Below are 57,671 nucleotides of genomic sequence, written 5' to 3'. Positions count from 1 at the left end.
AAGGCATTCCTCACGCGCATAACTGGGCGATTGACCCATTTAGCGGGAGATTGCGCCGGGGACCGGGTGTACCGTTAACCATTCTTCCGTAACCTTGAACCGGGATTTCATTTCATTCATGGGAAACGTGACTTACCAAAGCGTGATCGGGCTCGACGACATGCCGACCTTTCACGATGCCGAACTCGTCACCATTGACCATCGTCCAACTGATCAGGAATTGCGGCTTCGGTTTCGTCGAATCGACGGAAGAGTCGGCGCGTTTCGCTTCACCGGCGTCATCTCCCAACGCGTAATCGATTTTGCGGAACAGAACGTCGTGTCACGCCTTCTGATATCCCCCGCATACGCGTTTTCGGCGGCCGACGTATGCGAGTGGCTGAAGTGGATGCACAGCCGGGAAGATTTCGAAGCAGCAAGCGTCGACGAGGCGCTGCTCGATCGATATCTGGCCGATCTCGACGCGAATCGCAAGGCGTTGTTCGTGCTCGAGCCTTCATGCGGCGCGGAAGTCGCCGTGCTGTGCGAGGCGATCGGGTTGAGCCTGGCCCCGGGCGTTTGAACTTGCGGCGGCATGAAGTGGCAAGCGAACTACTTGGGCGATCACGCAAGGGCACGTGTTCAGCAAACAATCCTTCGGGTCATGACCACACATCCGCTATTCAACCTGCTCGACCGCCTCGATACCGCGAAGATCCATTACACGTTGAGCCGCAACCGACCGGACAGCGTGCTGGTCTCGATGACGATAGTCGCAATGCGCGTCGAAGTAGACGTATTTCGTGACGGGCACATCGAAGTGTGTACGTTCACGGGTTCAGAGGCACCTTCCGACATCCCCGATCTGCTCGACCGGATCATCCGCGAGCACACGGACTGATCCGCGAGACGGGTTACGTCAACCGACAAACCCGCCACCACGCCACGCCGTCGATCACGCCACCCGGAACGCCCCCACCGCGCGCCGCAACCCGTCCGCCTGTTCCTCCAGCGAAGCCGCCGCAGCCGCAGCCTGCTCGACGAGCGCCGCGTTCTGCTGCGAGACCTGGTCCATCTGCGACACCGCGCGGTTCACCTGCTCGATCCCGTCGCGCTGCTCGTTCGACGCGGCCGCGATCTCCGTCATGATGCCCGTCACGCGGCCGATCGCCTGCTGGATGTCCTGCATCGTCGTACCGGCCACGCCGACGAGCCGCGAGCCGTTCGCGACGCGCTCGACCGATTCGCCGATCAGCGTGCGGATTTCCTTCGCCGCCGACGCCGAGCGTTGCGCAAGCGTGCGCACCTCGCCCGCGACCACCGCGAAGCCGCGGCCCTGCTCGCCGGCACGCGCGGCTTCGACCGCCGCATTCAGCGCGAGGATGTTGGTCTGGAACGCGATCCCCTCGATCGTGCCGATGATGTCGGCAACCTTCTGCGAGCTCTGGTCGATCTCGTTCATCGTGCCGATCACCTCGCCGACCACGGTCGCGCCGCGCGTGGCGATCTCGCTCGCGGTGTCCGCGCAGGCCTGCGCCTCCACCGCGTTGTCCGCGTTCTGCTTCACGGTCGCGGTGAGCTGCTCCATGCTCGCGGCCGTCTCCTGCAATGCGGACGCCTGTTCCTCGGTACGCTGCGACAGGTCGGTGTTGCCGGCCGCGATCTGGTGCGTCGCCGTCGAAATCGCCTCGGAACCCTGGCTGACCTGGCGCACGGTGTCCGCGAGGCTGCGCTGCATGCCGGTCACGCCGTTGACCAGTTCGGCCATCTCGTCGCGCGACGACCAGCGCACTTCCGACGTCAGGTCGCCTTCCGACAGGCGGCGGAAATGCGACAGCAGGCGGTTCACCGGCTGCGTGATCGCGTAATGCAGGCCGATCGCGCAGCCGAGGCACGCGGCCAGGCCGAACGCGATACCCGCGATCGCGCCCGCACGCATCCAGCCGTAGTAGGTCTGCGCGGTGTCGTACACCTCCTTGCCGCGTGCGCCCTGGTACGCATCGAGCGCATCGGTCGCCTGCGTGAGCGCAACCGACAGCGGCGGCGCGACCGACATCAGCAGCCGGTCGGCCTCGTCGCCGCGGCCGTCGCGGACCGCGTCGATCATCGGCCTCAGCGCCTGCCCGATCAGCGCCTGGCGCGCGGCATCGAGGCGGCTCGCGAGCGGGCCTTCGTCGCCGTCGTGCGGCATCGACGCGTAGGCGCGCCACGCGGTGTCGGCCTTCGCGAGATAACTCTCGGCCTTCTTGACGAGATCGGGCACGTCCGGCGCTTCCGGGTGCAGCAGCGCGCGGTCGAGCGTCGTGCGCACGATCGTCAGGTTGAGACTGGCCGTCGACAGCGCGGTCTTCGCCGCCAGCTGCTGCGTATAGGCCTCGTCGAGCGCGCGGTTCGAGCTCTGCATGCCGGCGAGGCCGATCAGCCCCGACACGACGAGCAGCACGGCGACAAGGCCGAGCGTGGAGAAGATCCGCGTGCGGATCGAGAAACGGGAAAACAGGGCGTTCAGGTTCATGACGGGACGTGAGCGGTGAAAAGTGCCACGGAAATCGGTCCGCAGCACGCTGTATTACGGTTTGCCTGCAAAAAACTTGAGTCCAGCCCCGCTTTCCGGCTGATCCCGGTCAATTTTTCGCGTCGGCAATCGTCGGCAATCTACTGTTACCGTTGCAACAAATCGAGCCCGGTCAGAAATTGACTGGTCAACTATCCATCGCTATAGTTCGAGCCAATTCCCTGCCATGGCAGATATATCGATGACTACCGACACCCTCCTCACTCCGCCGGCCGCCGAAACGGCCCGCCGCGACGCGCCGGCCGGGCTGATCGTCGCCGCGCTGCTGCTCGTCATGCTGCTGTCCGCGCTCGACCAGACGATCGTGTCGACCGCGCTGCCGACGATCGTCGGCGAGCTCGGCGGGCTCGACCAGTTGTCGTGGGTCGTTACCGCGTACCTGCTGTCGTCCACCGTCGTGCTGCCGTTGTACGGCAAGCTCGGCGACCTGTACGGCCGCAAGATCGTGCTGCAGGCCGCGATCGTGCTGTTCCTCGCCGGCTCCGCGCTGTGCGGCGTCGCGCAGGACATGACGCAGCTGATCGTGCTGCGTGCGCTGCAGGGGCTCGGCGGCGGCGGCCTGATGGTCGTGACGATGGCCGCGATCGGCGATCTGGTGCCGCCCGATCGCCGCGCGCGCTATCAGGGGATGTTCGGCGGCGTGTACGGCCTCGCGACGATCGTCGGCCCGCTGCTCGGCGGCTTCCTGGTCGAGCACCTGTCGTGGCGCTGGATCTTCACGATCAACCTGCCGCTCGGCTTTCTCGCGCTCGCGGTGATCGGCGTCGCGTTCCGGCCGCACACCGCGCACGTGAAGCACCGGATCGACTACATGGGCGCCGCGTTCCTCGCCACCGCCCTCACCTGCGTGATCCTGTTCACGAGCGAAGGCGGCTCGCTGCTGCCGTGGACGTCGCCGCAGCTGTGGATGACGCTCGTGCTCGGCGTCGTCGCGATCGGCGGCTTCATTTACGAAGAACGGCTCGCGGCCGAGCCGATCATGCCGCTCGAACTGTTCCGCCATCGCACCTTCGTGCTGGTCAGCCTGATCGGCTTCGTCGTCGGCATCGCGCTGTTCGGCTCGGTCACGTTCATTCCGCTTTACCTGCAGGTCGTGAAGGGTTCGACACCGTCGCAGGCCGGGATGCAGCTGTTGCCGATGATGGGCGGGATGCTCGTGACGTCGGTCGTCAGCGGCCGGTTGATCTCGCGGCTCGGCTCGTACCGGATGTTTCCGATCCTGGGCACGCTGACCGGCGGCATCGCGATGGCGCTGCTGTCCACACTGACGCTCGATACGCCGCTGCACACGATGTATGCGTACATGGCGCTGCTCGGGATCGGGCTCGGCATGGTGATGCCCGTGCTCACGCTCGCCGTGCAGAACACGGTCGAATTCCGGCACATGGGCGTCGCGACGTCGGGGGCGACGCTGTTCCGCTCGATCGGCGGCTCGCTCGGCGTCGCGGCGTTCGGCGCGCTGTTCTCGCACGGGCTGCAGTCGCGGGTGATGGCCGCGCTGCCGGCCGGCACGGAGCTGCCGCCTGCGCTCGGCCCGGCCGCCGTGCAGCAGTTGCCGGATGCCGTGCGCGACGCGTACCTGCATGCGTTCGCCGGTTCGCTGCACGTCGTCTATCTCGCGGCGGCGACGGTCATCGCGATCGCGTTCGTGCTCGCGTGGTTCGTCGAGGATGCGCCGTTGCGCAAGCACAACTGACTTGCCGGTGAACCGCGATGCGGCCGCCGGGCCGCCTCGCGATTCGCCGCCACCCGCCGTTACGGCACCAGCACGACCCCGCCCGTCGTCGCGCGCGACTCCAGCAGCCGGTGCGCATCGGCCGCCTGTTCGAGCGGCAGCCGCGCGCCGATCTCCACGTGCATCCCGCTCGCCAGCCGTTCGAGTGTCGCGCGCGCAGCCTCCCGGTAACCGTCGACGTCGCGCGCGATGAAGCCGAGCACGCTCGGCCGCGCCAGCGCGATCGAGCGCGCCGGCCCCAGTTCGTCGAGATCGAACGTGTGCCGTGCGCCGATCGCGGCCACCTGCCCGATGCTCGCGACCATCCCGAACGGACGGACTGCACCGAGCGTGCGCGTCAGCACGTCGCCGCCGATCCCGTCGATCGCGTAATCGACCCCGGTGCCGCCGCCGAACGCGCGCGCCGCCGCGACGAAATCCTCCTCGCGATAATCGACGACCGCCTCGGCGCCATGCGTGCGCACGAGCGCGGCTTTCGCGGCCGACCCGACCGTGCCGATCACCCGCGCGCCGAGCGCACGCGCCCATTGCGTCGCCAGCAGTCCTACACCGCCGGCGGCAGCGTGCACGAGCACCGTGTCGCCCGCGTCGACCTGCCGGACGCGATGCATCAGCATGTAAACGGTGATCCCTTTCAGCAGCCCGGCGGCCGCTGCGTCATCGCTCAAGCCGTCGGGGATCGGCACCACGCGCTCGGCCGGCATCGTGCGCAGGCTCGCATAGCTGCCGGTCGGCATGCCCGCATACGCGACGCGCTGGCCGGGGACGAGATCCGTCACGCCCGGCCCGACCGCATCGATCACACCCGCCGCCTCGACGCCGAGCGCGTCCGGCAGCGCGGGCAACGCATGCGCGCCCGTCCTGAAATAGATGTCGACGAAATTCACGCCGATCGCGGTCTGGCGAATCCGTACCTCGCCGGCATCGGGCGGCGCGACGGGTGCATCGACGCGGCGCAGCACGCCGGCGTCGCCGTAGCGGTCGATCCCGATCCGGATGGCGGTCGTGGTTTGGGTCATGACGTTCCTCGCAATCGAATGAAGTGACACGATCATCCCATCGGGCATAATCGATCGAAATTCCCGTTGATCGCCCATCTACTGTGCAAAATTCGACCGATCAAGCATCCACACCCGCGGCCGCGCCGCCGATGAGCTGGGACGACATCCGCTACTTCCTCGCGGTGATGCGCGGCGGCAGCCTGTCGGCGGCCGCGCGGACGCTGCAGGTTCAGCATTCGACGGTCGCGCGCCGCATCGACGCGCTGGAATCCGCGCTCGGCATCCGGCTGTTCGACCGGCTGCCGCGCGGCTGGCCGCCCACCGACGAAGGGCTGCACCTTGCCGAGCACGCCGCACGCCTCGAAGCGGACGCGCATGCGTTCGCGCGCGCCGCCCAGGGTGCGGCTGCACTCGACGGCGTGGTACGCGTATCGGCGTCGCCGGTGTTCGCCAGCCATTTCCTCGCGCCGCGCCTGGCCCGCGCGCAGCACGCATGGCCGGCGCTGCGGATCGACCTGATGGGCGAGATGCACGCGGCGAACCTGTACGCGCGCGAAGCCGATCTCGCGGTGCGGCTGTCGCGGCCGACCGAGCCGGGGCTCGCGGCGCGGCGGCTCGGCACGATGCGCTTCGCGCTGTGCGCGTCGCCGGAATGGGCGAGCGCGCCGCCCGACACCTGGCCGTTCGTCGGCTACGACGATGCGCTCGCGCAAACGCCGCAGCAGCAGTGGCTCGAGCGTTTCGCGGCCGGGCGCCGTTTCGCGTTCATCGCGAACGACCTCGCCGCGCAGCATCGCGCGTGCGCGGCGGGCGCCGGCGTCGCGCTGCTGCCGCGCTTTCTCGTCGACGATCCGGCCGCGCAAGCCGGTGCGCCGCTCGTCGAACTGACCGCCGCGCCGCGTTGCGATATCGAGCGCGAAATCTGGCTCGTCGTCCACCCGGACGTGCGCCGCTCGCCGCGCGTACAGCGTGTCGCGGATGCGATCGCCGAGGCGGTTCGCACGGCGGATGGGCGGCTCTGACGCCCCGGCCTCGTCAGAACCGCTGCTGTAGCCCGGCCATGATCCCCAGTTGGCTCTGCCCCGTTTCGACCGTGCCACCGGCGGCGACCGCCTTGCCTGCGCTCGCGCTGTTCAGCATGTAGCCGACCGACGTATAGACGCGCGTCCGCTTGGACAGCTGATGGTTGGCGCGCCCGGCCAGCAACGTCGCGTTCGCATTGCTCGCGGGCCCGCGTTGCAGATAACGCGTGCCTTGCGCATCGAACGTGACCGCAGGCGTCAGCGCATAGGCAACGCCCGCGAAGACAATATCGGTCTGCAAATGGCCGGCCGCCGCGACGTTGTTCCTGATCCATCCCGCACCGAGCTTCGCGCGCCCCATCACCGCGTAGCCGCCGACGACGCCGTGCGTGCTCGTATGGGCGCTGCTGTCGAGCGGCGCCGATGCGCCCGCCCCGCCGTGCTTCACGTCGTAGGACACCGCGACGCCAAAGCGCGCCACGTCGTAAGCGACCAGCGCCGTATATTGCCGGCACGCGAGCGGATTGCCCGGCACCTGCCCCGCGCAGCCGGTCGCGGAAGGCCCGGCCGGCCCGGCGGCATCGCGGCCGAAGCTGTAGGTGCCGCCGATCGTGAGCCCGCGGAACTTGCCCAGGTAACCGATCGCGTTGTCGCTGCGCGCATTCGGCAGATAGGCGTCGAAGTTGCTCGGCGAATGAATGGACGGCCCGATCACGTCGGCGTTGGCCAGCGCATGGGCCGTCATGTTCATTTGCCTGCCGAGCGTGAGCGTTCCGTATGCGCTGCTCAGTCCCGCGTTCGCCTGCCGGCCGAACAGTCGCCCGCCGTAGTTGAGCCGACCGGTGCCGGGCTGAAAGCCGTTCTCCAGCACGAAAAACGCGCGGTTGCCGCCCCCCAGGTCTTCGATACCCTTCACGCCCCACCGCGACGGCAATTCGCCGGTCAGATGCGGCATGCCTACCGCCGATCCGCCCTGCGCCGCATGGTTGTAGTACGAAATGCCGGTGTCGACGATGCCGTACAGCGTCACACTGCCCTGCGCCTGTACGGTGCCCGTCGTCGCGGTCAGCGACGACGCGAACACACTCCATCTCAGCATCGCCTTCGACGCTCTTGAATCGAGATGCATGACTGACTTTCCCCTTCACAGGATGCGGGCCGCGGCGTCGCCGTGCGCGATCGGCAGGCGGCCGCGCGCCGGCGCCGCGGATAAACCGTTCAGGACTGCCCGGCGGACGACACGTGCCGTTCGGCGGCCGAAACCGCCGGGCCGTGGCGCGACGCCGAGCGACGCTGATCGATCAAGCCGACCGCGACGGCCGCCACCAGCGCGGGCAGCCCGATCGCCATGAAGTTCTGTGCCAACGGCAAATCGATGCCGACCAGCACGCCGATGACGATCGGCGCCAGGATCGCGCCGCTGCGGCCCACACCCAACGTCCAGCCGATGCCGGTCGAACGGATCGCCATCGGGTAGAACTGCCCCGCGTACGCGCAGTTGACGATCTGCGTGCCGATCGTCGACGCACCCGCGAGGCCGACCAGCACGAACAGCAGCGCGGTCGGCATCGGGTAGCCGAGCAGCGTGATCGACACGGCGGCAAGGAGGTACATCGACACGAGCACCGTCTTGATCGGCAGGCGGTCGGCCAGCCAGCCTCCGCCGATCGCGCCGGCCATCGCGCCGGCGTTCAGCACCAGCACGAACGTCAACGCCGAGCCGAGGCTGTAGCCGGCGCCCGCCATCAGCCGCGTCAACCACGAACTGAGCGCGTACACCATGAACAGGCACATGAAGCACGCGATCCAGAACATGACCGTGCTGAACCCGCGGCCGTCGTCGAACAGCTGCCGGACCGGCGCGTTGCCCGTGTGGTCGGCGCGCGGAACGACATAGCAGTCGCCCGGTTGGTGCCGATAGGCGGGATCGAGCCGCTGCGCGATGCGCGCGAGTTCGTCCGTCCTGCCGTGCCGGATCAGGAACGGCAGCGATTCCGGCATCCATTTCATGAGCAGCGGAACGAGCAGCACCGGCGCGCCCGCGGCGACGAACACCGATTGCCATCCATGGGCGTCGATCATCCCCTTGCCCATGACCGCCGCCAGCATGCCGCCGACGGAATAGCCGCTGAACATCAGCGTCACCAGCGTATTGCGCACGCGGCGCGGCGCGTATTCGGTCATGTGGGCGATCACGTTCGGCATGACGCCGCCGATGCCGATGCCGGCGAGGAAACGCGCGACACCGAACAGCACGGGCGTCGGCGCCAGCCCGGCCGCCGCGGTGAAGACGCTGAACAACGTCAGGCAGGCCGCGATGGCCCGGCGGCGCCCGATCCGCTCGGCGACGGTCCCGAACACGATGTTGCCGACCATCATGCCGAACAGCGCCGAGCTGACCATGAAGCCGGCCTGCGCGGGGTTGACGCCCATCTCGTTCATGATCGCCGGCAGCGCGATGCCGGCCACTGCCAGGTCGTAACCGTCGAACACGATGATCAGCGCGCACCAGAACAGCACGACGCCGTGCAGCTTGCCCAGCCGCGCATCGTCCGAGAGCGCCTGCAGGTTGATTTGACGCATGGAGCTTCCTTCCTTTTCCAGAGGGGACCCGGGCCCGGCGGTAGCCGTCGCATTACGCGAATTCGACCTAGTACGATCGATCGGCCCATCAACTTAGTAGTTGTACGAATCATTGACATGAAATGCGCCGCTGTTCGTCCGGCTGCCGGCGCAGTGTAGGAAGCCACAATGATTTCGACTATCCGGAATTTGCAGGCCGCTCGCGAATCCGGTTCGTTTTTCTCGTGCCGCACGCCGTGCGCTATCCGGATTTCTCCCCGGCGGGGACGGGACTATCCGATTCTTGCGAAACTTTCGACAAGCCTGACAAAGATCAATATCATCGTTTCAGGATATCTCGCTCACAAGAGAAACCGATGTGGCACGACGCACATCCGCGGCCAGCCGATGTGCTGCACGAAAAACGCCACGCAGGAGACGCCCCATGCCCCTCACCCCGAATGCGGACGCATTGTCCGCGCTGTATCGGAATTGCGTGTTCCGATCCGGCCTGCGCACGGATGCGCACGAGCAGGTCTCGCTGGAACTGGCCGAGCATGCGCTGCGCTGGAAGCAGGGCGTACCCGACGCAGCGCTGTTCAAGGGGCAACTGAATCACCTGAGCGTCTACGCGCTGCAGTACGGCGCCGAAGTCGAAGTCGCCCCGCGCCCGTTCGACGGCTTTTCGCTCGTCCACACGTCCCTCGCGGGCGGCGCCGAAATCGAGTGCGACGGGCACGTGATGGGCGTGTCCGAAGGGCGTACCGCCGTGCTGGCACCGACGTCGCGCGTGCGCCTGCGCTGGCGAACCGGCACCCGGCAGCTGATCGTCAAGGTGCCCGATTCGCTGATGCGCGCAGTCTGCGGCCGCCGGCCCGACGACGCGGCGCCCGGCCTCGCGCCGGGCTTCCTGTTGCCGACGGCGCTTGCGTCGCAGTGGGATCTGATCGCGCAGTCGCTGCTCAACGTGCTCGCCGTTGCCGACGACGGCGGCATACGGGCCGAATGGCGCGACCACTTCGAACAAAGCCTCGCGCTGTTCCTGCTCGTGCATTGCCCGCCGTCGCCCGCCGCCGTGCAAGCCGGCCCGGCGCTGCAAGCGCGCGGCGCACCCGCGCAAGCCGGATCGCGCGGCGACATCCGGCAGATGGATGCGCTGCACGAATTCATCCACGCGCGGCTCTGCGCGCCGATCTCGCTCGAGGATCTCGCCCGCGCGGCCGGTGTCAGCCTGCGGACGCTGAACGTGCTGTGTCGCCGCTATCACGGCGCGACCCCGATGGAGCTGCTGCGCAACATCCGGCTGGACGCCGCGCGCGTGCAGTTGCTGACCGACCCGGCTGCCAGCATCACCGATACGGCGCTGACGTTCGGCTTCGGGCACCTCGGCCGCTTTTCCGCCTACTACTTCGCCCGCTTCGACGAGTTGCCGCGCGACACGCAGAAGAAGCGGGCGCCGAACTGAACCCGCGGCGCCGGACGCGCGGCTACCGCCGTAGTCGCCGCCGCTCGCCATCGCCGCAGCCACCGCTTTACGCGCCGGGCATTCGCCCGCATAGTAGTGGTTTTCCCGTACCCCACCCTGTCGCTCCGTCGCCATGTCCATCTCGCCAGCCGCCTGCGTCGTCCGCGACGCGACCGAAGCCGATCTCGACGCGATCCACGCGATCTATGCGCACCACGTGCACCACAGCGTCGCCTCCTTCGAGGAAACGCCGCCCGACGTCGCCGAACTGCGCGCGCGCCGCGACGCGGTACTGGGCCACGGGCTGCCGTACCTCGTCGCCGAATGCAACGGCCGCGTGGCCGGCTACGCGTACGCTACGCCGTACCGCACACGCAGCGCGTACCGCTTCACGATCGAGGATTCGATCTACATCGACGATGCGCAGCGCGGGCGCGGGATCGGCCGCGCGCTGCTCGCGGCGCTGATCGAACGCTGCGAGGCCGGCCCGTGGCGGCAGATGATCGCGGTGATCGCCGATGGCGGCACCGGCGGCTCGACGTCGCTGCATCGCGCGTTCGGCTTCGAGCCGGCCGGCATGCTGAAGGCGGCCGGTTTCAAGCACGGCCGCTGGATCGATACGGCGCTGCTGCAGCGCCCGCTCGGCGACGGCGCGAACACGCTCCCCGTCTCGCCATAGGTCCGGTCATGCGAATGACCGGCTCGCGCCGGCCCTTCATGCGCGCGAACGGACCCTGGCGCGCCACGTCGCGCTAGAATGGCCGCATGTCAAAACAGACTCATTCCACACCCGACGAGGCCGCGCCGGACGCCCGCAACGAGTACACGGTCGACGAGCTTGCGCGCGTGTCCGACACGACCGTGCGCAATGTCCGCGCGTACCAGGATCGCGGCTTGCTCGCGCCGCCGGAAAAGCGCGGCCGCGTCGGCATTTACGACGACACGCACGTCGCGCGCCTGAAGCTGATCAACCACCTGCTCGCGCGCGGCTACACGCTGTCGAACATCCAGGACCTGATCAAGGCGATCGACGAAGGCCACGACCTGCGCTCGATCCTCGGCCTCGAAAACGCGATCGGCGGCCGCTGGTCGCACGAACTGCCGAAAACCTATTCGCTCGCCGCGCTCGCGCAGATGTTCGGCCCGCAGGCGACCACGCAGCTGTCACGCGTCACCGAACTCGGCCTGCTCGAACGGCGCGGCCTGTCGTTCGTCGCGAAGAGCCCCGCGCTGCTCGAAGCGGCGGCCGCGATGACGAAGGAGGGCATCCCGCCGCGCGAGTTGCTCGACGTGATCAGCCTCGCGCGACCGCATTTCGACGCGATCGCTCGGCTGCTCGTCGATCTCGTCGTGAAGCGGCTCGACCGCTACGACGCCGGCACGCTGCCGCCCGCCACCGACGTGCCCGAGCTGGTCGACGCGATCTGGCGCCTGCGCCCGCTCGCGGCCGTGTTCGTCGAAGGCGAGACGAACCGCGCGCTGGAAACCGCCGCGAGCGCCTATCTCGGCGGCCGCGTCGCGACGATCCTCGACAAAAAGCTCAGCGACGAGGCCGCACGGCAGTCCGGCACGCCGGCATCGGAACACGACGACGAAGCATAGGCGCGCCGCCGTCATATTCATATCGGCAATGCTTCGTTTGCAGGCGCGATCGCCCATGCGACGATTCTTCCAACTGAGCGGCACCGCCGCTCGCCCGAAGACGTTTTGCATGGAGTCCGTTCGATGATTCGTTTCACCCGCTGGATCGCCCGCACCGCCGCCGTCACGCTCGTCACGCTGTCCGCGGCATCGGCCTTCGCGCAAGGTAGCGCCGACAAGGTCGTGCGCATCGGCTACCAGAAGGCCGGCCTGCTGTCGGTCGTCAAGGCCCAAGGTTCGCTCGAAGCGCGGCTCAAGCCGCTCGGTTATGGCGTCCAGTGGTTCGAATTCCCGGCCGGGCCGCAACTGCTCGAAGCACTGAACGCGAACAGCATCGACTTCGGCTATACGGGCGCGCCGCCGCCCGTGTTCGCGCAGGCGGCCGGCGTGCACTTCGTCTACGTCGGCGCGGAACCGCCGGCGCCGCACAACGAAGCCGTGCTCGTGAAGGCCGATTCGCCGATCCGTACGGTTACGGGCCTGCGCGGCAAGAAAATCGCGCTGCAGAAGGGCTCGAGCGCGAACTACCTGCTGCTCGAGGCCTTGCAGAAGGCCGGCGTGCGCTACGACGAAATCCACCCCGTGTACCTTGCGCCGGCCGACGCGCGCGCCGCGTTCGAAAGCGGCAACGTCGATGCGTGGGTCGTCTGGGATCCGTACTACGCGGCCGCGCAAAACACGCTGAAGGTACGCACGCTGTCCGACTACACGGGCCTCGCGGCGACCAACAACTTCTACGAAGCGACGCGGGACTTCGCGCAGCAGCATCCCGACGTGGTCGGCGCGATCCTGAAGCAGGCGCGCGAGACGGGCCTGTGGGTCAACGCGCATCCGGCCGACACCGCCGCGCTGATCGCGCCGAAGGTCGGCCTGCCGCAACCGCTCGTCGAGACGTGGATCAAGCGTGTCCCGTTTGGCGCGGTGCCGATCGACGACCGGATCGTCGCGGCCCAGCAAGGAGTCGCCGATGCGTTCTACGCGGCGAAGCTGATTCCGCAGAAGCTGAGCGTGGCCGACAACGCGTGGAGCGACAAGAGCATCGCATCCGCGCTCGCCGCGAAGTAGCGCGAACCCACGCTCGCACACGTCCATGCGAAAAAAGGCCGACGGGCATGCTGCCCGCCGGCCTTTTTGCACTACCCGACGTTGCGGAATCCGGGCGGCGAGCACTGCCCGCTTCGCCAACGTCCCCGCTCGGCGCCTCCATTGACCCGGTTGCTCTACGCGATCACGTGCCGGCCGATGGTGTCGGCAACCGTCCGGCCGTTCATCGCCTCCGCCTTCTTCGCGTCACGTTGACCTTCCGGGCATGCGGCACCGAAGACCGGGAAACACGCTTCCTCAAAGATCGTCGTTCGAAGACAACCACCCGGGTTCATATGCACCCAGTGCACGTGCCGGATAAAACCATCGCAGCGGCGCATCGTCGATCTGCAATGGCGGGCGAAGCCGCGATGCCGGCCCCCACGATGTGAGCTCGACGTGGTCCGCCCGATCCCGCTGATCGTCGGCGACCAGTTCGACCACCTCGCTCATCGGCTCCGGGCGCAACGGCAAGACCGCTGCCGTGCGCGCCAGCGAGGCGCGGACCTCGGTACCGACACCCTGCGTCATTCGCGTGGTCAGCCCGCGGATGGCGGCCGTCGCCATCAGGTAGCCCGTCGCATGGTCGATCGCCTGGACCGGCAGGTTCACCGGTTCATCGCTGCCCGTCACGCGCATGCCCGCCTCGGCGATTCCCGTGCTCATCTGAACGAGGCTGTCGAAGCCGCGCCGGCAACGCCACGCGCCGGTCCAGCCATAGGCGTCGAGCGACACGTCGATGAGCGCGGGATTCAGTTCGCGCCGTTGCGCGGCATCGAGCCCGAGGCGCGCCAGCGCATCCGACCGGTAACCGTGCACGACGATATCCGCGCGGCGCAGCAACTGCCTGAGCGTATCGAGATCCGCGGCATCCTTCAGGTTCAGCCGCGCACAGCGCTTGCCGAGGACGACTTCGGGCACCGTACCCGGTTCTTCCCAGCCGTACGGATCGATGCGCAGCACCTCGGCACCCAGGCCCGCGAGAAATCGTGTCGCCACGGGGCCGGCGAGAATGCGCGTCAGGTCGAGCACGCGAATGCCGCGCAACGGCCGGTCGCTCGAAGGCCGCCAGGCATGCGCGACAGCATCCGTCGCGGAATGAACGTGCAGCAACGGTTCGGCTGCGACCGCCTGCCCCTGCGGATGCCCGGCCCACTCCTGCGCCGAGTACATCGCCGCGGCACACCCGCCACGCTCGACGATCGCCGCCTCGAGCGCGCCGGCATCCCAGCGATTCACCGCCTGCGCGACCGATTCCGCATCGGCGGCACAGCCGAGTACCGACAACGCGGCCAGTCGATGATGCGGCGCGTTGGTGTGCAACCTGATCCAGCGATCGCGCGCCCGATAGTTGCCGGCCACCGGATCCCATTGAGGCGGCATCGTCCAGCCCTGCGGACGCAGCGACGTGCCGAACCACAGCGACGCCATGCGCCGGTCGACCTGTACCGCCGGCAACGTTCCCGCCGACGCATGCAGCAATTCGGCGACGGACGTCCCCGCCGCCCCGATTGCCGCCGCGGCCATGTCGGTTACGCGAAACGCGGAGACCAGTTCTCCCGCGCCGCTGAAGCTGCACGATTCGAGGAAAGCCGGAGAGCCGCCGGCCGCCAGCCAGAACGTCCGCAGATGGTGCGACACCCGATCCTCGTCGGCCGCGGCCCGTTCCCGCGATATTTGATCGACACGCATGTTCGTCTCGCATGAATTAGGTGACGCAAAGATCGTCTCGCTCGCATTTGCTGTCAACGTTGATTATCCTGATCAACCTGTCGAACGATTCACTCTGCGCACGATGTCGAACTACCTGAATTCGACCGACGCCGCGGCAAGGCTCGGCGTCTCGCGGCAAACGCTCTATGCGTACGTCAGCCGCGGCCTGCTTCGCGCGGAACCCGGCGGCAGCCACCGTGAAAGCCGCTACCTCGCGGCCGACGTCGACCGGCTCGCGGATCAACGCGCACGAGGCCGCAAGCCGAAGGAAGTGGCAAAGGCCGCGCTGAACTGGGGCGCCCCGGTGCTCGAATCGAGCATCACGTTGATCGACGGCGGCCGGCTCTTCTATCGCGGTACGGATGCGCTCGATCTCGCGAGCCGTGCGAGCCTCGAGGAAGTCGCGGCGCTGCTATGGCGATGCGACGAGCAGACCGCTTTCGGCCGCCAGGCCCCCGCTACGCCCGCGGTGCTGCGAACGCTCTTCAGGCACTACGGCGACCAACGTGCCGAGCAGGCACTGTTGCCGCTCTTCACCGTCGCGAGCGAGGACGCGCCGACGGCGATCTGGCAGCAATCGTCCGATCGTCACGCACAGGGCTGCGGCGATCTCGTGCGGATTCTGGCGGCATGCCTGCTGCGCACCCGGATCGATACGGCCCCCGTCCACGTGCAATGCGCGCGGGCGTGGGGCGTCGGGCCCGCGGGCGCCGAGCTGATCAGGGCGGCGCTCGTGCTGTGCGCGGATCACGAACTGAACGCGTCGAGCTTCACGGGCCGGTGCATTGCGTCGACGAACGCGAGCCTGCGGGCCGTCGTGGTCGGCGGCCTGGCCGGCCTGTCGGGCGAACGCCACGGCGCCACCACGGCGCGCGGCGAAGCACTGTGGGACGAAATCGGCAATAAGGATGTCGAACGGAAAATGAGCGAGCGTCTCGCCCGGGGTGACGGCTTGCCGGGCTTCGGACATTCGCTCTACCCCGACGGCGACGTGCGCGCGACGTATCTGTTGTCGCGGATCCTGCCGCGCCACCCTCAGTGGAACAGGATGCTCGATGCTGGGAGCGCGCTCACCGGCCAGAAGCCCTCCGTGGATCTCGCGCTGGTGGCACTGCGCAGACATTTGCGGCTTCCCGTCGGTGCCGCATTCGGCCTGTTCGCACTGGGCCGCTCGATCGGCTGGATCGCGCACGGGCTCGAGCAGCGCGCGCAATCCGATCTCATCCGGCCGCGTGCGGTTTATACAGGGACATGGCCGGTTGGCACCGGTGTCGAGCCAGATCGCGCACGATCCCGCGGACGATCGGGAAAGCAGCGAGCGACGCCGCACCGTGCTGCTCCGGCAGACGACATGCTTTCCGCTTTCTTCAGGAGTCGATAGCTTTTCGCTCGATGACGCCGGCACGCAGCATCGGTGACACGCGAATGCCTCGCCGGCGTACGAAAGCAGCCGCTCGCTGACGTTTCGCGGATGTCGCCGACGGGGCGGCAAGGACCTTCCACGGAAATCCCCGATGGCCGGTCGCCGAATCCACCGGATGCAGACGGCAATCGGCACACCGCGCATCGAGCCGACAACGTGCGCGCGCCGTCGGCACGCGCATACCCGGCATGCCTGCTTACTTCAGCGCCCCCGCCACCTTCTTCTGCCGCCACAGACACAGCAAGTCACACGCAACATGCGCGGCCGCGATCGCCGTGATGTCCGCGTGGTCGTACGCAGGTGCTACTTCGACCACATCCGCACCGACCAGGTTGATCGCGCCGAGCGCGCGCACGATCGCGAGGGCCTGTGCCGACGACAGCCCGCCCGCGACCGGCGTGCCGGTGCCGGGCGCGAACGCCGGATCGAGGCAATCGATGTCGAACGTCAGGTACGCGGGCCGCGCGCCGACGATGTCGACGATCCGCTCGACCGCCGCGCGCGCACCGTGGTCGTGCACCCACGCGGCATCGAGCCGCTCGATCCCGAGGAAATCGTCGTTCCAGGTGCGGATGCCGACCTGCACCGACGTCGCGGGATCGATCAGCCCTTCCTTCACGGCCTTGTAGAACATCGTCCCGTGATTGAGGCTGTCCGGATCGTCGTCGGCCCACGTATCGCAGTGCGCGTCGAAATGGATCAGCGACAGCGGCTTGCCGTAGCGCTCCGCGTACGCGACCAGCAGCGGATACGTGATGTAGTGGTCGCCGCCGAGCGTCAGCATCTTCGCGCCCGAGCGCAGGATCGTGCGCGCATGCTCGACGATCGCGGGCTTGATCGACAGCGGGTTGTGCGCGTCGAACCAGCAATCGCCGTAGTCGACGGCCGCGAGATCGTCGAACGGGTTGAAACCCCACGGATACGGGTGAAGCTCCGCGAGCTGCACGCTCGCCGCGCGAATCGCGGCCGGGCCGAGCCGCGCGCCGGAGCGATAGGTCGTCGCGAGGTCGAGCGGCACGCCGGAGATCGCGACGTCGACCCCGTCGAGCGTGCGCGAATAGTTGCGGCGCATGAACGACAGCACGCCCGCATAGGTGTTTTCGATCGACGAGCCGTACGGCGTCGTGCGACGGATCGCGCCGTCGCCATGGAGAAGTTCGGTCATGGTCGGACCATTTTTCGTGGGGGCCGGCCCGCGCCGCGTTGCATCGGCGCGCGCAGCGGGCACGGCATGGATTCATCGGCCACGCACCGGCTTGCGCATCCTGTCACGCGGCCGGGCGGAACAACGACAACGTCAATACCGCGGCGATCATAACAAGCCGAATTGATGTCGTTGCCCCGGCTCGACCGGGGCAACACGTCGAAGAAACCGGGTGAAGGCGTTCGCCCGTCGTGCACACGGCAACGCCCGATCGCCACGGTTGCGACCAGGCGCCTTTGCGTCCCCTGCCTGCCGCGTCCTAGAAGGATTCGCCGGTTTTCCCGCGCCCGTTCTTCCGGATAATGGCCGGCAGCCGCGCCCTCGACCGTGCGCCGTCCACCGCAGACAACAACAAACCGGAGACACCCGCCTTGATCGCCACGCTTCCCGCCACCTACCGCCGGCTCTGGCCGCTCGCCGTCGTCGCCGCGCTGCTGTACGGGCTGTCGCTCGCTGCCGCCCCCTATCCCGGCCAGGCCGCCGCGAAAGCCGCGATGGGCATCCTGCTGCTCGCGGCGGGCAGCACCTGCGGCTCGGCGCGCGAACGCGCGTGGCTGTGTGCGGCGCTCGTGACCGCCGTGCTCGGCGACGTGCTGCTCGCGCTGCCCGACTGGCCGCTGTCGTTCGTCCTCGGCCTCGGCGCGTTCCTGCTCACGCACCTGTGCTATTGCGCGATCTTCATGCGCTGGCGCGCACGGCCGCACGGCTGGCGCGTCGTCGCGCTCGTCGGGCTGTGGATCGCCGCCCCGGCGCTCTACGTGGCGTTCTTCCCGCACCTCGGCGAGCTGCTCGCACCCGTCGCCGTCTACATGCTCGTGCTCTGCGTGATGGCGAGCTTCGCGCTCGCGGCGCGCACGCACAGCCCGCTGGTGGCCGTCGGCAGCCTGATCTTCGTCGGCTCCGATACGCTGATCGGCGTCGGCCGTTTCCTCGGCGGCTTTCCGGGCATCGAGTACCTGATCTGGGGCCTCTACGCGCTCGCGCAGGTCACGATCGTGGCCGGGGTTTTCCATGAGACGGCCGCCCGAACGATCCGTCCCTGATACCGTTTCAAACAGACCGCCGCACGCTGGCGGTCTCGTGCGCTCCCTCTCTCGCCCCGCCGACGGCCCTTTCCGCGCATCCCGCGATGCGGGAACCGGCCCGTTCCAAACCCCGCTCAGCCTTTTCCAGCCTGGCTTCCGGCCCTTAGAGCGCCGCTTCTAGCCTCTTGCGGTTTCCGGGTTCACCCACTATCGTTACATCAAACAATGTAACATTCGAAAATGAGCCAAATCGGAGACACCCGGATGAATGCTCGTACGTTGCCTTTCGGTCCGCCCGGCCACGACGGCCTGGACGAAACCATCGACATCGCCATCATCGGCACCGGCTTCGCCGGCCTCGGGATGGCGATCCGCCTGCGGCAAACAGGCGTGACCGACTTCGTCGTCCTCGAGAAGGCCGCGTCGGTCGGCGGCACGTGGCGCGACAATCATTACCCCGGGTGTGCATGCGACGTGCAATCGCACGTCTATTCGTTCTCGTTCGCGCCGAACCCGCGCTGGACGCGCATGTTCGCGCCGCAACCGGAGATCCGCGCATATCTGGAAGACTGCGTGCAGCGCTTCGGGATCGGCGCGCACCTGCGCCTGAACCACGAACTGCAGCGCGCCGAATACGACGACGCCGCGCAACGCTGGCGCCTCACGTTCGCGAACGGCAAGCGGCTGTCGGCACGCGTGCTGGTGTCCGGGATGGGCGGCCTGTCGCGCGCCGCGCTGCCGTCGATTCCCGGCGTCGAGAACTTCAAGGGCCGCGCGTTCCACTCGCAGCACTGGGATCACGACTATGCGCTCGAAGGCAAGCGCGTCGCGGTGATCGGCACCGGCGCGAGCGCCATCCAGTTCGTGCCGCAGATCGCGCCGCGCGTGAAAACACTCGCGCTGTTCCAGCGCACGCCGCCGTGGATCATGCCGAAGCCCGACCGCAACCTGACCGGGTTCGAGAAGTGGCTGTTCCGTACGCTGCCGTTCACGCAGAAGGCCGTGCGCAGCGGCATCTACTGGATGCTCGAATCGCGCGTGCTCGGCTTCGCGATCCATCCCTCGCTGATGAAGAACGTGCAGAAGCTCGCGCTGCGCCACATCCGCAAGCAGATTCCCGATCCGGAGCTGCGCAAGACCGTCACGCCGAACTACACGCTCGGCTGCAAGCGCGTGCTGATCTCGAACGACTACTACCCGGCGCTGTCGCGCAAGAACGTCGACGTGATCACGACCGGCATCGACCACATCGAAGCCGACGCGGTCGTGACGACCGACGGCCGCCGCCATGAAGTCGACTGCCTGATCTACGGCACCGGCTTCCAGGTGGCCGATCCGTTTCCGCGCGGCGCGATCATCGGCCGCGGCGGGCTCGACATCGTCGACGCATGGCGCGACGGCGCGCACGCGTATCTCGGCTCGACGCTGCCCGGCTACCCGAACTTCTTCATGATCGTCGGCCCGAACACGGGCCTCGGCCACAACTCGATGGTGTTCATGATCGAGTCGCAGATCGAGTACATCCTCGGCGCATTGCAGGCGATGCGTCGCGAACGCGCGGATGCGATCGAGGTGCGTCCGCTCGTCGAGGCGCAATTCAACAGCGACCTGCAGGGCAAGCTGAAAAAGGCGATCTGGTCGACGGGCGGCTGCAAGAGCTGGTACCTCGATCCGCGCACCGGCAAAAACACCACGCTGTGGCCGGGCTTCACGTGGCGCTTCCGCCAGGCGACCGCGCACTTCTCGATCGCCGATTACCACGCGTATCGCGCGCCGCAACTCGACACCACGGCGCAGCCCGCCGCCGCGCCGGCCGCTGCCGCTTCGACTTCGACTTCCGCCGAAGCGGCCTGAGCCAGACAAGGAGCAACCGACATGAGAGATTTCGCCAACAAGGTCGCCGCGATCACCGGTGCCGGCTCGGGCATGGGCCGCTCGCTCGCGATCCAGCTCGCACAGGCAGGCTGCCACGTGTCGCTCGCCGACAAGAACGGCGTGGGCCTTGCCGAAACCGAACGGATCGTCCGTACGATCGCGCCGAACGTGCGTGTCTCGACGCGCGTGCTCGACGTCGGCGAGCGCGATGCGATGTTCGCGTGGGCCGACGACACCGCAAAAGAACACGGCAAGGTCAACCTGATCTTCAACAACGCGGGCGTTGCGCTGTCGAGCACGATCGAGGGGATGGACTACAACGATCTCGAGTGGATCGTGAACATCAATTTCTGGGGCGTCGTGCACGGCACGAAGGCATTCCTGCCGTACCTGAAGGCATCGGGAGACGGCCACGTGATCAACACGTCGAGCCTGTTCGGGATCTTCGCGCAACCGGGCATGAGCGGCTACAACGCGACCAAGTTCGCGGTACGCGGCTTCACCGAATCGCTGCGCCAGGAACTCGACATGATGAAGTGCGGCGTATCGGCGACCTGCGTGCATCCGGGCGGCATCCGCACGAACATCGCGCAGGCGAGCCGCGTGTCGAAAAACATGGTCGGCTTCATGGTCGCGAGCGAGCAGCAAGGCCGCGACACGTTCGAGAAGTTCTTCATCACGACCGCCGACGATGCCGCGCGCACGATCCTCGCGGGCGTGCGCAAGAACAAGCGCCGCGTGCTGATCGGCCGCGACGCGAAGGCCGGCGACTGGATGGCGCGCGTGCTGCCGTCCGCGTACCAGGCGCTCGTCGTGTTCGCGACGCGCCGCGAGGCCGCCCGCGCGCGCCGTGACGCCGCCCGCGGCACGCCGGCGCCCGCGCCGCTGCATGCCACCTACAACAACGCAGGCAATCAGGGAGGAGAACAATCATGACGACCCCGAACATGATGCCGGTGCGGCGCGACATCCGTTTCGCGCTGCCGCCGGAACGCGCGAAGGACTGGCACGTGCAGGGCGTGCCGGTCACGCACTTCATGAACGCGCTGTCGCTGCTGTTCCCGGCCGGCGAACGCTTCTTCATGGATTCGGTGCGCAACTATCGCGACCGGATCGAGGATCCCGAACTGAAGAAGCAGGTACTCGGCTTCATCGGCCAGGAAGCGATGCACACGCGCGAGCACATCGAATACAACGACCTGCTGCAGTCGTCCGGCCTGCCCGCGCACAAGCTCGACAAGCGCCTGTGGACGATCCTCGGCTGGTTCAAGAAGGTGCTCCCGCATTCGATGCAGCTCGCGATCACGATCGCGCTCGAGCACTACACGGCGATCCTCGCGAACCAGTTGCTGTCGGGCCACGAGCACCGGATCGACGGCTCGGTCGAAGGCTACCAGCAGATGTGGATGTGGCATGCGATGGAGGAAACCGAGCACAAGGCCGTGTCGTACGACGTATGGACCACCGTGATGAAGCCGGGCCTCGGCAGCTACCTGCTGCGCACGGGCACGATGCTGACGACGACCGTGTTCTTCTGGACGATCGTGTTCGACTTCCACGTGCGCCTGATGCGCGCGCACCGTCGCGAACACGGCAAGTTCGGCGGCATGTGGCGGCTCGTGAAGTACCTGTACAGCCCGAAACACGGCGTGTTCCCGAGCATCGCGCGCGAATGGCTCGACTACTTCCGCCCCGGCTTCCACCCGTGGGACCACGACAACCACCAGTACCTGCAGGGGCTCGACACGCTGCTCGAGAACATCGACGCGACCAACGCGCGCTACGCCGCGCAAGCTGCCCCGCGCCGCGTGCCGCTGCACCCGGTTGCGCAGGCATGACGCCATGGCGCGCGCCCACGAGATGCTGACCGTCCAGTCCGGCGACGTGAAACTCGCCGTCTACGTGAGCGGGTCGCGTCGCGCCCCGCCGCTGATTCTCGTGCACGGCTACCCCGATTCGGCGGCCGTGTGGGCGCCGATCCGCGCGCGGCTCGCGAAGCGCTACCGCGTGATCGCGTACGACGTGCGCGGCGCCGGCGCGTCCGATGCACCGCGCCGCCGCGCCGACTACACGCTCGAACGGCTCGCCGGCGACCTGAAAGCGGTGGCCGACGCGACCTGCGGCGGCCGGCCGTTCCATCTCGTCGGTCACGACTGGGGCTCGATCCAGTGCTGGGAGGCCGTGACCGACCCCGCGTTCCGCGGCCGGATCGCGTCGTACACGTCGATCTCGGGCCCATGCCTCGATCACGTGTTCCGCGCGAAGATGCGGCTCAAGCAGAGCCTGAAGTCGTGGTACATCGCGTTCTTCCACTTGCCGGTCGTGCCGTCGCTGGTGTGGCGGCTCGGCGGCGCGGCGCTGTGGCCGCGCTGGCTGCAGATCACCGAACGCGTGCGTGCCGAGCGCGATCCCGTGCAACTGAAGAATGCGCTGAACGGCATGCAGCTTTACCGCGCGAACTTCCTTGCGCGGGCGCGCAAACCCCGCGAACGATATGCGCAGGCGCCGGTGCAGATCCTCGTGCCGGTGCGCGACCGCTACGTGACGCCCGAAATGTCGGTCGACCTCGACCGCTGGCTCGGCGACCACGTGCGCGAGGAAATCGACGGCAGCCACTGGGTCGTGCTGCGCCACCCCGACATCATCGCGTCTCGGATCGACCGCTTCGCGTCCGCGCAGGAGCGGCCGGCCGTCGCGAACGCCGCGGTTCAGCGGCCCGTCAGCGCCGGCAGGCGTCTGAACAGCGTCTCGTAGTCGATCACGAGCCCGTCTTCATCGATGTCCATCTCGGCGGTGAAATTCCGGAAGATGCCTTCGTAGCGGTAGCGCCGGCCCGGCTCGATGCACGCGTAAGCCTGCTTGACCGGCGTGACCTTCAGGTCCGGCGTCGAGACGTACGCGACGTCGATCGGCCGCCGCTCGCCGCGCGCGAGCCCAAGGCGGCCGATCGGCAGCGCGTTCGTGAACGGCGTCGCCGCGATGTCGATGTCGACGCAGCCGTCGAGTTCGGGCAGCGCACGGCCCGCGCCGTCGCGCCAGTGGCCTTCGCCGTCGCCGCGCAGTTCGAGCGTGCCGCCGCCCATCACCTTCAACACTGCATACGTCACCCGCCAATGCGCGTCGCACTCGACGCGATACGCGAGCCCGTACGCACGGCCGTACCGCTGGCCGACCACCGCGCTTTCGACGACGATCCCGCCGCCGCTCCGGTCGAACGCCAGATGTTCGACCCCGTCGTCTTCGAGCGACGCCCATCGCACTTCACGCATCGTTCCCCCTCCCGGTTTCCCCGCTGCGGGACACTGTCGCACGAATCCGCCGACGAAAACGCCAGCAGATGCCTGAATTCCCTCGCCACGAAACGTTCGCCCCGAAAAACGCCAATGCAACGCCCGCCAGGACATGGCCGGCCGCCCGCATTCCCCATTTCGGGGCAGCGCCGACAAATCCTGACTATCCAGAATTCCCTATTCCGGTGCATCGGATTGTGTCCTATGCTCGCGGCTCGTCCTGTTCCGCCGCCATCATGCCAACCGCCCGCTCCGCCTCGCCGTCGATCGACCTGCGCATTCTGCTGCGCGGCATCGGTCAGATCGTACTGCAGGCGAACGCGCTCACCGGCGCGCTGCTGCTGGCCGCGCTGGCGCTGACCGACCTGCGGCTGGCATGCGCGGCGCTGCTCGGTTCGGCCGCCGCCAGCATGACCGCCGTGCTGACGGGCGCCGCGCGCCACGACGTCGAACAGGGGCTGCACGGCTTCAACGGCGCGCTCGCCGCGCTGATCGCGGCGCTGTTCGCGCCCGCTTCCCTTGCAGCCGTCGCGCTGGCGCCGCTGGCCGCGATCGGCGCGGCGCTCGTGCAGCGCGCGATGCGCACGCCGCTCGCCCGCTGGCGCCAGTGCCCGTATTCGAGCCCGTGCCTCGCCGTCACCGCGCTGTGGCTGCCGTTTGTCGCACCGCAACACGCGACCGACGCGACGGCCGGCGCGGCACTGACGCCGTCGTCCGTCACCGACGCATTGCTGTCGGGTGTTGCTCAGACCACCTTCGCGCAAGGCGCATGGGCCGGCGCGCTGATCGTCGCGGGCCTCGCCGTCGCGTCGCGCCACGCGGCCGCGTTCGCGCTCGGCGGCGCGATCGTGTCGACCGTGCTGCTGCTCACGCTCGGCGCGAACGACGCGCTGTTCGCCGACGGCCTGCTCGGCTTCAACGGCGCGCTCGCCGCACTGGCGCTGATGTCGCGCGGCCCGCGCGCGGCCCTTGCAGCAGCCGCACTCGCCGCGCTGATCCAGTGGCTCGCGATGCGCGCCGGCATCCCCGTGTTCACGGCGCCGTTCGCCCTTGCATCATGGGTGACCGTAGCCGTCGCGCGCCGCCTTACCTTCGGAGAACCCGATGTCGTCATTCGCACACCGTCCTGATGCCGTGAAACCCGGCGGCCCGATCTCGGACGCCGAACGCCGGCTGCGCGTCGACCTCGCCGCCGCCTACCGGCTCGTCGCGCTGAACGGCTGGGACGACCTGATCTACACGCATCTTTCCGCGACCGTGCCCGGCGAGCCCGGCCACTTCCTGATCAACCCGTTCGGCCTGACGTTCGACGAGGTCCGCGCATCGAACCTCGTGAAGATCGACCTGGCCGGCAACCGGATCGGCGCCGGCGAGCACGCGGTCAACGTGACGGGCTTCGCGCTGCACGCGGCCGTGCATGCCGCCCGCGCCGACGCCGTCTGCGTGATGCATCTGCACAATACGGCCGGCATCGCCGTATCGATCCAGCGCGACGGGCTGCTGCCCGCGTCGCAGCACGCGCTGCGCTTTCACGGCGACCTCGCGTACCACGACTACGAGGCACTCGCGTTCTCGCCGGCCGAAGGCGCGCGGCTGACCGCGAGCCTCGGCGCGAAATCCGCGATGCTGCTGCGCAACCACGGCACGCTGACGGTCGGCCGCACCGTCGCCGAAGCGTATGTGCTGATGGACACGCTGATCAAGGCCTGCGATATCCAGGTGCGCGCGCAGGCCGGCGGCGGGCCGCTCGTGCTGCCCGACCCGGCGGTGGCCGACCGCACCGCCGAACAACTGCGCGACGGCGGCGCGATCGAAGGCGAACTGGAATGGCCGGCGCTGCTGCGCCGGCTCGACCGGATCGATCCGTCGTATCGCGACTGACGCCGCATCCCTGGCCGCGATCGCGGCCGAACCCGACACACTCAACCGGAGCACTTGTCATGCCGACTTTCAATATCCAGCTCTTCGAAGGCCGCACCGTCGAACAGAAGCGCGAATTCGTCGAAGCAATCACGCGCGTCACCTGCGAGACGCTCGGCTGCGAGCCGGGCTCGGTCGACATTATTCTCACCGACGTGAAGAAGGAGAACTGGGCGACGGCCGGGAAGCTGTGGAGCGACGAGCGCTGAACGTCACACCCGGCGATGCTTGAACGCCCGCCTGCATCACACTGATTCATCACCTGCGGCGCCCGCCCGGCGGCGCTGCAGGCGGCTTCCTTCTCCGCCTCCCGATGTGCGCGCGCACATCGCATTGTCACGCGATCGGTGCATATAATGCGGCTCAGACGCAGCAGCCGATGGCCACCCGACGAGGAGACCGCCATGGAAGCGAAGCACGAGGAAGTCGTCGCACATCTGCTCTCGGACGTCGTCGAATTCGCGCGCGGGCGCCTGCCCGAAGCCACGTTCCGGATCGTCGAACCCTTCCTGCGTCATTACTACGATTTCGCCGATGCCGACGATCTGCAGAGCCGCAGCATCGCCGATCTCTACGGCGCCGCGATGGCGCACTGGCAGACCGCCCAGAAATTCGTGCCCGGCAGCGAACGGCTGCGCGTGTACAACCCGATCCTCGAACAGCACGGCTGGCATTCCGACCACACGGTCATCGAGATCGTCAACGACGACATGCCGTTCCTCGTCGATTCGGTGACGATGGCCGTCAACCGCCTCGGGCTCGCGCTGCATTCGGCACTGCACCCGGTGTTCCGCATCTGGCGCGGCGCCGACGGCGGCATCGAGCGCGTCGATGCGGGCGGCGCGACGCCCGGCGACGGCCAGTCGCAGCTCGCGTCGTTCATCCATTTCGAAGTCGATCGCTGCGGCGATGCCGCGCTGCTCAACACCTTGCGCAACGACATCGCGCACGTGCTCGGCGACGTGCGCGCATCGGTGGAAGACTGGCCGAAGATCGTCGACATCGCCCGCGCGACGATCAAGGAGATGAAGGCGCGCGAATCGACCGCGGAAGACATCGAGGCGCGCGCGTTCCTCGAATGGATGGCCGCCGATCACTTCACGTTCCTCGGCCAGCGCGACTACGCGCTCGTGTCCGACGGCACGGGCTTCGGGCTGCGCGGCATCGAGGGCACCGGCTTCGGCATCCTGCGCGAATCGCTGCGCACGTCCGGCGCCCCCGACGTCACGCCGCTGCCGCAGGCCGCCGCCGACATCATCACCGGCCCCTGGCCGATCTTCCTGACCAAGGCGAATTCGCGCGCGACCGTGCACCGGCCCGGCTATCTCGACTACGTCGGCGTGAAACTCGTCGGCGCCGACGGCAAGGTCACCGGCGAGCGCCGCTTCATCGGGCTCTACACGTCGACCTCCTATTTCGGTTCGTATACCGAGATCCCGATCGTGCGCCGCAAGTGCGCGAACATCGTGCGGCGCGCGGGCTTCCTGCCGAAGGGGCATCTCGGCAAGTCGCTCGTGACGGTGCTCGAAACCTATCCGCGCGACGAACTGTTCCAGGCCGACGAAGACCAGCTCTACGACATCGCGCTTGGCATCCTGCGGCTGCAGGAACACCAGCGCACGCGCCTGTTCGTGCGGCGCGACCGCTTCGACCGCTTCGTGTCGTGCCTCGTGTTCGTGCCGCGCGACAAGTACAACACCGACCTGCGCCGGCGCATCGCGAAACTGCTTGTCGATGCGTACAACGGCGTGACCGTCGAATTCACGCCGCTGCTGTCGGAATCGGCGATCGCGCGCATTCATTTCGTCGTGCATGCGGAACCGGGCACGATGCCCGACGTCGACACGCGCGAGCTCGAAACGCGGCTCGTGCAGGTCACGCGCCGCTGGCAGGACGATCTCGCCGACGCGCTGCTCGACGCCTTCGGCGAAGAGCAAGGCAACCGGCTGCTGCAGCGCTATGCCGATTCGTTCCCGGCCGGCTACCGCGACGACTATCCGGCGCGCACGGCCGTGCGCGACATCGAGCTGATCGAGCGGGTGAAGGATTCGGGGCAGCTCGCGATGAACCTGTACCGGCCGATCGAGGCGGAAGCGCGTGCGTTCCGCTTCAAGGTCTATCGCGCGGGCGACCCGATCGCGCTATCGCGCAGCCTGCCGATGCTCGAGCATCTCGGCGTGCGCGTGGACGAGGAGCGGCCGTACCGGATCCAGACGCAGGACGCCGCGCATGCGTGGGTGCACGACTTCGGCCTCGAGCTCGCGGACGACACCGAATTCGACATCGAGCGCGTGAAAGGCCTGTTCGAGGATGCGTTCGACCAGATCTGGAGCGGCCGGATCGAGAACGACGACTTCAACCGCCTCGTGCTGCGCGCCCATCTGAGTGCGCGCGAAGTGACGATCCTGCGCGCGTATGCGAAGTATCTGCGGCAAGTCGGCTCGACCTTCAGCGACGCGTATATCGAGCGCGCGCTGACCGGCAACCCGGCGATCGCACGGCAGCTCGTCGAGCTGTTCCTGCTGCGCTTCGACCCGGCCACCGGCGACACGCGCGACGTGCAGGCCGAGCGGCTGCTGAAGGCGATCGAAAGTGCGCTCGACCAGGTGCCGAACCTCGACGAAGACCGCATCCTGCGGCAGTTCCTCGGCGTGATCAACGCGACCGAGCGCACGAACTACTTCCTCGTCGACGCAAACGGCGAATCGAAACCGTACCTGTCGTTCAAGTTCAATCCGGCGAAGGTGCCCGGGCTGCCCGAGCCGAAGCCGATGTTCGAGATCTGGGTGTATTCGCCGCGCGTCGAGGGCGTGCACCTGCGCGGCGGGCGCGTCGCGCGCGGCGGCCTGCGCTGGTCGGATCGCCGCGAGGATTTCCGCACCGAAGTGCTCGGGCTGATGAAGGCGCAGATGGTGAAGAACGTCGTGATCGTGCCGGTCGGCTCGAAAGGCGGCTTCGTCGTGAAGAACCCGCCGCCGCCGAGCGATCGCGAAGCGTGGATGCGCGAAGGCATCGCGTGTTACCAGACCTTCCTGCGCGGCCTGCTCGACCTGACCGACAACCTGGCCGGCAACGCGATCGTGCCGCCGCCCGACGTGGTGCGGCACGACCCCGACGATCCGTACCTGGTGGTCGCCGCCGACAAGGGCACGGCCACCTTCTCCGACTACGCGAACGCGATCTCGCACGAATACGGCTTCTGGCTCGACGACGCGTTCGCGTCCGGCGGCTCGGTCGGCTACGACCACAAGAAGATGGCGATCACCGCGCGCGGCGCGTGGGAATCGGTCAAGCGCCACTTCCGCGAGATGGGCATCGATACGCAGACGACCGACTTCACAGTAGTCGGCGTCGGCGACATGTCGGGCGACGTGTTCGGCAACGGGATGCTGCTGTCGCCGCATATCCGGCTCGTCGCCGCGTTCGATCACCGGCACGTGTTCCTCGACCCGAACCCCGATCCCGCGACGAGCTTCGCGGAGCGCGCACGCATGTTCGCGCTCGAACGCTCGAGCTGGGCCGACTACGATCCGGCCGCGATCTCGGCGGGCGGCGGCGTCTATCCGCGCACCGCGAAGACGATCCCGCTGTCGCCCGCCGTGCAGGCCGCGCTCGGCATCGACGCGCACGCGCTGCCGCCGGCCGAGCTGATCCGCGCGATCCTGCAGGCGCCGGTCGACCTGCTGTACAACGGTGGCATCGGCACCTACGTGAAGGCGGCGCGCGAAACCCACCTGCAAGTGGGCGACCGCGCGAACGACGCGGTGCGCGTGAACGGCGCGGACCTGCGCTGCAAGGTCGTCGGCGAAGGCGGCAACCTCGGCTGCACGCAATTTGGCCGGATCGAGTTCGCGCAGCGCGGCGGCCGCATCAACACCGACGCGATCGACAACTCGGCCGGCGTCGATTGTTCGGATCACGAAGTCAACATCAAGATCCTGCTCGGGCTCGTCGTGTCCGACGGCGAGATGACCGAGAAGCAGCGCAACGCCCTGCTCGCGGAGATGACCGACGAAGTCGGGCTGCTCGTGCTGCGCGACAACTACTACCAGACGCAGGCGCTGTCGATCGCCGGTCGTTATGCGGTCGAGCTGCTCGATGCCGAGGCGCGCCTGATGCGCTGGCTCGAACGCGCGGGCCGCCTGAACCGCGTGATCGAATTCCTGCCGACCGACGACGAAGTCGCCGAACGGCAAGCCGCGAAGCTCGGCCTCACGTCGCCGGAACGCGCGGTGCTGCTCGCGTACAGCAAGATGTGGCTGTACGACGCGCTGCTCGAATCCGACGTGCCCGAGGATCCGCTGGTTGCCGCGATGCTCGTCGACTACTTCCCCAAGCCGCTGCAGCAGCGCTTCAGCGAACCGATGCGCCGCCATCCGCTGCGCCGCGAGATCCTCGCGACGCATCTGACCAACGCGCTCGTGAACCGCGTCGGCTGCGCATTCGTGCACCGGCTGATGGAGGAAACCGACGCGAAGCCCGGCGACATCGTGCGGGCCTGCATCATGGCGCGCGACGTGTTCGACCTCGATGCCGTGTGGCGCGACATCGATGCGCTCGACAACCGCGTCGCCGACGACGTGCAGGCGCGCATGTTCGTCGACGTCGCGCGGCTGCTGGAACGCGCGGCGCTGTGGTTCCTGCGGCATCTGCAATCCGGCGCGGTGGCCGACGGCGGCGTCGCCGAGCTGATCGCGCGCTGCCGCGACGCGGCCGAGCGGCTTGCGCCGCAACTGCCGTCGCTGTTGCCGGCCGACGATCTCGAAGCGCTGTCCGAGCGGCAGCGCGTGCTGGTGGAAGCCGGCGTCGACAGCGCGCTCGCGGTGCGCGTCGCGAGCGGCGACATCTCGGCCGCGCTGCTCGACATCGCCGAAGTGGCCGCGACCAGCAACCGCAGCCTCGAACTCGTCGCGGGCGTGTATTTCTCGCTCGGCACGCTGCTCAATTACAGCTGGATCGGCGAGCGCGCGGCGACGCTGCCGACCCCGACGCACTGGGACATGCTGGCGCGCGCGGCCGCGCTCGCGGAAGTCGCGCGCCTCAAGCGCACGCTCGCGTCGAGCGCGCTTGCGGAATCGCCGGATTCGACCACGCCGGAGACGATCGTCGGCGCGTGGCGCGCGCGCCGCGAAGCCGCGCTCGCACGCTACGAGCACCTGCTCGCCGACTTGCGCGCGTCCGGCGGCGCGAGCCTCGCGGTGCTGCTCGTGGTCGTGCGGGAAATGGCCGTGCTCGAACGCGCGTGACCAGGCTGGCCGGTTCCGCGTGACCGGAACCGGCGCGCTGCCGACATGCTTGCGTACGCGCGAGGCTAGACCGTCGCGACCAGCAGTTCCTCCGCGTTGTTCGGCGGCCTGAGTCCGTCCGCACGATCCGCGAAATAGCGACGCGTCAGTTCGGCAGCCGAAACGTGCTCGGTCTTCGTGAAGCCGGCCTCCCGCGCGAGCGCCTGCATCTGTGCCGGCATGAAGAAGCTGATGAACGGCGTGCCGCTCGCGCGCGCGCCCTTCGCGGCCATTTCCAGCCCCGGGCGCACGTCCGGATCCGCATGTTCCAGCGGCAGCAGGAACGTCATCGCGAGCGTCGAACCCGGCGCGAGCGAGGCGACTTCGCGCAACGCGGCCGCGTTCGCCTCAAGCGTCAGGTACATGCTGACGCCGGTGGACACGACGACCGCCGGCTTGCCGGCATCGAAGCCCGCACCGACGAGCGCCGCGCGCCACGATTGTTTCGCCTCGAAATCGACCGGCACGAAACGCAGCCAGTCGGGCACACCGAAGCCCAGCTCGACGAGGCGCCGTTGCTTCCAGCGCTGCGGCGCCGGCTGGTCGACTTCGAAGACGGTCACACGCGACGCCATGTCGGGCCGACGCTGCACGAAGCTGTCGAGCCCTGCGCCGAGGATCACGTACTGGCTCACGCCGCGCGCGGCCTGCTCCACCACGAGATCCTCGATGAAGCGCGCCCGCGCGACGATCGACGCGCGAAACGGCCGCGTGAACTGCGGATCCATGTCACCGCGCTGCTGCCAGCCGGGTTCCGGTGCGAGCAATTGCCGCCCGACTTCGTCGGCGAGCACATGCGGCGGCGCATCGAGTTCGACGTGCAGCGCACGCCACAGCGCGACGCGCGCGGCGGTGCTGTCGGGGGCGCTTTCGCGGGGTTCGGTCATGTCGGCCTCACGCACCCTGCTGCGCTGGCGCCTGCAGGCGCCACACGCGACCGTCCGGATCGCGTACGGTCATGTCGCGCGTGCCCCAGTGCGTATCCTCGAACGGCGTGACGACGTCGACGATCGGCTGCGGCTGCACCGCCTGTTCATTCGGCACCTTGAGCACGACCTGCATGTCCGGCGTTTCGCCCGGCGGCACTTCGGCGATGAACAGGAAGGGGCCGTCGCCATGGCGCAGCTGGCCCGAGTTGTGATCGGTTTCGAACTCCAGCGTGAAGCCCAGCGCCTGGAAAAACTTCGCCGACTTGCCCCAGTTGTGCGTCGTCAGGTACACGGCTTCGATTCGCTCGGATGACATGTCACTCCTCCTCGATGGACGGCCCCGCGCCCGGCTGCGGCCCGGCCAGGTACGCGCGCAATGCATCGGCCACCAGCGCGGACAGCGATTGCTCCGTTTCGATGGCGCGATGCTTGACCTGCCGGATCAGGCTCAGCGGCAGGTACACGTTGAATTGCTTCACTTCTTCGTCGGTCATGGGAGCTAGTATGCTAGCAATCTAGTAAAAATCAAGCGTTAAGCCGGATCAGCCGGACGTACGGCGAAACGACAGTGAACAACTATCCGGACATGTGAATCATCCGCCTTGCAACGAGGCCCGTTTTCCGTCACGTTCTCACAGCGTGGCATGACGGCAAAAGGATGAACAGTTTCAACACTCCAGAGAAAAGCACCGCGAACCGATCCGCTTGTCGCTCTCTGGAATCGATATATCGAGCCAGAATCTTTTCGATCTGGTCGCCACGCAAAACGCAGGTAATCAGCAACCGAGACAAGCTTGTGCCTCCTCTTCATTCCACTCCATATAACGAAAGCGGTTTGGCGCTTCTAATTCTGAGCCACCCTAGCAATCGATAACTTTCCACCTTCCACTTACCATTTTCACTCGTTAGTGGGTAAGTTTCCCTGCTCCGACCCAAAGGCCCTGAATTTTGTTGAATGATCTCAACAGTCGAGTCCGTCACATTCGACACTATCGCCACATGGCCATACCTATTAAATATCCACGGTTCAAAGACAACCAAATCATCAACAACGGGCTTTTCCGAACCATTGTTTCTGAATTGAATCAAATTCCTGGCTCGATTCATGCCACCATCCCTAACAGTCACATCAAAATAGTCTATTGCATTTCCTAAAGATTGCGGCATTCGGTGCCCAAGATGCTCATAGTAGTAACGCTTGACGAATTCAACGCATTGGTACTTGATACCGACATTATAACCATCTGACGTTAAGCTTCTTCCAGACACACTCCCTATCCCGCCATTGTAATAGACTTTTACCCCGTTCACCTCATCCACAACCTCTCCGACCTTACGCATCGGATTGATATTTAACTTCGTCGGAATGATGCAAGCGACAAATATTGTAAAAATAACCATCAAGAATATTTTGATTTTAACATTCTTAAAATATAATTTCATAAAAACAATCAAAAAATGATTTATATATATATAATTTTATCACCCCACCAAATATCGTCGAACACCTCACCCAAAGTGCTGCGCCCACGAAAGTCCGTTCGCACCAATATTCACTTCAAACATACCGATACTTGACAGCATTCAGGTACTGGAGATTTATTTATGCCATTCAATCTATCCCCGAATTTTATTCGCATAAACGAATGGGGTTGAATCTCAAATTCACCAGCATGGTAGACGGTCGTCCTAAGCCATTTCAATGTGTCGGCGGCACGAAGCGCCACGTTACATCCTGCGCGTTGATCTTTGGAAACGACGCGTTATGAGCAAACGTTTGCTTTCCAACGGGCAACTCCAGGCATTCCCACGTACCGGGCCACGGACAGAGTTTGCCGGACCGAAATTTCCAGCCGGGCTCGTCCAGCCTGGACTGGAGATCGGCTTTGGATTGCAGTTCCTGGAACCTCCGCTCTTCCTCGTCCTCAGGAATGGCAATATCGTGTACTCGGAAAGTATAGAGAATTTCCCCAGTTTCACCGACTCTCACGATAGAAACAAAAAAGCGCCTTCCTTCCAGCAGTGTGTAAAAGGTGTAGTAATCGACCGGAAGCTTTGGCCTACCCTCCCCATAGTCCATAAATCGACTTGCAATATAGATAATCTGCGGCCTTGGATCGAATTTGGAACCAAATCCGATGGCGTCGACCGACGAAGGGACTTTCGGAGGGAAATCTGCTGGCATAGACTCGCCTTTTAGAGCGCGAACTATCCTTATTTGAAGACTTCCCACCTGATCGTCAGCAAATGGAGGCGGAGATATTCGTCGCATTAAGGTGTCGTTATATTTCGCACCCGCCGGATAGTAGACCTTGTCGTCATCTCCGAGAGGAATACGCCGATACATGCCATTTTCAAACCACAGCGTCGCATCAAATAACGGACCATCTTCTAATATTCGCATCATGACTCTTTCGCTCATGGAATTCCCTCCGTTCGCCGTCCAGTTCACAACAAGGGCGGCCAGCATCATTACCACAATTAACATCGCGATTCTTTTGTTCATGCGCGTGATCTTGGCTTGAAAATACGAAGCCCCATGGGTAACCCCTCCGGTGTACTACCCGACCTGACTGGATTTATGGCACCCAACGAGTCCAGGGGAAGGCCGATGTCAGAATTGTTTTCGTTTTCGTCGCGGACCTGCATATGCTTTGCCAACTCCAGTTCCCGGGCTGTGTAAGGCCTAACTGGCGCCTTAGGTGGCGGTTCCCCAGGAATCTCGTTCATGGGCCCTTTCCCCAATGCCAGCGTTCGCCGTCGGTAGGCGGCCATCTGCTGATCATAGGCTTCGGCCTTTCGCTCGTACTCGGCAATCTTCGGCAGCGTCTTTTGTGCCGCGATGAGCTCCTCCCGGGTACCATAGGTTTCGTCATAGTTGGACCTTCGAGGAAATGCTCGTACTTCCACATCGCCCGCATCAGCCATGACCTGCGCGAGGCTCTCTTCATATCGAGGGTCTTCCCCCGGATCGAGTTTTGTCCCGATGTCGTGTCCAAGCCCCGTACGGCAGGCGTATGAGAATACGGTAGCGTCATCATCGAACGCCAATGGCGCCAGCATGCGCGCCTGATTCAGCCCGTAGCGGATTTGCCATGACTCGCCGACGTCGTATCCGAATTCGATGCCGTGTACGAGGCCGTGCGAGAAGATGTCCAGTTGCTTGATCAGTCGTTTCTTGCTGCGACGCGCTGCGATGAATGAAACAAGGTCGGCGATATCGGTCATCTCACGATAGCTGGCACCGTAGTCAACCTCGACGATCTTCTTGAGCTTGTCCAGAAGCTTGCGAGGATAGTCCCTCGCGAAAATCAGAAAAACACGTTGTATCGCGTAGTCCGGCGCCCCCTCGGGGTATTGGCGCAACTGCCGTATCCCTTGATTGATGAACATCATCCTGTTGCCCTTCCTGGCACGCACATAGAAAGCAGGGTTAGAACAACCAACCACCGTTACATAATCAAGATCGGCAATCGCCGCCACTTCGGTCGTCGGGTTATTCGGGCCGGTCTGACTTTGCTTCTGTTGTTCCATGACGGACCTCAGTAGCTGATGTTCTGTTTGCGCAAGTGCACTGCCGCCTCTCTTCCCCAACGCAACGTCGCGGCGTCAGGTCGGACGGTATAGACGCGCGCCGTCAGCCCTCGCGAATCGGTACGCCCGACGAAGCACTGACCTTCTGCCGTTTCCACGCAATACAGGACATTGGCCAACGCCTCCCCGGTGCGCGCGTGCTTGACGAGAAACTGCTCGCTGAAGTTCGTTTGAGGGTTGTTGATAGTCCGTGACAACAGGTCGAGCAGGTTGCCTTTGCCGCCGGTCTGCTGCTGTATCGGCCCCTTGAAGCGAATGGCAACGGCATCGAGCGTGATACCCGAACTGTCGATGACGATGCTACCTCCCGGGCCTTGCAGAACTACACGCTCCGCCGCCTGCAACTGGTAGTGAAGGGTTCTCCGTTCGATGCGCTGCCCGGCCTCCAGGCGGTGGCTACCGTGAACGAGGTGCTCCGCATGGCCGCCGACATCGACGCGGTGGTTGACCACAATGGTGTCGTGACGATTATTGCCTGCGGTCTCTGTGTGATTCATGCCGGTATGGATCGTACGATGCCGTACGATGGTGAGTTCTTCATCCTGTCCCACTCGTTCACGGCGGTCCCGACCTATCGCAAGTCGCTGGTCGTTCCCGATAGCTACGGTTTCGTCGTGCTCGACCTGCTCGCTGCGGTCATGCCCGACGAACGTGGTTTCGTCGTGGTTGACGTGAATGTTCTGATCGCGCTGCGCGTGGACGTAGATTTCCTCCTGACCCGCCTCGTCCTCGAAGCGCAGTTCGTTGTAGCCCTCGCCCTTGTGCGTCTGGCTCTTGATCGTCATCCGCGTTTTGTGCCGCGGCAGTTCGTACGGCGGCAACTGCAAGCGGTTGTACGCCCGCCCGATGATGAGAGGCTGGTCCGGATCGCCATCCAGGTTGACCACGATCACTTCCTGCCCGATACGCGGGATCGCCATGTGGCCCCAGGTCGCGCCGGCCCAGTTCTGCGCGACCTGGATCCAGCACGAGCTGTGCTCGTCGTACTTGCCCTCGCGATCCCACGGGAACTGCACCTTTACCCGGCCGTACTCGTCCGTGTAAATTTCTTCGCCTTCGGGGCCGACCACGGTTGCCGGCTGCGGGCCGTCGATGCGCGGGCGCGGCAGCGGCTCAGCGCGCCACTCGGCATCGTCGGGCACCAGCGCCGCTTCGTAGCGGTAGTGCGTGCCTTGTTGCGCGTCAGCGCCCTCCTCCGCCTGGCTGGTGTATTGCTTGCCGTGATGCACGAGGCTCACCGGACGCCAGCCGCGGTTCATGTCCTCGCGCGGGTGGCCGGTGAGGTCGAACGCGATGCCGGGTTGCAGGCGCGCATCATCGCCGTTCACCCGCGCGATACGCGCGTCGCGACGGTGACCACGCAGGCGGTCCTGCGTGAAGGCCTTGCCGCTGGCTTCATGCTTGTAGCGGCCCGGATAGTCGTAGCGCGCGTAGCCGCGGCCCTGATGATCGAGGTCGGTGCCCTCGCGCGGGTACTCGTGCGGAAAGCGTGGGCTCTTGAACGTGTAGTCGCGCTGCACCTGACGCGCGGTGCGCACGTTCTCCGTGTAGGCGAAGGTGCGCAAACTGGGCTGCGGCTGGTCGCCGCCGGGCGTCGGGTTATACAGCACCGGCTCCCCCTGCTGCCGGCCGAAGATGAACAGCCGGTCGCAGTGGATCAACCGATGCCCATCGGCCTTGTGCTGGAAAGCGTAGAAGAAGCCTTCCTCGCGCAAGATACGTTCGATGAAATCGTAGTCGGTGTCGCCTGCCTGCACGCAATACTCGCGCGCCAGATGCTCGCTGGTGACACGCTGCTCGTAGTCCAGCGTTTGATGGTGTGCCTTGAGCACGGCCGTGGCGATCTCGGGCACGCTCAAAGTCTGGAAGATGCGCCAGTCGGAGGACAGCTTCAGACGCGCCAAACGTGGCTCGACCACCGCGGAATAGCGAGTACGTCGAAAGCCCGTATCGCCTTGCACAAAACTCGACACCGTGCCGTGCACGTAACGCACGGGCTGCCCGTCCTGCCAGATCGTAAGCAAGCCGCTATGATCGAGCACCTGACCGAAATCGATTGCAGCGTTGGCACTCGCCAGTTCCACCTGCAACAGAAAGGTCTCAGACAAACCTTCCCTAAGCGTGAACTCTACGACCTCTAACGACTCGTCGCCAGCGGCAAAGGTAAAGTGCAGGCCGGATTTCGTAGACATAGATGAACCTCCTCCTGTGACGAACCTGTCTCGTCACGCGTGAACGGATGAGCACCCAGCCCCAAACCTGCCCGAATCTTTCCTCAATCCAGCCATCGTCTCCGATCACCTTCACGCACTCGCTATCGGTGCCGAACAACTACACTTGTCTGCGATACGAGAAGAATTTCTCTTTTGCAGTGCGATCCGTGCTTCCCGGGTTACATGTGACTTGGCGCCATGCGTCGCATCGACACTCCGCGACATGAAATCGATTACGGTTTGCCTTAGCGACCGACGTAGTTGCCAAGTTTTCGAGCTGGACGTCCAGCGACAAAGATCAGCGATTTCGCTACTCTCGTCTATAGGACGAGTTCTAAATTAAATTGCAATCCGAATCAAACAAACCAATCCCGGTTGCAGATCCGCACCTTCTCAACAACAGCAACCCGAATTACCCTGCGGCTCACCTTTCGGCGTCACCTGACATACCATCGGTGCAGGTACGTCAAGCAGTCGAGATCGCTGCATGCATTGTCAGTTTCGCGCTCAACCGTCGACACACTGCATGCCATTGCACCCTGTCGACAGGCATGTCGCTGCCAACTTCGCGAATGCGAGCCTCGAACGCGACTACAAGAGCCACCGACTCCCCCGAGTCCAATGCACCGGTACAAGTAGTCGCATCGTCAAATCATCGCGGTGCTAACGCGTCCGGGGAATTCAGCGCGCTACGTCGCGACGCGCGCCGCCAGCCGCGCGAACAGCGCGTCGAGATCGAATCCCGTCGTATCGATGCCGATCGTGTCGCGCAGGCACGCGCCCCATGCGGCCGCATCGTCGAACGTGACGGAGTGCCCGGCGCCCGCCGCATCGCGGATCGTCAGCGTGGTGTTGCGCAGCGCAGCGCGGCCGTCCGGCAGCACGCGGCATGCGATCAGGTTGTGCAGGAAGATCGATTCGGGATACGTCGAAGTAAACCAGTTCGCGGCGTCGTAATCGATCCATTCGACCCGCTTCGGCTGGAAGCGGTAGGTGGTCTGCCAGCCGTCAGGCGTCTCGATCTGCATCTCGAATTCACCGTCGACCGGCGCGGCGACGACGCGGAACGCGCCGTGCGGCGTCAATTGCCGCTCGTCCGGCACGAAACGTAGCGGCGCGGTCAGCGTGGCGCTGCCGAAGCCGATGTCGGCGAGCCAGGCCGCGCCGTCGAGATCGATGCGCAGCAGCATGTGCGTATGCGCGGTAGCGACTTCCGGCGGCTGCATCCAGCGCACGCGCGCGATCATCGGCGTCACGCGAAAGCCGATCGTCGTGAGCGCGGTGTAGAACAGCTTGTTGAGTTCGAAGCAGTAGCCGCCGCGGCGGCGTTCGATCACCTTGTCGACGATCGCGGGCAGGTCGAGCGCGACGCGCGCGCCGGTCAGCGGATTGAGGTTTTCGAACGGAATCGCTTGCGGGTGCAGCAGGTGCAGCCGGCGCAGCACGTCGAGCGTCGGCTCGACCGGGCCGTCGTAGCCGATGCGGGAGAAATAGCGCGAGAGGTCGAACGAGTCAGTCATGAACCTGCACCGAAAAAGGGACACGCCACGATAACATCGCGCGAAATCCCCATGTTGTGCGGGGCGATCTTCGTCGTCGTGCGCGATGCCGGCACAGCATCGCGCGGCCCCGCGCAACGTTACGGCAGCAGCTTCAGCGCGGACGACGCGACCGACGGCACCGAAATGCCCTGGCTCGTCGCGAACTGCACGGCCTGGCTGAGCGTCGCCGCGAGCGACTGCAGCTGGCCCGGCGCACTTTGCGCGATATATGACGCAGCCTGCATGTTCTGCGGATTCAGGCCCGACTGCAACAGCGACGCCGCGCTCGTCGAGCCGAGATTGCCGAGCCCCGACTGCAGCTGCGAATACTGCGTGAGCCCCTGCCCGAGCGACGCGAGGCCATTGCTGAACGCCTGCTTGTCGATCGGCCCGTGCGTGGCGCCGCCGCTCGCGAACGCCTGGCCGAGCGCCTGCGACACCGATTGCTGCGCGCCGCCCATCTGCGACAGCGCGGCGGGCGTCAGCGCATCGCCGCCGGCCAGCTGGCTCGCGGCCTGCTGCGCCTGCCCGGCCGCGCCGGTCAGGCCCATCGCCGACGCGAGCGAAGACTGGCCGGTCAGCACCTGCTGGTTCGCGCCGACGTAAGCCTGCAGCAATTGGGAAACGCCGCCCTGCGCGGGCGCCGCCTGCTGCTGCCCGCCGCCGAGCAGCGACGCGCCGAGCGACTGCAGGTCGAGCTGCGCGTGCGCGGCGCCGCTTGCCAGGATGCCGAACGCGATGCCTGCCGAGGCCAGGTACCGGCCCGTCGCGCGAATGTGTTTCATGTGTGTTCCTCGTGCCGGAATGATCGAGGCCAATATTGTCGAAGCGCGCCGCGCGCCGCCGCAACGACTGAAACACATCGAAACGAAATCATGAGACGCGAAGGCTTGTAATTCCGCGGCCGGCGTACGCGCTCGAGCGGATTCGTCCAGGTATGCCACGCGATATCACGCGTGTCCCGACATTCGTTCTCGAGCCGCATCAATGGCGGCGAATGGCGGCGTCCGCACGGTGACGCGGCCGGTGGCCTGCAGCCGTCGCACGTCTTGAACCGCACGTCGGATTCAACATCGACCGGCGGCATGTGACGCGGAACGTGCCGGACCGCGTCAATCACATGACGCCACACCGTCGCGCAAATGCGCCCGTGCCGGGATCCGGCGTGACGCGCGCCGAAGAACAGCACGGCGCGGCGTGACGCAGAACGTTCCGTGCCGCGTCATTGGCATGACTTCATGCCGTCGCGCAACGCGCCCGCGCCACGGGCTCGGCGTGACATGCCCCGGCAACACGTTCGGAAACAAAAGCAAAACGAGCGGCTTGCCGCCGCCCGCTTGGCCCCCCCCTCCGCAACCGGCTATCGCCCGGCCGCCGTATCACCGCGCCATCCACGCCGGCAGCCGCCCGTCCACCCAGCCGGCCGCCTGCTCGTAGCCGCGCGCGAGCTGCAACACGGCGAGATCGGCGCGCGGGCGCCCGATCAGTTGCATCCCCATCGGCAGCCCCGCTTCGTTGAAGCCGACCGGCACGCTGATCACCGGGCAGCCGGCCAGCGTCCACGGCACGACCGTTTCCATCCAGCGGTGGTAGGTATCCATCGCACGGCCCGCGATCTCCGTCGGCCAGCGCTGGTCGACGTCGAACGGGAACACCTGCGCGGTCGGCGCCGCGATGAAGTCGTAGCGGTCGAAGAAGCTCAGCACGGCCTGATGCCACGCGGTGCGCTCGACGCTCGCCTCGAACACGGCCGCGCCCTGCATCGCGAGCAGCCCTTCGACCTCGTAGATCGCCTCGGGCTTCAGCAACGCGCGCCGCGCCGGGTCGCGATAGTGCGCCAGCAGCCCGCCGCCGGACAACAAGTGCCGGTGCGCGAGCCACAGGCGCCAGATCCGGTCGGGCGCGAACGCCGGCAGTGCGGCATCGACGTCGCAGCCGATCTCGCGCAGCGTCGCCAGCCCCTGCTCGCACAGCGCGAGCACGCCGGCCTCGGTCGCGAGATAACCGTTCCAGTCGCCGACCCACGCGATGCGCTTGCCGCGCAGGTCGGTGTCGAGCGGCTGCGCGAACACGGCCGGATCCTCCGCGAGCGACAGCGGATCGTTGCGGTCGTAGCCGGCCTGGATCGCGAGCAGCTGCGCGACGTCGCCGACCGTGCGGCCCATCGGCCCTTCGATGCCGAGCTGCTGCACGAACACGTCGACGCCCGGCCAGCGCGGCACACGGCCCTGCGACGGGCGGAAGCCGTAGATGTTGCAGAACGCGGCCGGATTGCGCAGCGAACCGCCGAAATCGCTGCCGTCCGCGACCGGCAGCATCCGCGACGCGAGCGCCGCCGCCGTGCCGCCGCTGCTGCCGCCCGCGCTCTTCGTCAGGTCGTACGGGTTGCGGGTCGCGCCGTAGACTTCGTTGAACGTGTGCGAGCCGAGCCCGAATTCGGGCGTGTTGGTCTTGCCGATGAAGATCGCGCCGGCCGCGCGCATCCGCGCGACGCACACGGAATCGGCCTGCGGCACGTTTTCGCGGAAGATCGGCGAGCCGTAGGTCGTCCGCAGCCCCTTCGTCATCGCCAGGTCCTTCGGCGCCTGCGGCATCCCGTGCATCCAGCCGTGGTACTCGCCACGCGCCAGTGCGGCATCCTTTTCCGCGGCTTCGGCGAGCAGCGTGTCGCGATCGCGCAGCGCGACGATCGCGTTGACTGCGCCGTTCACGCGCTCGACGTGATCGAGATACGCGCGCATCGTCTCGACGCACGACACGGCCTTGCCGCGAATCGCCGACGCGAGTTCGCCGGCCGACAGGCGCACGATCGGGTCGACGGGGATGGAAGCGGGAGCGAGAAGCTGCGGGGCGCCGTGCGGCATGCGGAGTCTCCTGGAATCAGAACGGGATGGCGGGCCGCATGGCGGCGGACGCCCCCGGAAACGGCCGGGCGGGGCCGCGCCGCGGCCGATGCACTACTCTACGCGACGCCGGATCGGCAACCTCCGATATTTTCCGCCGCGATTCATTGCGGTTCCGACTAAATCGGGGCGACAGGCCACGCTTCGCACGCGCCGCCCTCGCGGATGAAATCGTTTATGCGCATAAACTTAAATTTCTTATATTTCTATCAGGCGCATCAGGAGACGGCGCGCATTAACGACATTTTTACGCGGTCGCCCGTTCTCTTTAGATCGTTCGTCCCGGCGGCACGCTACGCTGGAATCATCTCGTTTCCTGGACAACGTTCATGCTCAAGCTGCTGGTTCCGGTCGGCCACTCTCCCCGCTCGCTTCAGGCAGTTCGCCACGCGACATTCCTGTATCGCGAACGGTGCGCGTCGGAAATCGTGCTGATCAACGTTCAGGCGCCGCTCGAATCGACGCGGCTCGAGGCCTACCATCCGCTGTCGCGGCTGCGTTCGATCGAGGAGAGGTTCGCGTCCGCCGACCTGGCCATGGCCGAGCGGATCCTGCGGGAAGCCGGCGTCAAGTACAGCGTCGTGATGAAGGTCGGCCCGGTGGCCGATACGATCGCGGCCGTGGCGGCGGAGACGGGGTGCGACGAGATCGTGGTCGTCGCGCCGCGGCACGATCCGTTGCATGCGCTGATGTCGGTGTTCCGCCGCAGCGTGATGAGCCGGCTGGTGCGGATCTCGAACGTGCCGGTCACGGCCGTGCAATGACGGCGATGACGCGCGGCAACGCGACGGCGGCCGTTCGCTGACGGACCGCAGGTTTGCAGCGAGCGGTGCGACACCCGGGCGCGTTCAGCGTTACCGCCCACGCACGCACCGGCGTTCCCGCCGCGCTTACTTGATGACCTTGCGCCAGAACACGAAATAGGCGGCTGCCGAAGACGCAACGAGCAGGATGGCCCACATCGGGGCGAGGCTGATCAGGACGGAAGAGACGTTAAGCATTTGGATTCCTCACTATTTCGACAGCGATGTTCAACTCGCACCTGCTTGCCGGAACCGATGCATTCCTCCGCGATCGCGTTCCGTCAAATCATGCGTTCATGCTATCGCTCTGAACGGTCGTCCGACCGCCCCCTCCCGCCCGTCTCCTGACATTCGTCAAACTCGCGCGAATCGCGGGCCTGTCGCGCAGAAAACCGTCGCGCGAATGCGTCGCCGCACGTCCGGTTTCGCCCGCCGGCCGCATGGAAGCGGCGCCTTCGTTCTCCACGCAACACGCAAAAAACGGGACACGATCACCCCGCCCGCCCCCGTTTCAGCAGACGTTTACCGGGGGAACCCCCAAGTGCTTCGTCGAACGTGTCCGCGTTACGCTTGTGCGACGAGGAGACGAACCATGAGACGAGCCGTACATATCGCTGTTTTCGCGCTGCTGGCATATCTCATCGGCGATCGCGCGATCCTGCATGCGCAGGGCCGCGACACCAGCCCGCTCGCATGCGAACAGGGCGCCGCGCAAGTGAAGGTCGACGCGCTCGGCCGCGGCTTCGGCGAAGCAGCGGCCAGCAGCCAGGGCGAGGCATTCATGTCGGGCTGCCTGGTGACGGGGCGCGGCAACCAGGACGTGGCGCTGGCGAACCGCTGACGTGCATCCGCCGACGCTCCAGTCAGGTTCGGGTCGCGAGGGCTGAACCGGAGGCGCCGCGCACGCCCTCATCCCTTCACGCTTGTTTCGATCGATATCGCGACATGTCGCGACGCATGTCACGTTCAGGGCGGCGGTCATGCCGAACGCCCGTGCGTGACCCGCATCGTCGCGTGGAAGACACGTCGACATCCGCTCGATCGGGGCATTCCCGCCGTATGGCGCGCCCCCGTCGATCAACCGGTCGAACGTCCGGCCGCCGCGGCCAGACTCCGTTTCATCTGCAACGACACCCCACCCAACGATGAGCCATCCGCACACCGAGTTGATCCAGCGCTTCTACACGGCGTTCCAGCAGCGCGACATCGACGCGATGCTCGCCTGCTATGCCGATGACGTCGTCTTCAGCGATCCCGCGTTCGGCGAGCTGCGCGGCGACCTCGCACGCGACATGTGGCGCATGCTGGTCGCGCGTGCGCAGGACTTTTCCTTGACGTTCAGCGACGTCGCCGCGGATCAGCAGGCCGGGCGCGCCGAATGGATCGCCCATTACCGATTCATCACGACCGGCCGGATGGTGGTCAACCGGATCGACGCGCGGTTCCGGTTTCGCGACGGGCGCATCGTCGAGCATCGCGACAGCTTCGACCTGTGGCGCTGGGCGCGTCAGGCGCTCGGACTGAAAGGCGCGCTGCTCGGCTGGACGCCTTTCGTGCAACGCGCGATCCGCGCACAGGCGCGGAAGAATCTCGACGCGTATCGCGCACGGCGGAATTAGCTCGCGCCACGTCATGGCTTCATCGTCGCGTTGATCAGGTCGTACGCCATGTCCGGCAGAACACCGTCCGGATTCCGGAGACCGTACTCGCGATACCAGCTTTCGTCGGCTTCGGGATGCGGGCCGACGAGCCCGACGCGCCCTTTGCCGTAGCGATAGGTCGCGGCTGCGATATCGCGGTTCGGATAGGTCGCCAGCACGGCCGCGCCGGGGGCGGCCGGGAGCATCGCGCCGTCCTGGAAGTAGATCCAGCGTTTTTTCCCGCGCCATACCACCGGCGTCACCGTGTCCGCGATACCGTGAAGCGTCGAGCGCGGCCGGTCGACCTCCGAGCCGATCTCGCCCGCGACCAGCCCGAAACCCGGGTCGCCCGCCAGGTAGGCGCCCATGCAGATGCCCAGATAGCGCCCGCCGTTCGACACGTAGTGCCGCACGGCCTCGATCGAGTCTTTCCCGATGCTGGCCGCCGCGCCGGGGATGTCCTGCCCGCCGCCGGGCTGGACATACAGCGCGGCGCCGGCCAGGACGGCAGGCGTGATCCGGCGTTTTTCCGCCGGCCCGACGTAAAACACCCGGAACTTGTGCTCGGATTCCCGCAGGCGCCTCGCAATCGTCTCGGGGCAACCGTCGCATGCGGCCGGGCCGCGATAGACCAGAGCGACGGGACGGCTGTCGAAGCCGCGCGTTTCGTCGTCGGCCGCCGCCGCATGAACGAGCGACGACGCGACGAGCGACAGGACAACGAAAATCGATTCTCTGGATCGCATGTTCCGGATTGACGGGACTTGAGGGTTAACGGCCGGCCGTTCACGACGAAGCGACCGGCACGCGCCAATGCCCCGCTTTTTTTGAAATATCGCTGAAAGGCACGTGAAATACAGCGTATGCGCCCGAAAGCGGTATGTGTGTACCGTTTCCTGTGTGCTTGTGCAGAAATGTGCGCCGCCGGCTTCCGTGCTCCCGTGCTCCCGTGCTCCCGTGCTCCCGTGCTCCCGTGCTCCCGTGCTCCCGTGCTCCCGTGCTTCCGTGCTTCCGTGCTTCCGTGCTTCCGTGCTTCCGTGCTTCCGGGCTTCCGGGCTTCCGGGCTTCCGGGCTTCCGGGCTTCCGGGCTTCCGGGCTTCGTAACCGGTAGCGCCCCCGCGCGGGCGGCAGCCTCGGGCGCCGCTTGCCTGCTCACACGACAGCGGCCGGCGCCGCAACGCGGGCGACCCGGCGCAGACGGACGCCCCCGGATCCCGGTCACGCACACCGCCGCCCCCGCTTCTCCCATCAACAGTCGGGACACCCGAGACACCGCGCCCGCAAGCATGCCCCGGCGCGCCGCCGAAACACGTCCGCATACACCGGCTCCCCCGCGCCACCGCACTTTCCCGTACCCCAAGCCTCAACTCTTATATAAGACATAAGACATTTGACGTTACAGATCATTGAGATTAGAATCCCGCTCAAAGCAGTGCCTGGAACAGCCCCGGAGTGCCGGCAAGGCCTTCCCCTCAAACGCAATATCAGCAGGTCTCCCCATGCTTGAAAACTTTCGTGCTCACGTGGCCGCCCGCGCCGCGCTCGGTATTCCTCCCCTGCCGCTGACGGCTCAGCAGACCGCCGAACTGGTGGAACTGCTGACCAACCCGCCCGCCGGCGAAGAGCAGACGCTCGTCGACCTGATCACCCATCGCGTGCCGGCCGGCGTCGACGAAGCCGCCCGCGTAAAGGCCGGCTTCCTGGCCGCCGTGGCCAAGGGCGAGACCGCCTGCCCGCTGATCTCGCGCGAACGCGCCACCGAACTGCTCGGCACGATGCTGGGCGGTTACAACATCCAGCCGCTGATCGAACTGCTGTCCGACGAGGCGGTCGCTGCCGTCGCCGCTGACGCACTGAAGAAAACCCTGCTGATGTTCGACCAGTTCCATGACGTCAAGGAACTCGCCGACAAGGGCAACGCGCACGCGAAGGCCGTGCTGCAAAGCTGGGCCGACGCCGAATGGTTCACGAGCCGTCCGGAAGTGCCGCAAAGCCTGACCATCACCGTGTTCAAGGTGACGGGCGAAACGAACACCGACGACCTGTCGCCGGCTCCGGACGCCACCACCCGCCCGGACATCCCGATGCACGCGCTGGCGATGCTGAAGAACGCCCGCCCGGGCATCACGCCGGAAGAAGACGGCAAGCGCGGCCCGGTCAAGTTCATCGAATCGCTGAAGGAAAAGGGTCACCTGGTCGCCTACGTGGGCGACGTGGTCGGCACCGGCTCCTCGCGCAAGTCGGCCACCAACTCGGTGCTGTGGTTCACCGGCGAAGACATCCCGTTCGTGCCGAACAAGCGCTTCGGCGGCGTGTGCCTCGGCGGCAAGATCGCCCCGATCTTCTACAACACGATGGAAGACGCCGGCGCGCTGCCGATCGAGCTCGACGTGTCGCAGATGGAAATGGGCGACGTGGTCGAACTGCGCCCGTATGAAGGCAAGGCGCTGAAGGACGGCAACGTGATCGCCGAATTCCAGGTCAAGTCCGACGTGCTGTTCGACGAAGTGCGCGCCGGCGGCCGCATTCCGCTGATCATCGGCCGCGGCCTGACCGCGAAGGCGCGTGAAGCGCTGGGCCTCGCGCCGTCGACGCTGTTCCGCCTGCCGCACCAGCCGGCCGACAGCGGCAAGGGCTTCTCGCTCGCGCAGAAGATGGTCGGCCGCGCATGCGGTCTGCCGGAAGGCCAGGGCGTGCGCCCGGGCACGTACTGCGAACCGAAGATGACCTCGGTCGGCTCGCAGGACACCACGGGCCCGATGACCCGCGACGAACTGAAGGATCTCGCCTGCCTCGGCTTCTCGGCCGACCTCGTGATGCAGTCGTTCTGCCACACCGCCGCGTATCCGAAGCCGGTCGACGTGAAGACGCACCAGACGCTGCCGAACTTCATCAGCACGCGCGGCGGTATCGCGCTGCGCCCGGGCGACGGCGTGATCCACTCGTGGCTGAACCGCATGCTGCTACCCGACACCGTCGGCACCGGCGGCGATTCGCACACGCGTTTCCCGATCGGCATCAGCTTCCCGGCAGGTTCGGGCCTGGTCGCGTTCGCGGCCGCAACCGGCACGATGCCGCTGGACATGCCGGAATCGGTGCTGGTCCGCTTCAAGGGCAAGATGCAGCCGGGCGTCACGCTGCGTGACCTCGTCAACGCGATCCCGCTGTACGCGATCAAGCAAGGCATGCTGACGGTCGCCAAGCAAGGCAAGAAGAACATCTTCTCGGGCCGCATCCTCGAAATCGAAGGCCTGCCCGACCTGAAGGTCGAGCAAGCGTTCGAGCTGTCGGATGCGTCCGCCGAGCGTTCGGCCGCCGGTTGCTCGGTGCGCCTGAACAAGGAACCGATCATCGAATACCTGAACAGCAACATCACGCTGCTGAAGTGGATGATCGCGCAGGGCTACCAGGATCCGCGCAGCCTGCAGCGCCGTATCGCGGCGATGGAGCAGTGGCTGGCCGACCCGCAACTGCTGTCGCCGGATGCCGACGCCGAGTACGCGGCCGTCATCGAGATCGACCTCGCCGACATCCACGAGCCGATCGTCGCCTGCCCGAACGACCCGGACGACGTGAAGACGCTGTCGGACGTCGCCGGCGCCAAGATCGACGAAGTGTTCATCGGCTCGTGCATGACCAACATCGGTCACTTCCGTGCCGCATCGAAGCTGCTCGAAGGCAAGCGCGACATCCCGGTCAAGCTGTGGGTCGCGCCGCCGACCAAGATGGACCAGAAGCAGCTGACGGAAGAAGGCCACTACGGCGTGTTCGGCACGGCAGGTGCGCGTACCGAAATGCCGGGCTGCTCGCTGTGCATGGGTAACCAGGCTCAGGTGCGCGAAGGCGCGACGGTCATGTCGACGTCGACCCGCAACTTCCCGAACCGTCTCGGCAAGAACACGAACGTGTATCTCGGCTCGGCGGAACTGGCGGCCATCTGCTCGCGTCTGGGCAAGATCCCGACCAAGGAAGAGTACATGGCGGACATGGGCGTGCTCAGCGCCAACGGCGACAAGATCTACAAGTACATGAACTTCGACCAGATCGAGGACTTCAAGGAAGTAGCCGACACCGTGCAGATGTAAGCACGCGCGGCCGACTGCGACGGGCGGTTGACACGTCGCGGCACCGCGCCATGGCGCCGCAGGCTGAAAGGCCTGCGGCGCTTTTTTATGCCGTTTCGCCGCCCGGCTCTCGCCGGATCACCAGTTCGTTGAAGCCGGTGCCCGCATCGGGTTCGCGAGAAAAACGATGTGCGGGCAGCAGCGCGAGCAGGATCTCGGCGGTCGTGCGCACCACGCAACCGCTCGCCACATGGCCGCCCGACACGCGGCCGCTCGCATCGGAAACGGCCATATGCAGGTGCGCGCCGTCCGGCGACACCGAACCGGCCAGCGTCAGAATTTCGAGGTCGCCGCGCAATTCGGTCGGCTGGTCGACGCCGGCGAAGCGCAATTGCGCGACGCTCAGGCTGCCGATGCCCTGGATCACGAAGGCCGCGTGCGCACCGAGCGGGCGCAATGCTTTCTCGATCGACCGGCGCAGATCGTCGCCGGGGGAAAGACGCAGAGGATGGGCTTGCATGGTCGATCCTGTTCGTGGGCCGGGGTGCCGGCCAAGCGTAAGTTTGCGCCGACAATCCGGCAAGGCCGTCAGTCGATCGGCCGCTCAGAGGTCGAGCCGCAGACACTCGAATTCGACCGCGCCACCGCATGGCAACTCGCCCACGTCGATCACGAAGCCGACCACGTCGATCACCCCCTGATCCCGGTCGACGACCTGCGCACATCCGCGATAACCATACGGGTTTGCGGTTTTCCCGATCCATTGCCGGCTGGCCGCCCGCTTTGCATCGTCCGGCCAATCGTCAAGACAGGCCGCGCGTACATCGCAGTCGACCGCCGACACCGGCGTTCGCACGATGTCGTTCACGCGCGCCGTGCCGCCGAACGAGAACACCGTGATCTCGTGTTCGCCGCAGCATAGCGTCACTTCCGCGCATTCACTGTCGACGGAATACGCTGCGACGCGGGTTACCACGATCTGTTTCATGTCGTTGCTCCATACTCGACGCCACCCGCTCCGCGGTCGGTCAGCGAATCCGATCCTGACTCGCAAGCATACTCCGGCGATTCGCGCGCACCGCTGCCTCCGGCCCGCCAGCATGCGCCGGCTAGGCACGCGAATGCGATTGGTCTAATCTGCAACGCGAGCCGCCAACCCCAACTTCCTCCGATGACGACCCTTCCGAACCGACAATCCCGCCTGCGCGGCGGCCTGCTTGGCCTGCTGATCGGCGACGCACTGGGCGTGCCGTACGAATTCCACGACGCCGCGTCGATCCCGCCGCCCGCCGCGATCGACATGACGCCGCCGCCCGGCTTTGCGCGCGCACACGACGGCGTGCCGCCGGGCACCTGGAGCGACGACGGCGCGCAGGCGCTCGCGCTGCTCGACGCGCTCGCGGATGACCGCGATCTCAATCTCGACACGTTCGCCCGCAACCTGCAGGACTGGTTTCATCGCGGCGCCTTCACGCCGGACGGCCGCGTGTTCGATGTCGGCCTGCAGACGCAGCGTGCGTTCCGTGCGCTGGCGGCCGGCGCGGCGCCCGCCGTTGCCGGCCCCGACGGCGAGCGCGACAACGGCAACGGCTCGCTGATGCGCTGCTTCCCGGTGGTGATGGTCGCCGCCTCGCGCGACGACGCGATCCGGCTCGCGTGCAAGCAGAGCGTCGTCACGCACGGCCACGTGCGCTCGCAGCTGTGCTGTGCGCTTTATGGCCTGACGGCATGGGGCATCGTCAAGGGCAAGCCGGCGCCGGATGCGGTGCGCGCGGCCGAGGACGAGCTGCTCACACGCTACGCGGGCACCGCAGACGAAGTCGAACTGAAGATCGTGCTCGATGGCCGCTTCGACGCGCCGCAAGGGTCCGGTTACGTGGTCGACAGCTTCTGGTCGTCGATCCATTGCCTGTTGTCGACGCGCAGCTACGAAGACTGCGTGAAGCGCGCGATCGCGCTCGGCAACGACACGGATACGACGGCGGCCATCGCCGGCAGCCTAGCCGGCGCGCTGTACGGCGAGCACGCGTTACCCGACCGGTGGGTCGCGGCACTGCGCGGGAAAGAACAGGTCGAGGGCCTGCTCGCGAAATCGTGAGCGTTCGAACAGAATGCGCGGCCAGCAACAGAGAGAGACCGGACGGGAGAGTACGCAGACGCGAACGGGAACAACCGACGCGTGACCGACATGGAAAACAGCCGCCGGGATTGACCTGACCGGGCCATCGCCGGCCCGGCCGCCTCACGCGCGCCGGTCGCTCGCCAGCAACCCGTACAGCGCGCTGTCCGACACTTCGTCGCCGACGATCCAGCGTTCGCGCAGCAACCCTTCCCGCGCGAAGCCGAGCCGTTCGAGCAGCCGCGCCGACGCGACGTTGCGCGGATCGATATCGGCTTCGATCCGGTTCAGCCGCAGCGTGCCGAACGCGTGATCGATCACGGCCGACGCCGCCTCGCGCATGTAGCCGCCGCGCCAGTACCGGCGCCGCAGGCTGAAGCCGATCTCGACACGCCGGCATTGCTCGTTCGCATGGAACAGCACGCATTCGCCGAGTGCTTCACCGGTTTCCCGCAGTTCGAGCACGCAGATCAGGTCCTGCCCGCTCGCGGACGTCTTCAGGTTGCGCGCGACGCGCTCGACGGCCTGTTCGATGTGCGTCATCGGCGAGAACGAGAAATAGCGCATCGCTTCCGCATCCGACCAGATCTCGAAGAAGGCGTGCGCGTCGGCTTCGCGCAGCGGCCGCAGGACGAGGCGGGATGTTTCCAGCGTGACGGGTTCGAACAGGGACATGACAACACTCGATCGAAAAACGGGAGCGTGAATTAGAACACGCAAGCCTCGAGTCGGCCACGCCACGCGTTCGCACGGCCCGCCCCGCCACGCCAACCGGATCGCCGTGAAAAACAAAAAGCCCGGGCATCGCCCGGGCCTCACCACGTCATCCGTTACCGCCGCCGGCCGCGCCTACGCTTCAAGCGCTTCGAGCACCTTCCCCTTCGTCTCGATCCCGACGAAGTGCACGGTCACCGCCGCGATCAGCGGCACGATGCCGATCAGGTAGAACGCGGGGGCGAGATTCCCGCCGATGATCGCGTGCGGCACCACCATCGGCGCGACGAACGACGCGATCTTCAGCCATGCGCTGCCGAGCCCGCAACCCGACGCGCGGATGCTAGTCGGATACTGCTCCGGCGTATAGACGTACGCGGTGATGAACCCCGACGCCATCAACCCGAGCGACAGCGAGCAGAAGATCGAGACGACATACACCGACGACGCGTGATAGACGCCCGCGAGCGCCAGCGACAGCGCGCACAGCACGAACGACCACACGATCACCGGCTTGCGGCCGAGCTTGTCGACGAGCAGCGCCGACGCCAGCGACCCGAGCACACCCATCACCGAGCCGATCACCGCGAGGTTCAGCGCGAGCTGCAGCGGCGCGTGATAGAAGTTCTTGTAGATCGTCGGCAGCCACGTCGACAGCCCGTACTGGATGAACCCGCAGGTCGCCCACAACGTCGCCACCGCGAGCGTGCGCTTGCGATACGCGGCGCTGAACAGGTCGCTCATCCGGCGCTTCGGGTGCTGGCGCACCATCTCGTCGAACGCGGCCACCTGCGTGACCGGCGGCAGTTCGCCGCGCACCGACGCTTCGAACGCGCTCGTCGCCCGCCCGGCTTCCGCGAGCCGCCCGCGCGACGCGAGCCAGCGCGGCGATTCCGGCACGAGGCGCGTCAGCACGAGCGACAGGATCAGCGGCAGCCCGCCGACGAAGTACATGATCTCCCAGCCGAAGCGCGGCACGAGCCACGCGCCGAGCGCCATCGACACGAGCAGGCCGATCGGGAACACGATCTCGTACAGCAGCACGAAGCGGCCGCGGCCATGTGCGCGCGTGATCTCGTTGATGTACGTCGCGGCGACCGGCAGCTCGCCGCCAAGCCCGAGCCCCTGCAGTATCCGCAGCAGCACAAACACTTCGAACGTCGGCGCGAAGCCGCACGCGATACTCGTGATGCCGATCACGGCCGAACTCCACGCGATCGCCTTCACGCGGCCGTGCTTCTCCGCCAGCGCGGGAAACAGGAATGCGCCGATCAGCTGGCCGATCGCGCCGGACGCGATCAGCAGGCCGATCTGGGTCGGCGACAGCCCCCATTTGTGAATCAGCAGCGGCAGCGTGGCCGCGATCGTGATCACGTCGAAGCCGTCGAAGAACGTCGCGGTGCCGATCAGCACGCGGGCGCGGATCTGCATTGCGTTGGCCGGAAGCCGCTCGAGCCGCGCGATGATCGCGCCGGGCGTGGAGGCGGCAGCTTCCATCGTGGCGCGATCGGCCACGACATTGTCGAAAGTGCTCATGCGGAGGATCTCCTGGGTTTCGTCGCCCGGTCAGGCCAGTGTCTTGCTCGTGTCTGCCAGCGCTTCCGTATCCACTGCCCGGCCCTGGTTCATCCACTTGCGCGCGAGCTTCAGCTCACGCGCGTTGTTCACGGCGATGACACCTCTCACATGCCCTTCGCCCACGAAAAACAGCGTCGCGCGTCGCGCGGCAAGCTCGCCGCGCACGACGAGCTGCGCATCGGCCGGCAGATCGCCGAGGATCTGCAGGTTCACGTCGTACTGATCCGACCAGAACCACGGAATCTCCGCGTACGGTGCGCGCACGCCCAGCACGGCCTTCGCGGCCGCGATCGCCTGGTTCTGCGCATTGGCCCACGATTCGAGCCGCACGCGCCGCTTCAGCCAGCCGTTGTGATGGTTCGCGACGTCGCCGCACGCGAAGATCGCCGGGTCGCTCGTCGCGCCGAATTCGTCGACGACGATGCCGTCGTCGATCGCCAGCCCCGCGTCGCTCGCGAGCGACGCGTTCAGCGCGAGGCCGATGCCGGCCACCGCGAAATCGGCGTCGATCGTCGTGCCGTCGGCGAGCGTCGCGCGTACCTTCGACGCATCGTCCGGCTGGGCGTCGAGCGACGCGAGCGCCGCGCCGAGCCGGACGTCGACGCCGTTCGCGCGATGCAGGTCGAGCAGGAAATCCGACACGATCTGCGGCACCGAGCGGCCGCACAGCCGCGGCGCGCCTTCGACCACGACCGCCTCGACGCCGAGCTTGCGCGCGGTCGCCGCGACTTCGAGGCCGATCCAGCCGCCGCCGATCACGAGCACGCGCCGGCTCGCGCGCAGCTTCTCGCCGAGTGCGGCCGCTTCGTCGAGCGTGCGCAGGTAATGCAGGTTCGGCGTCTTCACGAGCGCGTCCGGCAGGCGGCGCGACGTGCCGCCGGTCGCGATCACGAGGCGGTCGTATTCGATCTCGCGGCCGCTTTCGGTACGCACCACGCGGCGCGCACGGTCGATCGATGCGGCGCGTTCCGGCTGCCACGCCTCGACGTTCAGCGCGTCGAATTCGTCGGGTCGCACGACGCGCACGGTTTCGATGTCGGCATCGCCGGCCAGCACGGCCTTCGACAGCGGCGGCCGCTCGTACGGCAGATGCGGCTCGTCGGCGATCATCACGAGACGGCCCGCAAAACCTTCCGCGCGCAGCGTCTTCAGCACCCAGCCGGCGGCCTGGCCGCCGCCGATCACGACGACCGTGCCCGGCGCGGCGTGCGCCTGTGCGTTCTCTTCGCTCACGATTTGCGCTCCGTCATGAACTTGCCTTCCGGCGCCTTCGCGTGCTTCTGCCGGCGCGTGTTGCCGTCGAGGCCGCCGTCGACGGCCCATTCGGCGAACACGGTCGGGCCCGGTTCGAATTCGCGCGGCTGCCACTCGGGCGTCAGCATGTCTTCGTCCGCGTAGTACTCGATCAGGCCGCCGGCCGGGTTCTGGAAGTACCAGAAGTACGCGGACGACACCGGATGACGCCCCGGGCCGAGTTGCGTTTCCCAGCCGCAGCGGTCGATGTGCAGGCCGCCGCCGAACACTTCGTGGATGTCGCGCACGGTGAACGCGACGTGGTTCAGGCCGCGTTTTCCGTTCGGCAGCGCGAGCAGGAACAGGTCGTGGTGGCCGCCGTGCGGCGCGCAGCGCATGAACGCGCCGCGGCCCGGGTAGCGGTCCGACGTCTCGAAGCCCAGCAGCTCGTGATAGAACTTTTCCTGCGCGTCGAGGCAGTTCGTGAAGAACACGACATGCCCGACCTCGACCGGCTCCGCACGCGCATAGATCGGGCTCGGCTGGTCGACGCGCAGCGTCCTGCCCCACACGTTCGACGGCGAGCCCGTGATGTCGAGTGCGCGCTTGCGCGTGACTTCGATGCGGATCGCCATCCCGTTCGGGTCGGTGCAACCGAACGCATCCTTCCGCGCATAAAAGCCGGGCTGGCCTGCAAACTTGCCGCGCAGCGCGTCGAGTTCCTGCTGCGTCGCGACGCCCCACGTGACTTCACGCAGCGTCGGGCCCGCTTCGAACGCGGGCGGCAGCGCCGGGTCGTCGGCCTTGACGACCAGCACGGTGCAGCCGTTCAACGTCTCGAAGCGCGCCTGCGTGTCGTCGTGCTCGACTTCCTTCAGCCCCCAATCGGCGAAAAAGCGCCGGCAGGTGGCGAGATCGTCGACCCCGTACGTGATCTGCTCGATTCCCAGAATGCTCATTGCGTTTTTCCCCTTCGCTCAGTTCGCCCACGGCAGCGGCGCGTCGTTCAAGCCCCAGTAGAGGCTCTTCTGCTGCATGTACTCGCGGATGCCGAGACGCCCCTTCTCGCGGCCCATCCCGCTCTCCTTCCAGCCCGAGAACGGCGTGGAGATCGAGAACAGCTTGTACGTGTTGATCCAGACGGTGCCCGTCTCCAGAGCGCGCGCGATGCGCCATGCGCGCTTGTAGTCGCGCGTCCAGATGCCGGCGGCCAGGCCGAACACACTGTCGTTCGCCTGCGCGATCAGCGACGCTTCGTCGTCGAACGGCATCGCGACGAGCACGGGGCCGAAGATTTCTTCCTGGCAGATGCGCGCGCTGTTCGGCAGGCCTTCGAGAATCGTCGGCTGATAGAAGAAGCCGTTCTCCCGACCGCCGCCCGACGGCCGCTCGCCGCCGCACAGCAGGCGGCCGCCTTCCTCGAGGCCGAGCGCCACGTAGCGCTCCACCGACTCGCGATGCTTCGCGGTGATCAGCGGCCCCATCTGCGTGTCGGGGCGCGTCGGGTCGCCCACGCGCAGCTTGCGTGCGCCCGCGACCAGGCGCTTCATGAATTCGTCGTACACCGCACGCTGCACGAACAGCCGCGAACCTGCGATGCACGCTTCGCCCGACGAGCTGAAGATGCCGTACAGCACGCCGTTCACTGCATGATCGAGATCGGCGTCGTCGCATACGATCGTCGGCGACTTGCCGCCGAGTTCGAGCGACACGGGCATCAGCTTTTCCGCCGCGATGCGCGCGATGCCGCGCCCGACTTCCGTGCCGCCCGTGAACGACACCTTCTTCACGAGCGGATGGCGCACGAGCACGTCGCCGATCACCGAGCCCTTGCCCGGCAGCACGCTCAGCACGCCCTTCGGCACGCCCGCCTCCTCGCAGATGCGGGCCAGCGCGAGCGACACGAGCGGCGTGACCTCGGCCGGCTTGAGCACCACCGCGTTGCCGCCGGCAAGCGCCGGCGCGAGCTTCTGCGCGTCGGACGCGATCGGCGAATTCCACGGCGTGATCGCCGCGATCACGCCGATCGGCTCGTGCACGCTCATCGTCAGGTAGTCGCCGCGCGACGGCGTCAGTTCCTCGTCGAGTGTTTCGAGGCACGCCGCGAAATAGCGGAACGTGTTCGCCGCGCTCGCCACCAGCACGCGTGTCTCGCCGATCGGCTTGCCGTTGTCGCGGCGCTGCAGGTTCGCAAGCGCCTCGTGGCGCTGCATGATCAGGTCGGCGATGCGGTACAGCACCTGCGCGCGCAAGTGCGGCTTCAGCCCGGCCCAGTCGGCGCGGCGCCAGGCAGCGTCGGCGGCCACGACGGCTTCGGCCGCGTCTTCCGCGTTCGCCGTCGACACTTCCATGTTCAGCGACTGGTCGGCCGGATAGATGCTCGCGTAAGGCGCGCCACGGCCGCGCCGCCATTCGCCGCCGATCAGGATGTTGCCGTCGGGCACGAGGCTCGTATCGAAAGGAGTCATGTCACAAGTCCCACAAATCTGTCTCTGCACGTCCGCCCTCGCGATGGCGCGGGCGGACATTCAATGGCCCGGTCAGATCACGCAGCGGGCCGCGCGGTTGCGCAGCGCGCGGATCGCGCTGTACGCCGTCAGCGCGGACGTCTTCGGGTTGTCGGGCAGCGGCTTGCCGCTCATTTCCAGCGACATCTCGCCGAATGCGCCGCGCGCGGTGATGCGGTGCACGTTGCGCTCGACCGCCGGATCGGCGATCAGGCGCACGTGCGTCGCGTCGAGGCCGAGGCCCGCGAGCGCCACGGTGGCCGCGACGTTCGCGTTCTTCGGATACAGGCGCGCTGCATCGCGCGCGGTGCCTTCGAAGATCACCTTTTCCGCGGTCATCGCACGCAGGTCGCACATCTCCTCGGCGGGCGTGCCGAGCCAGCCGAGCGGCGGCTTGCGGCCCACGTACAGCACTTCGTCGAGGCCGCCCTGCTTCGCGGAGGCCAGCGCGTCGATGCCGCCGATCGCGCCGGACAGCAGCGTGACCGTCGCGTCGCCTTCGTCGGCCGCCTGCGCGAGCACGTCGAGCAGCGCAAGGTCGGACAGCGCGCCGATCGACGCGACCGCGCAGTCGGTGCCGGCCTTCAGCAGCGGCACGACGTGATCGACGAGCGCGCTGTGGCCCGCGCATTCGAGCGCGAACTCGGGGCGGCGGGCCAGTGCGTCGACCGACGACACGACCTCCACCGCGCCGCCCAGCACGCCCTGCACCGCCGCGCGCTGGTGTTCCGGCACGATCACGTGCGCGATGCGCAGCGACGCATCGTGCTCGACCGCGTGGTACACGGCCGCGCCGATCGCACCGAAGCCGATCATCGCGACATCGACGGGGGCGTGGGCCCGCTTTTGCCCGTTAAGCATACTGGCGCTCCGTCGGCGCTTCCTTCTTCACCGGGGGGCCCGCGAACTGCGATGCGAACGAGCCGACCGACAGCATGTCGACCTCGACCATCACCGGCCCTTCCTTGGCCATCCCTTCGCGCACGATCGCCTCGGCGTCGTCGAGCGACGTGATCCGGTAATGCGTGAGGCCGA

Annotated in this window: 51 protein-coding genes (2 of these 51 cut by a window edge); 24 read left to right on the top strand and 27 right to left on the bottom strand. The window is 66.6% G+C overall.

From position 1 onward, the window contains the following. From APZ15_RS42340 to APZ15_RS29735, 3 genes are all read left to right on the top strand, one after another. A protein-coding gene (locus tag APZ15_RS42340; RefSeq protein WP_226153249.1) for a hypothetical protein crosses the window boundary here: on the top strand, positions 1-92 show its 3' portion. It extends 403 nt beyond the left edge of the window; the window shows 92 of its 495 coding nt (coding positions 404-495); its start codon lies off the left edge, out of view; it ends in the stop codon at positions 90-92. A 26-nt stretch (positions 93-118) separates the two neighbouring features. Then, the gene (locus tag APZ15_RS29740) at positions 119-562 is read left to right on the top strand and encodes a hypothetical protein (protein ID WP_027789335.1); all 444 of its coding nucleotides are present in this window, start codon (positions 119-121) and stop codon (positions 560-562) included. Positions 563-643: 81 nt separating this feature from the next. After that, positions 644-880 (top strand): hypothetical protein, encoded by a 237-nt coding sequence (locus tag APZ15_RS29735; RefSeq protein ID WP_034196069.1) that lies wholly within the window; start codon positions 644-646, stop codon positions 878-880. Between the two features lie 54 nt (positions 881-934). On the opposite strand, the gene APZ15_RS29730 is transcribed toward APZ15_RS29735, so the two are convergent. After that, a complete protein-coding gene (locus tag APZ15_RS29730; RefSeq protein WP_027789337.1) occupies positions 935-2,494 on the bottom strand; it encodes a methyl-accepting chemotaxis protein in 1,560 nt (519 codons plus the stop codon). Positions 2,495-2,735: 241 nt separating this feature from the next. Between APZ15_RS29730 and APZ15_RS29725 the strand changes: the two genes are divergently transcribed. Continuing rightward, positions 2,736-4,250, top strand: coding sequence for an MDR family MFS transporter (locus APZ15_RS29725; RefSeq protein WP_027789338.1), 1,515 nt, complete (start codon positions 2,736-2,738; stop codon positions 4,248-4,250). A 59-nt stretch (positions 4,251-4,309) separates the two neighbouring features. Here APZ15_RS29725 and APZ15_RS29720 read toward each other — a convergent pair whose 3' ends face one another. Next, positions 4,310-5,308: a quinone oxidoreductase family protein gene (locus APZ15_RS29720; RefSeq protein WP_027789339.1), complete on the bottom strand. Its 999-nt coding sequence runs from the start codon at positions 5,306-5,308 to the stop codon at positions 4,310-4,312. A gap of 131 nt (positions 5,309-5,439) precedes the next feature. Between APZ15_RS29720 and APZ15_RS29715 the strand changes: the two genes are divergently transcribed. Continuing rightward, a complete protein-coding gene (locus APZ15_RS29715; RefSeq protein ID WP_049098451.1) occupies positions 5,440-6,312 on the top strand; it encodes a LysR family transcriptional regulator in 873 nt (290 codons plus the stop codon). A 13-nt stretch (positions 6,313-6,325) separates the two neighbouring features. Here APZ15_RS29715 and APZ15_RS29710 read toward each other — a convergent pair whose 3' ends face one another. After that, positions 6,326-7,411: a porin gene (locus APZ15_RS29710; RefSeq protein ID WP_034195952.1), complete on the bottom strand. Its 1,086-nt coding sequence runs from the start codon at positions 7,409-7,411 to the stop codon at positions 6,326-6,328. A gap of 119 nt (positions 7,412-7,530) precedes the next feature. Next, on the bottom strand, positions 7,531-8,895 hold the full coding sequence (locus APZ15_RS29705; RefSeq protein ID WP_027789342.1) for an MFS transporter: 1,365 nt from the start codon (positions 8,893-8,895) through the stop codon (positions 7,531-7,533). A 424-nt stretch (positions 8,896-9,319) separates the two neighbouring features. On the opposite strand from APZ15_RS29705, the gene APZ15_RS29700 reads away from it, so the two are divergent. From APZ15_RS29700 to APZ15_RS29685, 4 genes are all read left to right on the top strand, one after another. Next, positions 9,320-10,339: an AraC family transcriptional regulator gene (locus tag APZ15_RS29700; RefSeq protein WP_027789343.1), complete on the top strand. Its 1,020-nt coding sequence runs from the start codon at positions 9,320-9,322 to the stop codon at positions 10,337-10,339. A gap of 133 nt (positions 10,340-10,472) precedes the next feature. Beyond that, complete coding sequence (locus APZ15_RS29695; RefSeq protein WP_027789344.1) at positions 10,473-11,018, top strand: GNAT family N-acetyltransferase; 546 nt, start codon at positions 10,473-10,475, stop codon at positions 11,016-11,018. 86 nt (positions 11,019-11,104) lie between these two features. Continuing rightward, positions 11,105-11,941: a MerR family transcriptional regulator gene (locus tag APZ15_RS29690; protein ID WP_027789345.1), complete on the top strand. Its 837-nt coding sequence runs from the start codon at positions 11,105-11,107 to the stop codon at positions 11,939-11,941. A 123-nt stretch (positions 11,942-12,064) separates the two neighbouring features. Next, the gene (locus tag APZ15_RS29685) at positions 12,065-13,045 is read left to right on the top strand and encodes a sulfonate ABC transporter substrate-binding protein (protein WP_027789346.1); all 981 of its coding nucleotides are present in this window, start codon (positions 12,065-12,067) and stop codon (positions 13,043-13,045) included. Between the two features lie 276 nt (positions 13,046-13,321). Here the strand turns inward: APZ15_RS29685 and APZ15_RS29680 are convergent, their stop codons facing one another. After that, positions 13,322-14,755: a CoA transferase gene (locus APZ15_RS29680; RefSeq protein ID WP_049098450.1), complete on the bottom strand. Its 1,434-nt coding sequence runs from the start codon at positions 14,753-14,755 to the stop codon at positions 13,322-13,324. 103 nt (positions 14,756-14,858) lie between these two features. On the opposite strand from APZ15_RS29680, the gene APZ15_RS29675 reads away from it, so the two are divergent. Next, positions 14,859-16,157 carry a citrate synthase family protein gene (locus APZ15_RS29675; protein WP_027789347.1) on the top strand — a complete coding sequence of 433 codons (1,299 nt, stop codon included), beginning with the start codon at positions 14,859-14,861 and terminating at the stop codon, positions 16,155-16,157. A 238-nt stretch (positions 16,158-16,395) separates the two neighbouring features. Here the strand turns inward: APZ15_RS29675 and speB are convergent, their stop codons facing one another. Further along, a complete protein-coding gene (gene speB, locus APZ15_RS29670; RefSeq protein ID WP_027789348.1) occupies positions 16,396-17,364 on the bottom strand; it encodes an agmatinase in 969 nt (322 codons plus the stop codon). Positions 17,365-17,774: 410 nt separating this feature from the next. Between speB and APZ15_RS29665 the strand changes: the two genes are divergently transcribed. The 5 genes from APZ15_RS29665 to APZ15_RS29645 all read left to right on the top strand — a co-directional run bounded on the left by APZ15_RS29665 (position 17,775) and on the right by APZ15_RS29645 (position 23,057). Then, a complete protein-coding gene (locus tag APZ15_RS29665) occupies positions 17,775-18,446 on the top strand; it encodes a lysoplasmalogenase (protein ID WP_027789349.1) in 672 nt (223 codons plus the stop codon). Between the two features lie 246 nt (positions 18,447-18,692). Continuing rightward, positions 18,693-20,282 carry a flavin-containing monooxygenase gene (locus APZ15_RS29660; protein WP_027789350.1) on the top strand — a complete coding sequence of 530 codons (1,590 nt, stop codon included), beginning with the start codon at positions 18,693-18,695 and terminating at the stop codon, positions 20,280-20,282. 21 nt (positions 20,283-20,303) lie between these two features. Further along, on the top strand, positions 20,304-21,239 hold the full coding sequence (locus tag APZ15_RS29655; RefSeq protein ID WP_021156860.1) for an SDR family NAD(P)-dependent oxidoreductase: 936 nt from the start codon (positions 20,304-20,306) through the stop codon (positions 21,237-21,239). After that, entirely contained in the window at positions 21,236-22,141 is a 906-nt protein-coding gene (locus APZ15_RS29650; RefSeq protein ID WP_027789351.1) for a metal-dependent hydrolase, read from the top strand. The genes APZ15_RS29655 and APZ15_RS29650 overlap by 4 nt, the downstream gene beginning before the upstream one ends. Positions 22,142-22,145: 4 nt before the next feature. Next, entirely contained in the window at positions 22,146-23,057 is a 912-nt protein-coding gene (locus APZ15_RS29645) for an alpha/beta fold hydrolase (RefSeq protein ID WP_027789352.1), read from the top strand. Here APZ15_RS29645 and APZ15_RS29640 read toward each other — a convergent pair. Continuing rightward, positions 23,012-23,572, bottom strand: coding sequence for a putative glycolipid-binding domain-containing protein (locus tag APZ15_RS29640; RefSeq protein WP_027789353.1), 561 nt, complete (start codon positions 23,570-23,572; stop codon positions 23,012-23,014). The two genes, APZ15_RS29645 and APZ15_RS29640, sit on opposite strands and share 46 nt — an antisense overlap. A gap of 257 nt (positions 23,573-23,829) precedes the next feature. Here APZ15_RS29640 and APZ15_RS29635 point away from each other — a divergent pair, with 257 nt between their 5' ends. The 4 genes from APZ15_RS29635 to APZ15_RS29620 all read left to right on the top strand — a co-directional run bounded on the left by APZ15_RS29635 (position 23,830) and on the right by APZ15_RS29620 (position 30,759). Next, a complete protein-coding gene (locus tag APZ15_RS29635) occupies positions 23,830-24,723 on the top strand; it encodes an urea transporter (protein ID WP_027789354.1) in 894 nt (297 codons plus the stop codon). Next, complete coding sequence (locus tag APZ15_RS29630; protein WP_027789355.1) at positions 24,698-25,474, top strand: class II aldolase/adducin family protein; 777 nt, start codon at positions 24,698-24,700, stop codon at positions 25,472-25,474. Before APZ15_RS29635 ends, APZ15_RS29630 begins: the two co-directional genes overlap by 26 nt. A gap of 59 nt (positions 25,475-25,533) precedes the next feature. Further along, on the top strand, positions 25,534-25,722 hold the full coding sequence (locus tag APZ15_RS29625; RefSeq protein WP_027789356.1) for a 4-oxalocrotonate tautomerase: 189 nt from the start codon (positions 25,534-25,536) through the stop codon (positions 25,720-25,722). A gap of 195 nt (positions 25,723-25,917) precedes the next feature. Then, a complete protein-coding gene (locus APZ15_RS29620; protein ID WP_027789357.1) occupies positions 25,918-30,759 on the top strand; it encodes an NAD-glutamate dehydrogenase in 4,842 nt (1,613 codons plus the stop codon). A 65-nt stretch (positions 30,760-30,824) separates the two neighbouring features. Here the strand turns inward: APZ15_RS29620 and APZ15_RS29615 are convergent, their stop codons facing one another. The 10 genes from APZ15_RS29615 to APZ15_RS29575 all read right to left on the bottom strand — a co-directional run bounded on the left by APZ15_RS29615 (position 30,825) and on the right by APZ15_RS29575 (position 41,939). Further along, entirely contained in the window at positions 30,825-31,685 is an 861-nt protein-coding gene (locus APZ15_RS29615; protein ID WP_027789358.1) for a class I SAM-dependent methyltransferase, read from the bottom strand. Between the two features lie 7 nt (positions 31,686-31,692). Further along, positions 31,693-32,043: a VOC family protein gene (locus APZ15_RS29610; protein ID WP_027789359.1), complete on the bottom strand. Its 351-nt coding sequence runs from the start codon at positions 32,041-32,043 to the stop codon at positions 31,693-31,695. A gap of 1 nt (position 32,044) precedes the next feature. Then, entirely contained in the window at positions 32,045-32,221 is a 177-nt protein-coding gene (locus tag APZ15_RS29605; protein WP_034195953.1) for a ribbon-helix-helix domain-containing protein, read from the bottom strand. A gap of 313 nt (positions 32,222-32,534) precedes the next feature. Continuing rightward, positions 32,535-33,170, bottom strand: coding sequence for a CHAP domain-containing protein (locus APZ15_RS40045; RefSeq protein WP_080982164.1), 636 nt, complete (start codon positions 33,168-33,170; stop codon positions 32,535-32,537). A gap of 256 nt (positions 33,171-33,426) precedes the next feature. Next, on the bottom strand, positions 33,427-34,233 hold the full coding sequence (locus tag APZ15_RS41330; RefSeq protein WP_138143372.1) for a hypothetical protein: 807 nt from the start codon (positions 34,231-34,233) through the stop codon (positions 33,427-33,429). Beyond that, positions 34,230-35,261 (bottom strand): hypothetical protein, encoded by a 1,032-nt coding sequence (locus APZ15_RS29595; protein ID WP_138143371.1) that lies wholly within the window; start codon positions 35,259-35,261, stop codon positions 34,230-34,232. The genes APZ15_RS41330 and APZ15_RS29595 overlap by 4 nt, the downstream gene beginning before the upstream one ends. A gap of 8 nt (positions 35,262-35,269) precedes the next feature. Continuing rightward, complete coding sequence (locus APZ15_RS29590) at positions 35,270-37,513, bottom strand: type VI secretion system Vgr family protein (protein ID WP_081040836.1); 2,244 nt, start codon at positions 37,511-37,513, stop codon at positions 35,270-35,272. 710 nt (positions 37,514-38,223) lie between these two features. After that, positions 38,224-39,054 (bottom strand): arylamine N-acetyltransferase family protein, encoded by an 831-nt coding sequence (locus APZ15_RS29585; RefSeq protein WP_027789361.1) that lies wholly within the window; start codon positions 39,052-39,054, stop codon positions 38,224-38,226. A gap of 119 nt (positions 39,055-39,173) precedes the next feature. Further along, positions 39,174-39,860, bottom strand: a complete 687-nt coding sequence (locus APZ15_RS29580; protein WP_027789362.1) for a hypothetical protein — start codon at positions 39,858-39,860, stop codon at positions 39,174-39,176. Positions 39,861-40,454: 594 nt separating this feature from the next. Then, on the bottom strand, positions 40,455-41,939 hold the full coding sequence (locus tag APZ15_RS29575; protein WP_027789363.1) for an amidase: 1,485 nt from the start codon (positions 41,937-41,939) through the stop codon (positions 40,455-40,457). A gap of 368 nt (positions 41,940-42,307) precedes the next feature. Here APZ15_RS29575 and APZ15_RS29570 point away from each other — a divergent pair, with 368 nt between their 5' ends. The 3 genes from APZ15_RS29570 to APZ15_RS29560 all read left to right on the top strand — a co-directional run bounded on the left by APZ15_RS29570 (position 42,308) and on the right by APZ15_RS29560 (position 44,400). Continuing rightward, positions 42,308-42,742, top strand: a complete 435-nt coding sequence (locus tag APZ15_RS29570; protein ID WP_027789364.1) for a universal stress protein — start codon at positions 42,308-42,310, stop codon at positions 42,740-42,742. A gap of 631 nt (positions 42,743-43,373) precedes the next feature. Next, positions 43,374-43,622 (top strand): hypothetical protein, encoded by a 249-nt coding sequence (locus tag APZ15_RS29565; RefSeq protein ID WP_021161497.1) that lies wholly within the window; start codon positions 43,374-43,376, stop codon positions 43,620-43,622. A gap of 304 nt (positions 43,623-43,926) precedes the next feature. Continuing rightward, complete coding sequence (locus APZ15_RS29560) at positions 43,927-44,400, top strand: nuclear transport factor 2 family protein (protein WP_027789365.1); 474 nt, start codon at positions 43,927-43,929, stop codon at positions 44,398-44,400. Between the two features lie 11 nt (positions 44,401-44,411). Here the strand turns inward: APZ15_RS29560 and APZ15_RS29555 are convergent, their stop codons facing one another. Then, positions 44,412-45,167: a BPL-N domain-containing protein gene (locus APZ15_RS29555; RefSeq protein WP_027789366.1), complete on the bottom strand. Its 756-nt coding sequence runs from the start codon at positions 45,165-45,167 to the stop codon at positions 44,412-44,414. 753 nt (positions 45,168-45,920) lie between these two features. On the opposite strand from APZ15_RS29555, the gene acnB reads away from it, so the two are divergent. Next, complete coding sequence (gene acnB / locus APZ15_RS29550; protein ID WP_027789367.1) at positions 45,921-48,506, top strand: bifunctional aconitate hydratase 2/2-methylisocitrate dehydratase; 2,586 nt, start codon at positions 45,921-45,923, stop codon at positions 48,504-48,506. A gap of 85 nt (positions 48,507-48,591) precedes the next feature. Here the strand turns inward: acnB and APZ15_RS29545 are convergent, their stop codons facing one another. Both APZ15_RS29545 and APZ15_RS29540 read right to left on the bottom strand, forming a co-directional pair. Further along, positions 48,592-49,005 carry a PPC domain-containing DNA-binding protein gene (locus tag APZ15_RS29545; RefSeq protein ID WP_027789368.1) on the bottom strand — a complete coding sequence of 138 codons (414 nt, stop codon included), beginning with the start codon at positions 49,003-49,005 and terminating at the stop codon, positions 48,592-48,594. Positions 49,006-49,089: 84 nt separating this feature from the next. After that, positions 49,090-49,539: a hypothetical protein gene (locus tag APZ15_RS29540; RefSeq protein WP_138143368.1), complete on the bottom strand. Its 450-nt coding sequence runs from the start codon at positions 49,537-49,539 to the stop codon at positions 49,090-49,092. A gap of 117 nt (positions 49,540-49,656) precedes the next feature. On the opposite strand from APZ15_RS29540, the gene APZ15_RS29535 reads away from it, so the two are divergent. Next, complete coding sequence (locus tag APZ15_RS29535; protein ID WP_027789370.1) at positions 49,657-50,583, top strand: ADP-ribosylglycohydrolase family protein; 927 nt, start codon at positions 49,657-49,659, stop codon at positions 50,581-50,583. 144 nt (positions 50,584-50,727) lie between these two features. Here APZ15_RS29535 and APZ15_RS29530 read toward each other — a convergent pair whose 3' ends face one another. The 7 genes from APZ15_RS29530 to APZ15_RS29500 form a co-directional block, all read right to left on the bottom strand. Then, positions 50,728-51,279, bottom strand: a complete 552-nt coding sequence (locus APZ15_RS29530; protein ID WP_027789371.1) for a GNAT family N-acetyltransferase — start codon at positions 51,277-51,279, stop codon at positions 50,728-50,730. A gap of 174 nt (positions 51,280-51,453) precedes the next feature. Beyond that, positions 51,454-52,854 (bottom strand): MFS transporter, encoded by a 1,401-nt coding sequence (locus tag APZ15_RS29525; protein WP_027789372.1) that lies wholly within the window; start codon positions 52,852-52,854, stop codon positions 51,454-51,456. A 30-nt stretch (positions 52,855-52,884) separates the two neighbouring features. Beyond that, positions 52,885-54,129 carry an NAD(P)/FAD-dependent oxidoreductase gene (locus tag APZ15_RS29520; RefSeq protein ID WP_027789373.1) on the bottom strand — a complete coding sequence of 415 codons (1,245 nt, stop codon included), beginning with the start codon at positions 54,127-54,129 and terminating at the stop codon, positions 52,885-52,887. Next, complete coding sequence (locus APZ15_RS29515; RefSeq protein WP_027789374.1) at positions 54,126-55,088, bottom strand: VOC family protein; 963 nt, start codon at positions 55,086-55,088, stop codon at positions 54,126-54,128. Before APZ15_RS29515 ends, APZ15_RS29520 begins: the two co-directional genes overlap by 4 nt. An 18-nt stretch (positions 55,089-55,106) precedes the next feature. Next, positions 55,107-56,597 (bottom strand): aldehyde dehydrogenase, encoded by a 1,491-nt coding sequence (locus APZ15_RS29510; RefSeq protein WP_027789375.1) that lies wholly within the window; start codon positions 56,595-56,597, stop codon positions 55,107-55,109. A gap of 72 nt (positions 56,598-56,669) precedes the next feature. Further along, entirely contained in the window at positions 56,670-57,497 is an 828-nt protein-coding gene (locus APZ15_RS29505; RefSeq protein ID WP_027789376.1) for an aspartate dehydrogenase, read from the bottom strand. Beyond that, positions 57,490-57,671: the final stretch of a thiamine pyrophosphate-binding protein gene (locus APZ15_RS29500; RefSeq protein ID WP_027789377.1), read on the bottom strand. The gene runs 1,486 nt beyond the window's last position; only the last 182 of its 1,668 coding nucleotides appear in the window; its start codon lies off the right edge, out of view; it ends in the stop codon at positions 57,490-57,492. The genes APZ15_RS29505 and APZ15_RS29500 overlap by 8 nt, the downstream gene beginning before the upstream one ends.

It is taken from the genome of Burkholderia cepacia ATCC 25416, from assembly GCF_001411495.1.
In the GTDB taxonomy this organism is placed as follows: domain Bacteria; phylum Pseudomonadota; class Gammaproteobacteria; order Burkholderiales; family Burkholderiaceae; genus Burkholderia; species Burkholderia cepacia.
The sequence above is the reverse complement of the archived record's forward strand: the minus strand, read 5'-3'. Positions and strand labels throughout refer to the sequence as shown.

Coding starts and splice junctions, on each gene's coding strand:
- APZ15_RS29740 (WP_027789335.1), top strand. CDS start 119: ATGGGAAACGTGACTTACCAAAGCGTGATCGGGCTCGACGACATGCCG.
- APZ15_RS29735 (WP_034196069.1), top strand. CDS start 644: ATGACCACACATCCGCTATTCAACCTGCTCGACCGCCTCGATACCGCG.
- APZ15_RS29730 (WP_027789337.1), bottom strand. CDS start 2,494: ATGAACCTGAACGCCCTGTTTTCCCGTTTCTCGATCCGCACGCGGATC.
- APZ15_RS29725 (WP_027789338.1), top strand. CDS start 2,736: ATGACTACCGACACCCTCCTCACTCCGCCGGCCGCCGAAACGGCCCGC.
- APZ15_RS29720 (WP_027789339.1), bottom strand. CDS start 5,308: ATGACCCAAACCACGACCGCCATCCGGATCGGGATCGACCGCTACGGC.
- APZ15_RS29715 (WP_049098451.1), top strand. CDS start 5,440: ATGAGCTGGGACGACATCCGCTACTTCCTCGCGGTGATGCGCGGCGGC.
- APZ15_RS29710 (WP_034195952.1), bottom strand. CDS start 7,411: ATGCTGAGATGGAGTGTGTTCGCGTCGTCGCTGACCGCGACGACGGGC.
- APZ15_RS29705 (WP_027789342.1), bottom strand. CDS start 8,895: ATGCGTCAAATCAACCTGCAGGCGCTCTCGGACGATGCGCGGCTGGGC.
- APZ15_RS29700 (WP_027789343.1), top strand. CDS start 9,320: ATGCCCCTCACCCCGAATGCGGACGCATTGTCCGCGCTGTATCGGAAT.
- APZ15_RS29695 (WP_027789344.1), top strand. CDS start 10,473: ATGTCCATCTCGCCAGCCGCCTGCGTCGTCCGCGACGCGACCGAAGCC.
- APZ15_RS29690 (WP_027789345.1), top strand. CDS start 11,105: ATGTCAAAACAGACTCATTCCACACCCGACGAGGCCGCGCCGGACGCC.
- APZ15_RS29685 (WP_027789346.1), top strand. CDS start 12,065: ATGATTCGTTTCACCCGCTGGATCGCCCGCACCGCCGCCGTCACGCTC.
- APZ15_RS29680 (WP_049098450.1), bottom strand. CDS start 14,755: ATGCGTGTCGATCAAATATCGCGGGAACGGGCCGCGGCCGACGAGGAT.
- APZ15_RS29675 (WP_027789347.1), top strand. CDS start 14,859: ATGTCGAACTACCTGAATTCGACCGACGCCGCGGCAAGGCTCGGCGTC.
- speB (WP_027789348.1), bottom strand. CDS start 17,364: ATGACCGAACTTCTCCATGGCGACGGCGCGATCCGTCGCACGACGCCG.
- APZ15_RS29660 (WP_027789350.1), top strand. CDS start 18,693: ATGAATGCTCGTACGTTGCCTTTCGGTCCGCCCGGCCACGACGGCCTG.
- APZ15_RS29655 (WP_021156860.1), top strand. CDS start 20,304: ATGAGAGATTTCGCCAACAAGGTCGCCGCGATCACCGGTGCCGGCTCG.
- APZ15_RS29650 (WP_027789351.1), top strand. CDS start 21,236: ATGACGACCCCGAACATGATGCCGGTGCGGCGCGACATCCGTTTCGCG.
- APZ15_RS29645 (WP_027789352.1), top strand. CDS start 22,146: ATGGCGCGCGCCCACGAGATGCTGACCGTCCAGTCCGGCGACGTGAAA.
- APZ15_RS29640 (WP_027789353.1), bottom strand. CDS start 23,572: ATGCGTGAAGTGCGATGGGCGTCGCTCGAAGACGACGGGGTCGAACAT.
- APZ15_RS29635 (WP_027789354.1), top strand. CDS start 23,830: ATGCCAACCGCCCGCTCCGCCTCGCCGTCGATCGACCTGCGCATTCTG.
- APZ15_RS29630 (WP_027789355.1), top strand. CDS start 24,698: ATGTCGTCATTCGCACACCGTCCTGATGCCGTGAAACCCGGCGGCCCG.
- APZ15_RS29625 (WP_027789356.1), top strand. CDS start 25,534: ATGCCGACTTTCAATATCCAGCTCTTCGAAGGCCGCACCGTCGAACAG.
- APZ15_RS29620 (WP_027789357.1), top strand. CDS start 25,918: ATGGAAGCGAAGCACGAGGAAGTCGTCGCACATCTGCTCTCGGACGTC.
- APZ15_RS29615 (WP_027789358.1), bottom strand. CDS start 31,685: ATGACCGAACCCCGCGAAAGCGCCCCCGACAGCACCGCCGCGCGCGTC.
- APZ15_RS29610 (WP_027789359.1), bottom strand. CDS start 32,043: ATGTCATCCGAGCGAATCGAAGCCGTGTACCTGACGACGCACAACTGG.
- APZ15_RS29605 (WP_034195953.1), bottom strand. CDS start 32,221: ATGACCGACGAAGAAGTGAAGCAATTCAACGTGTACCTGCCGCTGAGC.
- APZ15_RS40045 (WP_080982164.1), bottom strand. CDS start 33,170: ATGAAATTATATTTTAAGAATGTTAAAATCAAAATATTCTTGATGGTT.
- APZ15_RS41330 (WP_138143372.1), bottom strand. CDS start 34,233: ATGAACAAAAGAATCGCGATGTTAATTGTGGTAATGATGCTGGCCGCC.
- APZ15_RS29595 (WP_138143371.1), bottom strand. CDS start 35,261: ATGGAACAACAGAAGCAAAGTCAGACCGGCCCGAATAACCCGACGACC.
- APZ15_RS29590 (WP_081040836.1), bottom strand. CDS start 37,513: ATGTCTACGAAATCCGGCCTGCACTTTACCTTTGCCGCTGGCGACGAG.
- APZ15_RS29585 (WP_027789361.1), bottom strand. CDS start 39,054: ATGACTGACTCGTTCGACCTCTCGCGCTATTTCTCCCGCATCGGCTAC.
- APZ15_RS29580 (WP_027789362.1), bottom strand. CDS start 39,860: ATGAAACACATTCGCGCGACGGGCCGGTACCTGGCCTCGGCAGGCATC.
- APZ15_RS29575 (WP_027789363.1), bottom strand. CDS start 41,939: ATGCCGCACGGCGCCCCGCAGCTTCTCGCTCCCGCTTCCATCCCCGTC.
- APZ15_RS29570 (WP_027789364.1), top strand. CDS start 42,308: ATGCTCAAGCTGCTGGTTCCGGTCGGCCACTCTCCCCGCTCGCTTCAG.
- APZ15_RS29565 (WP_021161497.1), top strand. CDS start 43,374: ATGAGACGAGCCGTACATATCGCTGTTTTCGCGCTGCTGGCATATCTC.
- APZ15_RS29560 (WP_027789365.1), top strand. CDS start 43,927: ATGAGCCATCCGCACACCGAGTTGATCCAGCGCTTCTACACGGCGTTC.
- APZ15_RS29555 (WP_027789366.1), bottom strand. CDS start 45,167: ATGCGATCCAGAGAATCGATTTTCGTTGTCCTGTCGCTCGTCGCGTCG.
- acnB (WP_027789367.1), top strand. CDS start 45,921: ATGCTTGAAAACTTTCGTGCTCACGTGGCCGCCCGCGCCGCGCTCGGT.
- APZ15_RS29545 (WP_027789368.1), bottom strand. CDS start 49,005: ATGCAAGCCCATCCTCTGCGTCTTTCCCCCGGCGACGATCTGCGCCGG.
- APZ15_RS29535 (WP_027789370.1), top strand. CDS start 49,657: ATGACGACCCTTCCGAACCGACAATCCCGCCTGCGCGGCGGCCTGCTT.
- APZ15_RS29530 (WP_027789371.1), bottom strand. CDS start 51,279: ATGTCCCTGTTCGAACCCGTCACGCTGGAAACATCCCGCCTCGTCCTG.
- APZ15_RS29525 (WP_027789372.1), bottom strand. CDS start 52,854: ATGAGCACTTTCGACAATGTCGTGGCCGATCGCGCCACGATGGAAGCT.
- APZ15_RS29515 (WP_027789374.1), bottom strand. CDS start 55,088: ATGAGCATTCTGGGAATCGAGCAGATCACGTACGGGGTCGACGATCTC.
- APZ15_RS29510 (WP_027789375.1), bottom strand. CDS start 56,597: ATGACTCCTTTCGATACGAGCCTCGTGCCCGACGGCAACATCCTGATC.
- APZ15_RS29505 (WP_027789376.1), bottom strand. CDS start 57,497: ATGCTTAACGGGCAAAAGCGGGCCCACGCCCCCGTCGATGTCGCGATG.